Source organism: Caulobacter segnis (assembly GCF_023935105.1).
Classification (GTDB): domain Bacteria; phylum Pseudomonadota; class Alphaproteobacteria; order Caulobacterales; family Caulobacteraceae; genus Caulobacter; species Caulobacter segnis_B.
Map to the genome: position 1 here is coordinate 1,169,097 of NZ_CP096040.1, position 53,722 is coordinate 1,222,818.

The 53,722-nt window shown below is 69.3% G+C and carries 59 protein-coding genes and 2 pseudogenes (2 of these 61 only partly in view); 34 read left to right on the forward strand and 27 right to left on the reverse strand.

What is annotated here, in order from left to right; all coding sequences use genetic code 11:
* On the reverse strand, positions 1–457 hold the beginning of the coding sequence (secA, locus tag MZV50_RS05755) for a preprotein translocase subunit SecA (protein WP_252633461.1). Its footprint begins 2,312 nt before the window's first position; 457 of the gene's 2,769 nt are visible here — the first part of the coding sequence; its start codon is at positions 455–457; the stop codon falls past the left edge of the window.
* 299 nt (positions 458–756) lie between these two features.
* On the opposite strand from secA, the gene MZV50_RS05760 reads away from it, so the two are divergent.
* The 6 genes from MZV50_RS05760 to MZV50_RS05785 all read left to right on the forward strand — a co-directional run bounded on the left by MZV50_RS05760 (position 757) and on the right by MZV50_RS05785 (position 6,830).
* Complete coding sequence (locus tag MZV50_RS05760; RefSeq protein WP_252633462.1) at positions 757–1,737, forward strand: peptidylprolyl isomerase; 981 nt, start codon at positions 757–759, stop codon at positions 1,735–1,737.
* On the forward strand, positions 1,734–3,200 hold the full coding sequence (gene argJ / locus MZV50_RS05765; protein ID WP_252633463.1) for a bifunctional glutamate N-acetyltransferase/amino-acid acetyltransferase ArgJ: 1,467 nt from the start codon (positions 1,734–1,736) through the stop codon (positions 3,198–3,200). Before MZV50_RS05760 ends, argJ begins: the two co-directional genes overlap by 4 nt.
* A 75-nt stretch (positions 3,201–3,275) precedes the next feature.
* The gene (locus MZV50_RS05770; protein ID WP_252633464.1) at positions 3,276–3,806 is read left to right on the forward strand and encodes a hypothetical protein; all 531 of its coding nucleotides are present in this window, start codon (positions 3,276–3,278) and stop codon (positions 3,804–3,806) included.
* An 85-nt stretch (positions 3,807–3,891) separates the two neighbouring features.
* Complete coding sequence (locus tag MZV50_RS05775) at positions 3,892–4,425, forward strand: hypothetical protein (protein ID WP_252633465.1); 534 nt, start codon at positions 3,892–3,894, stop codon at positions 4,423–4,425.
* A gap of 75 nt (positions 4,426–4,500) precedes the next feature.
* On the forward strand, positions 4,501–5,280 hold the full coding sequence (locus MZV50_RS05780) for an ABC transporter ATP-binding protein (protein WP_252633466.1): 780 nt from the start codon (positions 4,501–4,503) through the stop codon (positions 5,278–5,280).
* Positions 5,277–6,830 carry a hypothetical protein gene (locus MZV50_RS05785; RefSeq protein WP_252633467.1) on the forward strand — a complete coding sequence of 518 codons (1,554 nt, stop codon included), beginning with the start codon at positions 5,277–5,279 and terminating at the stop codon, positions 6,828–6,830. Before MZV50_RS05780 ends, MZV50_RS05785 begins: the two co-directional genes overlap by 4 nt.
* A gap of 209 nt (positions 6,831–7,039) precedes the next feature.
* On the opposite strand, the gene MZV50_RS05790 is transcribed toward MZV50_RS05785, so the two are convergent.
* The 3 genes from MZV50_RS05790 to MZV50_RS05800 all read right to left on the reverse strand — a co-directional run bounded on the left by MZV50_RS05790 (position 7,040) and on the right by MZV50_RS05800 (position 10,925).
* Positions 7,040–8,005 carry a sensor histidine kinase gene (locus tag MZV50_RS05790; RefSeq protein WP_252635190.1) on the reverse strand — a complete coding sequence of 322 codons (966 nt, stop codon included), beginning with the start codon at positions 8,003–8,005 and terminating at the stop codon, positions 7,040–7,042.
* Entirely contained in the window at positions 7,921–9,300 is a 1,380-nt protein-coding gene (locus MZV50_RS05795; RefSeq protein WP_252633468.1) for a PAS domain-containing protein, read from the reverse strand. Before MZV50_RS05795 ends, MZV50_RS05790 begins: the two co-directional genes overlap by 85 nt.
* 155 nt (positions 9,301–9,455) lie before the next feature.
* Positions 9,456–10,925 (reverse strand): DEAD/DEAH box helicase, encoded by a 1,470-nt coding sequence (locus MZV50_RS05800; RefSeq protein ID WP_252633469.1) that lies wholly within the window; start codon positions 10,923–10,925, stop codon positions 9,456–9,458.
* A 589-nt stretch (positions 10,926–11,514) separates the two neighbouring features.
* Here MZV50_RS05800 and mutT point away from each other — a divergent pair.
* Positions 11,515–11,919 (forward strand): 8-oxo-dGTP diphosphatase MutT, encoded by a 405-nt coding sequence (gene mutT, locus MZV50_RS05805; protein WP_252633470.1) that lies wholly within the window; start codon positions 11,515–11,517, stop codon positions 11,917–11,919.
* A 47-nt stretch (positions 11,920–11,966) separates the two neighbouring features.
* The gene (locus MZV50_RS26670; RefSeq protein ID WP_252633471.1) at positions 11,967–12,071 is read left to right on the forward strand and encodes a hypothetical protein; all 105 of its coding nucleotides are present in this window, start codon (positions 11,967–11,969) and stop codon (positions 12,069–12,071) included.
* A 69-nt stretch (positions 12,072–12,140) separates the two neighbouring features.
* Here MZV50_RS26670 and MZV50_RS05815 read toward each other — a convergent pair whose 3' ends face one another.
* Positions 12,141–13,052, reverse strand: a complete 912-nt coding sequence (locus tag MZV50_RS05815) for a methyltransferase domain-containing protein (protein WP_252633472.1) — start codon at positions 13,050–13,052, stop codon at positions 12,141–12,143.
* On the opposite strand from MZV50_RS05815, the gene MZV50_RS05820 reads away from it, so the two are divergent.
* The 4 genes from MZV50_RS05820 to MZV50_RS05835 are packed head-to-tail and all read left to right on the forward strand — an operon-like array spanning position 13,052 to position 15,417.
* A complete protein-coding gene (locus MZV50_RS05820; protein WP_252633473.1) occupies positions 13,052–13,843 on the forward strand; it encodes a ComF family protein in 792 nt (263 codons plus the stop codon). The genes MZV50_RS05815 and MZV50_RS05820 overlap by 1 nt on opposite strands.
* Before the next feature lie 29 nt (positions 13,844–13,872).
* Positions 13,873–14,127: a glutaredoxin 3 gene (gene grxC / locus MZV50_RS05825; RefSeq protein ID WP_252633474.1), complete on the forward strand. Its 255-nt coding sequence runs from the start codon at positions 13,873–13,875 to the stop codon at positions 14,125–14,127.
* Positions 14,124–14,963 (forward strand): carbon-nitrogen hydrolase family protein, encoded by an 840-nt coding sequence (locus tag MZV50_RS05830; RefSeq protein WP_252633475.1) that lies wholly within the window; start codon positions 14,124–14,126, stop codon positions 14,961–14,963. The genes grxC and MZV50_RS05830 overlap by 4 nt, the downstream gene beginning before the upstream one ends.
* Before the next feature lie 19 nt (positions 14,964–14,982).
* Positions 14,983–15,417 (forward strand): DUF1178 family protein, encoded by a 435-nt coding sequence (locus tag MZV50_RS05835; protein ID WP_252633476.1) that lies wholly within the window; start codon positions 14,983–14,985, stop codon positions 15,415–15,417.
* On the opposite strand, the gene MZV50_RS05840 is transcribed toward MZV50_RS05835, so the two are convergent.
* Both MZV50_RS05840 and MZV50_RS05845 read right to left on the reverse strand, forming a co-directional pair.
* A complete protein-coding gene (locus MZV50_RS05840) occupies positions 15,414–15,665 on the reverse strand; it encodes a LysR substrate-binding domain-containing protein (protein WP_252633477.1) in 252 nt (83 codons plus the stop codon). The genes MZV50_RS05835 and MZV50_RS05840 overlap by 4 nt on opposite strands.
* 11 nt (positions 15,666–15,676) lie before the next feature.
* Positions 15,677–16,294, reverse strand: a complete 618-nt coding sequence (locus MZV50_RS05845; RefSeq protein ID WP_252633478.1) for a LysR family transcriptional regulator — start codon at positions 16,292–16,294, stop codon at positions 15,677–15,679.
* 101 nt (positions 16,295–16,395) lie between these two features.
* Here MZV50_RS05845 and MZV50_RS05850 point away from each other — a divergent pair, with 101 nt between their 5' ends.
* A complete protein-coding gene (locus tag MZV50_RS05850; RefSeq protein WP_252633479.1) occupies positions 16,396–17,262 on the forward strand; it encodes an SDR family oxidoreductase in 867 nt (288 codons plus the stop codon).
* A 70-nt stretch (positions 17,263–17,332) separates the two neighbouring features.
* Here the strand turns inward: MZV50_RS05850 and MZV50_RS05855 are convergent, their stop codons facing one another.
* The 3 genes from MZV50_RS05855 to ubiG all read right to left on the reverse strand — a co-directional run bounded on the left by MZV50_RS05855 (position 17,333) and on the right by ubiG (position 19,664).
* Entirely contained in the window at positions 17,333–17,635 is a 303-nt protein-coding gene (locus tag MZV50_RS05855) for a glycine zipper 2TM domain-containing protein (RefSeq protein WP_252633480.1), read from the reverse strand.
* 128 nt (positions 17,636–17,763) lie between these two features.
* A complete protein-coding gene (locus MZV50_RS05860) occupies positions 17,764–18,771 on the reverse strand; it encodes a glycine zipper 2TM domain-containing protein (RefSeq protein ID WP_252633481.1) in 1,008 nt (335 codons plus the stop codon).
* 137 nt (positions 18,772–18,908) lie between these two features.
* Complete coding sequence (gene ubiG, locus MZV50_RS05865; RefSeq protein WP_252633482.1) at positions 18,909–19,664, reverse strand: bifunctional 2-polyprenyl-6-hydroxyphenol methylase/3-demethylubiquinol 3-O-methyltransferase UbiG; 756 nt, start codon at positions 19,662–19,664, stop codon at positions 18,909–18,911.
* A gap of 168 nt (positions 19,665–19,832) precedes the next feature.
* On the opposite strand from ubiG, the gene MZV50_RS05870 reads away from it, so the two are divergent.
* The 8 genes from MZV50_RS05870 to ispG all read left to right on the forward strand — a co-directional run bounded on the left by MZV50_RS05870 (position 19,833) and on the right by ispG (position 29,490).
* A complete protein-coding gene (locus MZV50_RS05870; protein ID WP_252633483.1) occupies positions 19,833–21,080 on the forward strand; it encodes an aspartate kinase in 1,248 nt (415 codons plus the stop codon).
* Between the two features lie 96 nt (positions 21,081–21,176).
* On the forward strand, positions 21,177–21,641 hold the full coding sequence (locus tag MZV50_RS05875) for a hypothetical protein (RefSeq protein WP_252633484.1): 465 nt from the start codon (positions 21,177–21,179) through the stop codon (positions 21,639–21,641).
* Positions 21,642–21,797: 156 nt separating this feature from the next.
* Complete coding sequence (locus MZV50_RS05880) at positions 21,798–22,553, forward strand: AraC family transcriptional regulator (RefSeq protein WP_252633485.1); 756 nt, start codon at positions 21,798–21,800, stop codon at positions 22,551–22,553.
* A 163-nt stretch (positions 22,554–22,716) separates the two neighbouring features.
* The gene (locus tag MZV50_RS05885) at positions 22,717–23,655 is read left to right on the forward strand and encodes a DMT family transporter (protein ID WP_252633486.1); all 939 of its coding nucleotides are present in this window, start codon (positions 22,717–22,719) and stop codon (positions 23,653–23,655) included.
* Between the two features lie 199 nt (positions 23,656–23,854).
* The gene (locus MZV50_RS05890) at positions 23,855–24,253 is read left to right on the forward strand and encodes a glycine zipper 2TM domain-containing protein (RefSeq protein WP_252633487.1); all 399 of its coding nucleotides are present in this window, start codon (positions 23,855–23,857) and stop codon (positions 24,251–24,253) included.
* A 234-nt stretch (positions 24,254–24,487) separates the two neighbouring features.
* The gene (gene ptsP, locus MZV50_RS05895; RefSeq protein ID WP_252633488.1) at positions 24,488–26,752 is read left to right on the forward strand and encodes a phosphoenolpyruvate--protein phosphotransferase; all 2,265 of its coding nucleotides are present in this window, start codon (positions 24,488–24,490) and stop codon (positions 26,750–26,752) included.
* A gap of 196 nt (positions 26,753–26,948) precedes the next feature.
* A complete protein-coding gene (locus MZV50_RS05900; protein WP_252633489.1) occupies positions 26,949–28,142 on the forward strand; it encodes a helix-turn-helix domain-containing protein in 1,194 nt (397 codons plus the stop codon).
* 196 nt (positions 28,143–28,338) lie between these two features.
* Complete coding sequence (gene ispG, locus MZV50_RS05905; protein WP_252633490.1) at positions 28,339–29,490, forward strand: flavodoxin-dependent (E)-4-hydroxy-3-methylbut-2-enyl-diphosphate synthase; 1,152 nt, start codon at positions 28,339–28,341, stop codon at positions 29,488–29,490.
* A gap of 306 nt (positions 29,491–29,796) precedes the next feature.
* Here ispG and MZV50_RS05910 read toward each other — a convergent pair whose 3' ends face one another.
* The 3 genes from MZV50_RS05910 to MZV50_RS05920 form a co-directional block, all read right to left on the reverse strand.
* Entirely contained in the window at positions 29,797–30,204 is a 408-nt protein-coding gene (locus MZV50_RS05910) for a helix-turn-helix domain-containing protein (RefSeq protein WP_252633491.1), read from the reverse strand.
* A 130-nt stretch (positions 30,205–30,334) separates the two neighbouring features.
* Positions 30,335–31,192: an intradiol ring-cleavage dioxygenase gene (locus tag MZV50_RS05915; protein WP_252633492.1), complete on the reverse strand. Its 858-nt coding sequence runs from the start codon at positions 31,190–31,192 to the stop codon at positions 30,335–30,337.
* A gap of 74 nt (positions 31,193–31,266) precedes the next feature.
* Complete coding sequence (locus MZV50_RS05920; RefSeq protein ID WP_252633493.1) at positions 31,267–32,199, reverse strand: hypothetical protein; 933 nt, start codon at positions 32,197–32,199, stop codon at positions 31,267–31,269.
* A gap of 590 nt (positions 32,200–32,789) precedes the next feature.
* Between MZV50_RS05920 and MZV50_RS05925 the strand changes: the two genes are divergently transcribed.
* On the forward strand, positions 32,790–34,085 hold the full coding sequence (locus MZV50_RS05925; RefSeq protein ID WP_252633494.1) for a hypothetical protein: 1,296 nt from the start codon (positions 32,790–32,792) through the stop codon (positions 34,083–34,085).
* Positions 34,086–34,094: 9 nt separating this feature from the next.
* Here MZV50_RS05925 and MZV50_RS05930 read toward each other — a convergent pair whose 3' ends face one another.
* Positions 34,095–34,859 (reverse strand): pseudouridine synthase, encoded by a 765-nt coding sequence (locus tag MZV50_RS05930; RefSeq protein ID WP_252633495.1) that lies wholly within the window; start codon positions 34,857–34,859, stop codon positions 34,095–34,097.
* Between the two features lie 58 nt (positions 34,860–34,917).
* Positions 34,918–35,988: a peptide chain release factor 1 gene (prfA, locus tag MZV50_RS05935; protein WP_252633496.1), complete on the reverse strand. Its 1,071-nt coding sequence runs from the start codon at positions 35,986–35,988 to the stop codon at positions 34,918–34,920.
* A 183-nt stretch (positions 35,989–36,171) separates the two neighbouring features.
* On the opposite strand from prfA, the gene MZV50_RS05940 reads away from it, so the two are divergent.
* From MZV50_RS05940 to MZV50_RS26675, 3 genes and pseudogenes are all read left to right on the forward strand, one after another.
* Positions 36,172–38,379, forward strand: a complete 2,208-nt coding sequence (locus MZV50_RS05940; protein WP_252633497.1) for a putative bifunctional diguanylate cyclase/phosphodiesterase — start codon at positions 36,172–36,174, stop codon at positions 38,377–38,379.
* 285 nt (positions 38,380–38,664) lie between these two features.
* Positions 38,665–39,198 carry a DUF1993 domain-containing protein gene (locus tag MZV50_RS05945; protein WP_252633498.1) on the forward strand — a complete coding sequence of 178 codons (534 nt, stop codon included), beginning with the start codon at positions 38,665–38,667 and terminating at the stop codon, positions 39,196–39,198.
* Between the two features lie 6 nt (positions 39,199–39,204).
* Positions 39,205–39,323: pseudogene (locus tag MZV50_RS26675) on the forward strand (hypothetical protein); the annotation flags it as partial.
* A gap of 10 nt (positions 39,324–39,333) precedes the next feature.
* Here MZV50_RS26675 and MZV50_RS05950 read toward each other — a convergent pair.
* Together MZV50_RS05950 and MZV50_RS05955 are read right to left on the reverse strand one after the other, a co-directional pair.
* Positions 39,334–40,188, reverse strand: a complete 855-nt coding sequence (locus MZV50_RS05950) for a serine aminopeptidase domain-containing protein (protein ID WP_252633499.1) — start codon at positions 40,186–40,188, stop codon at positions 39,334–39,336.
* A gap of 88 nt (positions 40,189–40,276) precedes the next feature.
* Entirely contained in the window at positions 40,277–40,954 is a 678-nt protein-coding gene (locus tag MZV50_RS05955) for a LysE family translocator (RefSeq protein WP_252633500.1), read from the reverse strand.
* 90 nt (positions 40,955–41,044) lie between these two features.
* Between MZV50_RS05955 and MZV50_RS05960 the strand changes: the two genes are divergently transcribed.
* On the forward strand, positions 41,045–42,217 hold the full coding sequence (locus MZV50_RS05960) for an aminotransferase-like domain-containing protein (RefSeq protein WP_252633501.1): 1,173 nt from the start codon (positions 41,045–41,047) through the stop codon (positions 42,215–42,217).
* The gene (locus tag MZV50_RS05965; RefSeq protein ID WP_252633502.1) at positions 42,214–42,432 is read left to right on the forward strand and encodes a hypothetical protein; all 219 of its coding nucleotides are present in this window, start codon (positions 42,214–42,216) and stop codon (positions 42,430–42,432) included. Before MZV50_RS05960 ends, MZV50_RS05965 begins: the two co-directional genes overlap by 4 nt.
* 4 nt (positions 42,433–42,436) lie before the next feature.
* Here the strand turns inward: MZV50_RS05965 and MZV50_RS05970 are convergent, their stop codons facing one another.
* From MZV50_RS05970 to MZV50_RS05980, 3 genes are all read right to left on the reverse strand, one after another.
* Positions 42,437–43,204 (reverse strand): DUF3108 domain-containing protein, encoded by a 768-nt coding sequence (locus MZV50_RS05970; protein ID WP_252633503.1) that lies wholly within the window; start codon positions 43,202–43,204, stop codon positions 42,437–42,439.
* Between the two features lie 114 nt (positions 43,205–43,318).
* Positions 43,319–43,846 (reverse strand): AAA family ATPase, encoded by a 528-nt coding sequence (locus tag MZV50_RS05975; RefSeq protein WP_354668923.1) that lies wholly within the window; start codon positions 43,844–43,846, stop codon positions 43,319–43,321.
* Positions 43,847–43,898: 52 nt separating this feature from the next.
* Positions 43,899–44,435 carry a GNAT family N-acetyltransferase gene (locus MZV50_RS05980; protein ID WP_252633504.1) on the reverse strand — a complete coding sequence of 179 codons (537 nt, stop codon included), beginning with the start codon at positions 44,433–44,435 and terminating at the stop codon, positions 43,899–43,901.
* Between the two features lie 100 nt (positions 44,436–44,535).
* Between MZV50_RS05980 and MZV50_RS05985 the strand changes: the two genes are divergently transcribed.
* Positions 44,536–45,078, forward strand: a complete 543-nt coding sequence (locus tag MZV50_RS05985) for a methyltransferase domain-containing protein (RefSeq protein WP_252633505.1) — start codon at positions 44,536–44,538, stop codon at positions 45,076–45,078.
* Positions 45,079–45,081: 3 nt separating this feature from the next.
* Here the strand turns inward: MZV50_RS05985 and MZV50_RS05990 are convergent, their stop codons facing one another.
* Positions 45,082–46,293, reverse strand: coding sequence for a YihY/virulence factor BrkB family protein (locus MZV50_RS05990; protein ID WP_252633506.1), 1,212 nt, complete (start codon positions 46,291–46,293; stop codon positions 45,082–45,084).
* Positions 46,294–46,385: 92 nt separating this feature from the next.
* Here MZV50_RS05990 and MZV50_RS05995 point away from each other — a divergent pair, with 92 nt between their 5' ends.
* A complete protein-coding gene (locus MZV50_RS05995) occupies positions 46,386–47,147 on the forward strand; it encodes an MOSC domain-containing protein (protein WP_252633507.1) in 762 nt (253 codons plus the stop codon).
* A 3-nt stretch (positions 47,148–47,150) separates the two neighbouring features.
* On the opposite strand, the gene MZV50_RS06000 is transcribed toward MZV50_RS05995, so the two are convergent.
* Both MZV50_RS06000 and MZV50_RS06005 read right to left on the reverse strand, forming a co-directional pair.
* A complete protein-coding gene (locus MZV50_RS06000) occupies positions 47,151–47,444 on the reverse strand; it encodes a type II toxin-antitoxin system RelE/ParE family toxin (RefSeq protein ID WP_252633508.1) in 294 nt (97 codons plus the stop codon).
* Positions 47,441–47,695 (reverse strand): type II toxin-antitoxin system ParD family antitoxin, encoded by a 255-nt coding sequence (locus MZV50_RS06005; protein WP_252635191.1) that lies wholly within the window; start codon positions 47,693–47,695, stop codon positions 47,441–47,443. The genes MZV50_RS06000 and MZV50_RS06005 overlap by 4 nt, the downstream gene beginning before the upstream one ends.
* A gap of 83 nt (positions 47,696–47,778) precedes the next feature.
* Here MZV50_RS06005 and prmC point away from each other — a divergent pair, with 83 nt between their 5' ends.
* The 3 genes and pseudogenes from prmC to MZV50_RS06020 all read left to right on the forward strand — a co-directional run bounded on the left by prmC (position 47,779) and on the right by MZV50_RS06020 (position 50,015).
* Positions 47,779–48,648 carry a peptide chain release factor N(5)-glutamine methyltransferase gene (gene prmC / locus MZV50_RS06010; protein ID WP_252633509.1) on the forward strand — a complete coding sequence of 290 codons (870 nt, stop codon included), beginning with the start codon at positions 47,779–47,781 and terminating at the stop codon, positions 48,646–48,648.
* A 37-nt stretch (positions 48,649–48,685) separates the two neighbouring features.
* Positions 48,686–48,897, forward strand: a pseudogene (locus tag MZV50_RS26680) (hypothetical protein).
* A complete protein-coding gene (locus MZV50_RS06020) occupies positions 48,894–50,015 on the forward strand; it encodes a DUF4167 domain-containing protein (protein WP_252633510.1) in 1,122 nt (373 codons plus the stop codon). The pseudogene MZV50_RS26680 and the gene MZV50_RS06020 overlap by 4 nt, the downstream one beginning before the upstream one ends.
* 205 nt (positions 50,016–50,220) lie before the next feature.
* Here the strand turns inward: MZV50_RS06020 and arsC are convergent, their stop codons facing one another.
* From arsC to MZV50_RS06035, 3 genes are read right to left on the reverse strand one after another with little or no spacing between them, the layout of a single operon-like run.
* A complete protein-coding gene (gene arsC / locus MZV50_RS06025; RefSeq protein ID WP_252633511.1) occupies positions 50,221–50,634 on the reverse strand; it encodes an arsenate reductase (glutaredoxin) in 414 nt (137 codons plus the stop codon).
* On the reverse strand, positions 50,631–51,305 hold the full coding sequence (locus tag MZV50_RS06030) for an MIP/aquaporin family protein (protein WP_252633512.1): 675 nt from the start codon (positions 51,303–51,305) through the stop codon (positions 50,631–50,633). Before MZV50_RS06030 ends, arsC begins: the two co-directional genes overlap by 4 nt.
* A gap of 2 nt (positions 51,306–51,307) precedes the next feature.
* The gene (locus tag MZV50_RS06035) at positions 51,308–51,664 is read right to left on the reverse strand and encodes an ArsR/SmtB family transcription factor (protein WP_252633513.1); all 357 of its coding nucleotides are present in this window, start codon (positions 51,662–51,664) and stop codon (positions 51,308–51,310) included.
* Between the two features lie 54 nt (positions 51,665–51,718).
* On the opposite strand from MZV50_RS06035, the gene arsH reads away from it, so the two are divergent.
* On the forward strand, positions 51,719–52,450 hold the full coding sequence (gene arsH / locus MZV50_RS06040) for an arsenical resistance protein ArsH (protein WP_252633514.1): 732 nt from the start codon (positions 51,719–51,721) through the stop codon (positions 52,448–52,450).
* Positions 52,451–52,519: 69 nt separating this feature from the next.
* On the opposite strand, the gene MZV50_RS06045 is transcribed toward arsH, so the two are convergent.
* Positions 52,520–53,071: a hypothetical protein gene (locus tag MZV50_RS06045; protein ID WP_252633515.1), complete on the reverse strand. Its 552-nt coding sequence runs from the start codon at positions 53,069–53,071 to the stop codon at positions 52,520–52,522.
* A 242-nt stretch (positions 53,072–53,313) separates the two neighbouring features.
* Here MZV50_RS06045 and MZV50_RS06050 point away from each other — a divergent pair, with 242 nt between their 5' ends.
* A protein-coding gene (locus MZV50_RS06050) for an SGNH/GDSL hydrolase family protein (RefSeq protein WP_252633516.1) crosses the window boundary here: on the forward strand, positions 53,314–53,722 show its start. The gene runs 842 nt beyond the window's last position; 409 of the gene's 1,251 nt are visible here — the first part of the coding sequence; it begins with the start codon at positions 53,314–53,316; its stop codon lies off the right edge, out of view.

Sequence of the window (53,722 nt, forward strand, 5' to 3'; positions counted from 1 at the left end):
AGCTCAGGCCCAGGAAGTTGTAGATCTGGCCCATCCAGTCGGCGTCGCGGCGGGCCAGGTAGTCGTTGACGGTGATGACGTGGACGCCCTTGCCTTCCAGGGCGTTCAGATAGGTCGGCAGGGTGGCGACCAGGGTCTTGCCTTCACCCGTGCGCATTTCCGAGATGCCCGAGAAGTGCAGCACCATGCCGCCGACCATCTGGACGTCGAAGTGGCGCATGCCCAGCACGCGCTTGGAGGCCTCGCGCACGGCGGCGAAGGCTTCGTTCAGCAGGTCGTCCAGGGTCTGGCCCTGGGCCAGGCGGGCCTTGAACTCGTCGGTCTTGCCCTTCAGGGCCTCGTCCGAAAGGGCCGCGTATTCGGATTCCAGGGCGTTGATCTTCGCGACCCGCGCCGCGAAGGTCTTGACCTTGCGTTCGTTGGAAGAGCCGAAGAGCTTTTTGGCGAGACCAAGCATGCAGGGGGAATCCGAAAGGGACGTTTTGACGAGGAGGCCGGCGCTAAGGCTGGAAGGCCTCGACTACGGAAGATGAAGTCGCGCCGGATCAGCGGAGAAATCCGCTATTCCATTGCGGCCGGAGACTTAAGCACCGACCTTGTTGGTGTCAACGCGAAGACCCCGGCGCAACTAAGGCTTTCCGGCCGGTTAGTGGCCGTCCCGCCTCAGTTTTCGTCCACCCGAACGCTTTCGACGTCGAACCCGTTTCCTCTTGGCGAAAAACCGCGCTAGAGCGGCTTTCAACAAAGCCGGAGATCTTGGCCTTGAAGACCACTTTCCGCCTCGCGAGTCTGATCACCGCCGTCACCTGCGTCCTCGTGCTGGCCGCCTGCGGTCAGAACAAGGTCGCCGAAAAGCCGCCCGAACCGGGCGACACCGCCGTGGCGCGCGTCAACGGCCAGGTGATCTGGGCCAGCGACGTCAAGCGCGAGGCCGTGGCCCAGGGCCTGATCAGCGAGGGCGAGCCGCTGGACATCTCCAGCGAGGTGTTCCGTCAGCGCCTGGACGAGGTCATCGACCAGAAGCTGCTGGCCGCCGAGGCGACCAAGCGCAAGATCGACAAGGAAGCCGTCGCCCAGCGCCGCCTGGCCGCGGCCCGCGAGCGCATCCTGGGCGACATGCTGGTCGAGGGCGTGGTCGAGAAGGCCGTCACCGAGGACGCCATCCGCAAGCTCTACGCCGAGCAGCAGAAGCTTTCGAAGCGCTCGGAAGAGATTCGCGCCCGCCAGATCTTGGTCGGGACGCAGGCCGAGGCCGAAAGCGTCAAGAAGCTGCTGGCCTCCGGCGCCTCGTTCGACGCCCTGGCCATGGAGCGCTCGACCGACCAGGCCACCCGCTTCAACGGCGGCGACCTGGGCTATTTCACCCTGGACGTGATGCCCGAAGCCTATGGCGTGGCCCTGAAGGACGCCCAGAAAGGCGCCCTGGTCGGTCCGTTCGCGGCCGAGGGCGGCTGGGTGCTGGTCAAGGTCGAGGACAAGCGCACCGAAGAGCCGATCACGCTCGAGGCCGCCCGGCCGCAGATCGTGCGGTTCCTGACCTATGACCAGGTCCGCGACATCCTCGAGAAGCTGCGCGGCTCGGCCAAGGTCGAGATGCTGATCGGCAAGGCCCAGGACACGGGCGTCAACAACGCCCAGGAGCCGGCTTCGGCCCCGCCAGAGGCGCCGGTCGGGGCTCCGGCCTCGGCGCCGCCCCCGCCCAACCCGCCCCCGCCAAGAAGTAAGAAGCGGCCATGACCAAGACTCCCAAAGCCTCCGGCAAGAAGACGGCCGCGAAGGCGCCAGAAGCCACGCCCGCCACGATCGCCGCCAATCCCGTCGCCGCCGCAAGCGCGGCCATCGAGCGCGCGCTGGTCGATCCGCTGACCTCTGCCCTGAAGCGCGCCGGCCTGCGCCGCGCCCAGAAGTCGGCCGGCGAGGGCTCGCCCGCCGCCAAGCCGGCCGCCACCGGCGCCGGCAAGCCGGGCCTGGCGGTCTCGCCGCTGGCCGTGCCGTTCCCGCTGATCCCGCCGATCCCGGGCGTGGAGATAGCCACCGGCCGCGCCGGCTTCTACAAGCACGAGCGCGAGGACCTGCTGCTGATGCGCTTCGCCGAGGGGACCTCGGCGGCTGGCGTCTTCACCCGCCACGGCGTCGGCTCGGCCCCGGTCGACTGGTGCAAGCGCCAACTGGCCGCCAGCGGCGGCGCGGACGTCCGGGCCCTGGTGGTCAACGCCGGCTGCGCCAACAGCTTCACCGGCAAGCCCGGCGCCGACGCGGTGCGCCGCGTGGCCACGGCGGTCGGCAAGCGCCTGGACTGCCGCCAGCGCGACGTGATGATGGCCTCGACCGGCGTCATCGGCGTCATCCTGGACGACAGCAAGATCACCGCCCGCCTGCCCGAGGTCGAAAGCCGCCTGACGGCCGACGCCTGGGCCCAGGCCGGTCGGTCGATCATGACCACCGACACGTTTCCCAAGGGGTCTTACGCCACGGCGATAATCGATGGCGTGGAAGTGAAGATCGCCGGCATCGCCAAGGGCTCGGGCATGATCGCGCCCGACATGGCCACCATGCTAGCCTTCGTGGCCACCGACGCGGCCATCGCCCCGGCGGCGCTGCAGACCCTGGTCAGCCTCTACACCCGCACGACGTTCAACTGCGTGACGGTGGACGGCGATCGGTCCACGAACGACACCCTGCTGCTGTTCGCCACCGGCCAGTCGGGCGCGCCCAAGATCAGCCGCCCGGGCGACAAGCGCCTGGCCGACTTCAGGGACAAGCTGGAGCACGTGCTGCTGGACCTGGCTTTGCAGCTGGTCAAGGACGGCGAGGGGGCGACCAAGTTCGTCAAGATCACCGTCAACGGCGCCGAGAGCCCCGCCAGCGCCCGCAAGATCGCCCGCACCATCGCCGAGAGCCCGCTGGTCAAGACCGCCTTCGCCGGCGAGGACGCCAACTGGGGCCGCATCGTCATGGCCGTGGGCCGCGCCGACGAGCCGGTCGCCCGCGAGCGGATCAGCGTCAAATTCGGCGACCTCTACGCCGCCCGCGACGGCCTGATCTCGGCCGAGTACGACGAGGCCAAGATGAGCGCCTACGTCAAGAACCAGGAATTCGAGGTCAGCGTCGACGTCGGCGTCGGCAAGGGTTCGGCCACCGTCTGGACCTGCGACCTGACCAAGCAGTACGTGGCGATCAACGGGGACTATCGGAGCTAGGACTCCAGCGCCGTCACCAGCGTTCCAATTCAAGCCGTCATTCCCGCCCTTGTGGCGGGAATGACGGTGGAGAGGATGGCGGGTGCTCGTGCTAGACCTTCTCCGCGCGAAGCTGGAGCCCTCCCCATGACCGACCTCACCGCCGACCAAGAAGCCGCCCTGCTGGACAGCCTCGCCACGGTCTGCCGCGACGCCGGCTATGTGGTGGAAGCGATCGATCGCGGGCTGGAGGTTTCCGGCGGTGACGACGACGGCGCCTTCTATTTGTTGCCTGACCACGGCTGGCTGCAGGCGCGCTGCCTGGTGCTGGCCCCCGAGGACCTGGCCGAGGCCCGCGACCTGACCGCCCTGTTCGAGACCGTGGCCCTGGCCCAGTTCCGCCTGATCGGCTGCCGGTTCGGCTATGACGCCGAGACCGGGCTGTGGCTGGTCGAGGATCTCTATCCCGGCTTCGAGGCCGCCAGGGTCCCCGCCGTGCTGGAGCAGCTGACCTTCATCTGGGACGCGCTGGAAGCGCTTTTCGAGGCCGCCCTGGCAGGAACCGTGCCGGGCGAGGACGCCTTTGACGCGGCCTTTGACCTGGAAGCGGCGTCCCCGGCGCACTAAGCTTCACCTTAAGGGGGCGGGACGCGGGAACCCCAAGCCACGCTTGCCGTTCCTGATCGGTGTTCACCCGGTGGAGGGCGTTTTGATGTCTCGAAAGCTGTTGGTCATGGTCGGGGCGGGGCTCTTGCTGGCCACGTCGGTTCACGCGCCCGCCGCCCTGGCCCAGGTCAAGCCGCCGTCCACGCCCGACGAGCCCGGCGGCCGCTGGGGCGAGGCCAAGAAGAAGGCGGTCGACATCGGCTCGCAGCCGGCCCGCGACGTCGGCATGTCCAAGCGCGAGATTCCGCCGATCCTGGAGAAGGCTTTCAACGATCCCTACAGCCTGAAGGGCCTGAAGACCTGCCGGGCCTTGGCCAGCGAGGTGACGAACCTGAACGCCGTGCTGGGCGCGGACTATTCGGTCGGCAACGAATACACCGAGAACCGCGCCGGCAAGCTGGCCGAGGCGGGCGGTAAGACCATCATCAACAGCATCATCCCCTTCCGCGGCCTGGTCCGCGAGGTGACCGGCGCGGCTCCGGCCGACCGCCACATGAACGCCGTGGTCGACGCCGGCCTGGCCCGCCGCGGCTTCCTGCGCGGCGTGCACCTGAAGCAGGGCTGCAAGACCAAGTTCTGAGAGCGGCGAGGGCGAGAAGCGCCCTTGCCACGCCCCCGCGATCACGGTCACATCCCCCGCGTGACAGTGTCTTGAATGCGGGTTTCGGGGGCGGGTTTGACGGAAGCCTTGATCGTTCGCGGGTTGAACAAGACGTTCGCCAAGCCCGCGGTGTCGGACCTCGACCTGACGGTCCATGCCGGCGAGCTCTATGCGTTGCTGGGGCCCAACGGGGCGGGCAAGACCACCACCCTGCGGATGGTCGCGGGCCTGACCCAGCCCGACAGCGGCGCGGTCGAGATCTTCGGCGTCGACGCCCGCAAGGACCCGGCCGCCGCCAAGGCCCTGCTGGCCTGGGCGCCCGACGAGGCGATGATCTACGACAAGCTGACGCCGCTGGAATATCTGGAGTTCGTCGCCGGCCTCTGGAACATCGAGCCGAAGGCCGCCAAGGCCAAGGCCGAGGACCTGCTGGCCACCCTGGGCCTGGCGGACGAGGCGCGGCGACGCTGCGAGGGCTTCTCGCGCGGCATGAAGCAGAAGGTCGCCCTGGCTGGGGCGCTGATCCACGACCCCAAGCTGCTGATCCTGGACGAGCCGCTGACCGGCCTGGATGCGGCCGCCGCGCGGCTGGTCAAGGACATGCTGCAGGCCCGCGTCGACGCCGGCGGCACCGTGATCCTGACCACCCACATCCTGGAGGTCGCCGAGCGCATGGCCGACCGCATCGGCATCATCGCCGGCGGCCGCCTGCTGGCCGAGGGCACGCTGGACGAGCTGCGCGGCAAGGCCGGCGCCCAATCCAGCGGCGGCGGCACCCTGGAGGACGTCTTCCTGCAGCTGACGACCGAGGCGCCCGAGAAGGTGACGTCGTGAGCCTGCCGTTCCGACCCGCCAGCACGCCCTGGCTTCTGGCCCACGAGCTGCGCCTGGCCTGGCGCGGGTTCAAGGCCGGCCGCAAGTCCAGGGGCGGGGGCGCGCTCATCGCCTTCGCGATCCTGGCCGGCGTGATCCTGATTGGCGGGATCATCATGGGGCTGGCGCTGCGCGGGGTTCAGGTCCCGCTCGTCCCGATGGCCGTGGTCATCGCCGACCTGATCCTGGCGGTGATCCTGACCCTGATGCTGTCGACGACCCTGGCCGGCTCGGCGGACGCGCTCTACGAGCGGGGCGACCTGGACCTGCTGTTCTCCTCGCCCCTGGCGCCGCGCAAGGTGCTGTTCGTCCGGGCCCTGGGCCTGGCGGTCAACGCGGGTCTCTTCTTCATGGCGCCGGCGGTGCTGCTGCTGACGCCGTCGATCATCCTGGGGCATTGGGCCTGGGCCAGCGTGTTCGTCGTGCTGGCCGCCGCCGCCCTGGGGGCGTCCGGGATCGGCCTGCTGCTGGCCATGGCCCTGTTCGCCCTGATCGGTCCGCGTCGCACGCGCACCGTGGCCCAGGTGCTGGCCGCCCTGATCGGCGCGGCGTTCTTCCTGGCCAGCCAGTACCGCAACCTGATGGGCGAGCAGGCCAGCCAGAGTCTGTTCGCCCGCATCGCCCTGGACGTGCGCGACGGCCGCCTGGTCCTGCCGCCCTTCGCCGACTGGCCGCTGCGCGCGGCGCTGGGCCAGCCGGTTCCGCTGCTGGTGCTAGTGGCGATCGGGGCGGGGATCTTCCTCCTGGCCGCCAGCGTGCTGGGGAGGCGCTTCGCCGACGCGGCCGCGGCCACCCAAGGCGCCGAGACCCGCAAGGCGTCCAGAGGACCCGCCTCAAGTCGCGCCTTCGCAGCCGGTCCGTTCCGGGCCACGGTCCGCAAGGAGCTGCGCCTGATCGGCCGCGACGCGGCCCTGCAGTCGCAGGTGCTGCTGCGCGTGCTCTATCTGCTGCCGATGGCCTTCATCATGTCGCGGACCGCCGCCCACCTGCCGGCCTGGGCCCTGGCGGGGCCAGCGGCGGCCGTGACCTTCCTGGCCGGCCAGGTCGCCGGCAGCCTGGTCTGGATCACCGTCTCGGCCGAGGACACGCCCGACCTGCTGGCCGTCGCGCCGGCGCCGATGGGCGTGCTGAGCCGGGCCAAGCTGACCGCCGCCCTGATCCCGGTCGCCGTGCTGCTGGCGGTCCCGATCGCGGTGCTGGCCGCTTTCGCGCCGCTGGCGGCCCTGTGGACCGCGATCGGCGCGGGCCTGACGGCCTGGAGCGCCGGGCTGATCGGCATCTGGCATCAGAGGCCCGGCAAGCGCGCCGACTTCCGCCGCCGCAAGTCCGGCTCGTTCCTGGCGGCCCTGGCCGAGCTGTTCGTGGCCCTGATGATCGGCGGCGCGACGGCCCTGGCCGTGGCCGGCTGGTTCGTCTGGGCGCTGCCGCCGCTGATCGTGGCCGGAGCGGTGATGATGGCCCTGCGGCGGACCGACGAGCAGATCGCCAGCGCGCTGCGGGCGGCGAGCTAGGGCCGATCGACTTTCAGCATTCCTGTAGAGCCATCCTTATTCTCCGTCTCCCCGGCGAAAGCCGGGGCCCAGATTCATCCAGAGAGGCTGGGGCTGACGCGCCTTTTCACCTCGCCATCTCGGTGGAGGCCCGTGGGTTCGATCCGGGCCCCGGCTTTCGCCGGGGAGAGCGGGTTTTGGGTAGGTCAAAGCTGAATGTGGATCGGCTCTCAAGCTTCCAGCAGCGCCCGTATCCGGCAGACCACGCCATCGGGATGGAAGTCGATGGCCGCCGAGCCCGACAGCTCCGCCGCCAGCCCGCGTTCGATCAGACGCGAGCCGAAGCCGCGGTCGGATGGCGGCTTGACGGGCGGGCCGCCCTGCTCGGTCCAGGTCAGGTCCAGACGCGCAGGGCCGGACTCCGGGACCAGCTCCCAGGCGATGCGGACGCGACCCTCGGGGCCCGACAGGGCGCCGTACTTCATGGCGTTGGTGGCCAGCTCGTGCAGGGCCATCGACAGCGACAGGGCCGTCTTGGGCGACAGGCGGACGGCCGGGCCGGACAGCTCGAAACGGGACTGGCCGCCATGCAGGTCGGCCAGGCGCATGGTCACCTCGTGCAGGTCCGCGCCCTCCCAGTTCTCGCGGGTCAGCAGGTCGTGGGCCTCGGCCAGGGCGACGATGCGGTTGGAGAAGGCCTCCTGCGCCTGGTCCAGGGCCCGCTCGCCGGTGAAGCTCTGGGCGGCGATGGCCTGGATGGTGGCCAGGCTGTTCTTGACGCGGTGGTTCAGCTCGTTGACCAGCAGCCGTAGGTGCAGTTCGGCGCGCTTGCGGTCGGTGATGTTGACCACGGCGCCGACGAAGCGATGCGCCTTGCCGTCGTCGCCGAAGAACACCTTGCCCCGCACGCCGACCCAGCGCTCGCCATGGTCGTCGGCGATGACCCGGAACTCGATCGCGTAGTCGGCGCGGACGTCGGGATCCTGGGCCAGGCGCATGGCCTCGATGAGCCGGGTCCGGTCGGCGGGATGCACCCGGGCGATGAAACGCTCGGCGTCCAGCGACTCGTCTGGCTTGACGCCGAACATGGCGTAGCAGCGGTCGGACCAGATCACCTCGCCGGTGTCGAGATCGAGGCTCCAGGTGCCGACGTCGCCGGCGTCGATGGCCAGACGCAGGGTCTCTTCCTGGCGCAAGAGGTGATCGACGGTCTCGCGCCGCTCGGTGACGTCCGAGACCACGCCCATGAAGCGCACGCAGCGGTCGCCCTCGAAGAAGGCCCGGCCGAAGGTCTCGACCCAGCGCAAGGCGCCGTCGTCGGCGCGATGGATGCGGTACTCCATGTTGATCGCGCCCGTGCCGGCCGGGTCGGTCGCGGCGGCCACGGCGGCGCGCACCCCGGCACGTCGTCGGGATGCAGCAGGCGCTCGAATGTGTCCTGCGAGGGCGCCTCGTCCAGTGTCAGGCCGAAGATCCGGCGGGCGCGATCGTCCCAGTAACGCTGGCCCAGGTGAGGCTTGTGGTCCCAGCGGCCCATGCCGGCGGCCTGGGCGGCCAGGTCGAGGTCGAGGCGCGCGGCGGCGAGGTCGGCCTCGACCTGCTTGCGCTCGGTGATGTCGACGATGACGCCGGCGTTGCGGTCGGGTTGGCCGTTCTCGTCCAGATAGGCCCGCCCGCGCGTGTAGATCCAGCGCACCGAGCCATCCGCCTGCAGCAACCGGTACTCGTGCGAGAACTCGCCGCCCGCGCGGGCCGCCTTCAGCGCGACGGCGCGGACCTTGTCGCGATCCTCGGGATGAACGGCGGGCGTATAGCTTTGGGCGGGCAGGCCGGCCCCGGCCAGCTCGGGCGCGACATTGTGCAGCTCGGCGTAGCGGGCGTCGGCATAGACCTTGTTGGCCTTGAGATCCCACTGCCAGGCTCCGACCACGCCGGCGGCCTCGCGCGCCATCTCGTAGCGCTCCTGGGTAGTGCGCAGGGCCTTCTGGTCGGCCACCGACTGCGAGATCTCGACGGCGGTGATCATGACGCCGCCCACGCCGCTGGGCGTTGTCGGGTCGGGCATGGGGCTGTAGCGGACGGTGAAATAGCCCGTCTCGATCCCGCCGCCGCGGGACACCTTCAGGGGCAGCCGCTCGAAGGCGAAGCCGCCGCTAGCCCCCGACAGTATGTCGTCATGCGGGGCGCGGAGCGAGGCCTGCAGCGCCTGGGCGTTGTCGCTGAACCGCATGCCCAGGGCCTGGGGATGGTCCTCGCGCAGGGCCGGGCTGTAGGCGTCGTTGTAGATCAGGACCAGCTCGGGCCCCCAGCGCAGGGCCATGGGGAAGCTGGTGGCCAGGATCATGTCGGTGGCCAGCCGCAGGGCCGGCGACCAATCGTCCATCGATCCCAGCGGAGTCGTCGACCAGTCGAACGCACGGACGCGTCCAGCCATCTCGCCGTCGGCGAGTCGCGTCAGAACAGGCGTGGCGCGCGGTTTGCCGTCGCCCATCGCTTCAGTTCCCCATCCGGTCGAGGGACCGGCCCCTTAGGAAGGTGATCTTATAGCGGACGCGGACACAAGCTGCGCTGTAGCGAAAGGACGCAGAACGCGAACGAGGCGGCTTTCGCCGCCCCGTTTTCTTCAACTCTTTGTATTCCTTGGCCTTAGTCGACCGGCGACCAGCGCTTTTCGGGCGCGGCGGCCGGGCGCTTGGGACCCCGGAACTCGTTCTGGGGACCTCCGGCCTTCTTGCCCTGGCCTTGACCCGGACCTTGACCACGACCCTGGCCGCCATTGCGGCCCTGGCCTTGGCGCTGCTGGCCCTGGCCTTGCGCCTTTTGTCCGCCCTCGGAGCGACCGCCGCCGCCATTGCGATTGCCGTTGCGGTTGCGCTTGCGGCGCAGCTCGGACGGCACGTCGTTGCGCGGGTCGGCCTTGCGGGGATCGACGTACTTCTCGGCCGGGACCAGCTTGTCGGCGACGGCCGCGGCGGCCGCCAGCTGCTTGTCGTTGCGGCGGTCGAAGGCCGGGATCGTCTGGCGGGTGGCCTTCTGGATGTCCTTCAGCAGGTTGCGCTCGTCATCGGCGCAGAAGCTGATGGCGATGCCGTCCTTGCCCTTGCGGGCGGTGCGGCCGATCCGGTGGACATAGGCCTCCGGCACGTTGGGCAGCTCGTAGTTGATGACGTGGCTGACGTCGTTGACGTCGATGCCGCGCGCGGCGATGTCGGTCGCCACCAGGGCCCGCATCTCGCCGGCCTTGAAGGCGGCCAGGGCGCGCTCGCGCTGGCCCTGGGTCTTGTCGCCGTGGATCGAGGCGGCCTCGACGCCGGCGGCGTTCAGGTACTTGGCCACCCGGTCGGCGCCGCGCTTGGTGCGGGTGAAGACGATGGTGCGGCTGAAGCTGCTGTCGGCGAACAGTTCGGCCAGCAGCGGACGCTTGCGCTGGGCCTCGATGAACAGCACGCGCTGGTCGATGCGCTCGACGGTGGTGGCCTGCGGGGCCACCGACACCTGCACCGGGTCCTTCAGCAGCTCACCGGCCAGCTTGCCGATCTCGCTGGGCATGGTGGCCGAGAAGAACAGGTTCTGGCGGTTCTTGGTCAGCTGGCTGGCGATCTTGCGGATCGGCACCACGAAGCCCAGGTCCAGCATCTGGTCGGCTTCGTCGAGCACGAAGATCTCGGTGCCCGAGACGATGGCCGACTTCTCGGCCATGTGGTCCATCAGGCGGCCGGGCGTGGCGACCAGGACGTCGATGCCGCCGGCCAGGGCCTTCATCTGCGGGCCGTACTTGACGCCGCCATAGATGGTGTGGACCGACAGGCCCATGTGGACGGCGTAGGCCTTGAAGTTCTCGGCGATCTGGGTCGCCAGTTCGCGGGTCGGCGACAGCACCAGGCAGCGGAAGCCGCGGCGCGGAGCCGGCTTACGGTCTTCGGCCAGGCGCTGAAGGATGGGCAGGGCGAAGGCGGCGGTCTTGCCGGTGCCCGTCTGGGCGATGCCCAGCAGATCCTTGCCTTGCAGCACCACCGGGATGGCCTGGGCCTGGATCGGCGTCGGTTCCTTGTAGCCCTTTTCAGCAAGCGCCTTCAGCAGCGGCTTGGCCAGGCCAAGGTCGGAAAATTGAGTCACGAGTGTTTGTCTTAATCATGCGCCGAATGCAGCCCATGCGTCCTCGCACGGCTGGCCCCTCGGCTAGTCGGTCGGGGGAGCGCCCCGCGTGCACGGGCTCTCTAATGAGAAGCTCTTCAGGGCGCTCGACAGGCTGGTCCGAAAACGGACCCTCACGCGGCTGGAGCACCGATAGCGCTTTGCAGCGCGAGGGTCATATCGCTTGTTGCAGTGCAAAAGTCAAGGAACGCGGGAATTGATGCTCCCCCGCGCTGCGGGGGAGGATCTGGAGCGCCGACCTAGGACGCCGGCTTGGCCTTCGGGGCCACGTCGAAGATCTTGTGCACGATCTTCCAGCCGTCGGGCGTCTTCAGCAGTTGCATGTAGTCGGTCAGGACGGCGGTCGGGCGGCCGAAACGGAGACTTGGGCGAAGGCCGGGGCGGCGGCGAGCAGGGCCGCGCCGGCGGCCAGCATGGCGAATGTCTTATGCATGATGTTCCTCCCAGGTGTGGGCAGAGTTACGCGTGTAAATAAGGCGGAGGTTGGGCGGCGTCGCTCCGCCGGCCGGTCGGGATTGACCGCGTCCCGTCGCCACGCCACACCCGTCCCATGACCAAGCCTATCGTCCTCGTCGTCGCCGCCGCCCTGATCGATGTCGACGGGCGGGTGCTGATCTGCCAGCGCCCCCAGGGCAAGCAACTGGCCGGGCTGTGGGAGTTTCCGGGCGGCAAGGTCGAGCCCGGCGAGACGCCCGAGCAGTGCCTGATCCGCGAGCTGCACGAGGAGCTGGGAATCACCGTCGCCCAGGCGTGCCTCGCCCCGTTCGTGTTCGCGTCGCACGCTTACGAGTCCTTTCACCTCCTGATGCCACTGTATCTGCTGCGTCGCTGGGAGGGCCAGGTGACGCGCAAGGAGCATGAGGCGCTGGCATGGGTGAAACCGGACAAGCTCGGGGACTATCCGATGCCGCCCGCCGACGAGCCGCTGGTCGCCTGGCTGCGCGACCTGCTCTGAAGACCTTCTGGCGCGACGACCGCGGCGCCACGGCCGTCGAGCTGGGCTTGATCATCGCCCTGATCGTGCTGGTCGTGGTTGCGGCCATGTCGGCCCTGACCGGCGGCCTTGGCCGGACGTTCGAGAAGATCTCGACGACCGTGGGGGCGTAGGGCTGGGCTCCCCCTTTCGCGGGGATGAGCGGTGATAGGAGCGAGGTAGCTATCGACCCCGCCCAATCCTCACCCCGCCTTGTCACCCGTCGGCTGCTCCGTCGTCCCCAGCGCGTCGGCCAGGCGCATCTTGGCCGAGCCGGGCCTTAGCGGCTTCTGCTGGCTGTCGTGCGGCGCCCAGCCGGTGACCGAGACGATCTCGAATGTGGCCGGGACCCTGCCGTCGGCCTCGGCGAAGCGCTCGGCATAGAGCTCCATCGCCCGGAACAGCACCTTGCGGCTCAGCGGCTTGCGCGAGCGGTCCAGCAGCACGCTGGTCTCGCCCATGGCCCGCAGATCCTGCAGCAGCTTGAGCGGATGGGCGTAGCGCACCTTCACCCGGTCGACGTCGGCGACGGGCAGGGCGAAGCCGGCCCGTTGCAGCAGGCCCGCCGCGTCGATGGCGTCGGCGAACGGCGAGACCCGCATCGACGCCCCGTCCGACAGCTCGGCTTCGGCGGCCAGCAGGCTCTGGCGCAGCTCGGTCAGGGTGGCCCCGCCGAAGATCGCCCCGACGAACAGGCCGTCAGGCCGCAGCGCTCGGCGGATCTGGATCAGGGCCCCGACCAGGTCGTTGGTCCAGTGCAGCGACAGGGTCGAGGTGACGAGATCCAGGGTCGCGTCGCCGAACGGCAGGCGTTCCTCGTCGGCGACGACGCGCAAGCCGTCACGGCCGCCCAGCATCCGCCCCGACAGGTCGGCCTCGATCAGCGTGTCGATGTTGGCGCGGGCGTCGCTGTCGGCCAAGGTCTTGAAAAAATGTCCGTTTCTGGCTCCGAGGTCGACGGCGACCGGAAAGCGTCGCAGGATCGTCTCCAGCCGCATGACCACGTCCTGGGCCGCGCGGGCCTTGAGGAAGTCGGCGGACGCGAAGTCGCGCGCGGCGCGGTCGAGACGGGCGCGATGCAGGGCGCGGTCGAAGAGCAGGGGCGAGGCGGTCATTGCGCGCGGAACATGGCGATTCCGGACCGGGATGGAAAGCGGATCCGCTCCTTATGGGGCCGGTTTGGCGCGCGTGGGGGCGGGGCCTGCTGGATCTGCTGCTGCCGCCGTCCAGCCTGGACGGGGCGGCGGCGCTGAGCGGCGGGCTGACGGCGGCGGCCTTTTCCAAGGTGGCCTTCCTGGACGACCCGGTCTGCGACGGCTGTGGCCTGGCCATGGCCTATGCCGACGCGGCGCGCTGTCCGGCCTGCCTGGCCAGGCCCCGGGCGTTCGCGCGGGCCCGCGCCGCCTGCGTCTATGACGAGCATTCGCGCGATCTGGTCCTGAAGCTCAAGCACGCCGACCGGCCCGAGCTGGCCGGCCTGTTCGCCCGCTGGCTGTCGCGGGCTGCCGCGCCGCTGCTGGACGCGGCGGACGCCGTGGTGCCCGTGCCGGTCCACCGCGCCCGGCTGCTGCGCCGCCGCTATAACCAGGCGGCCGAGATCGCCCGGCCGCTGGCCCGGGCGGCGGGACTGGCCTATCTTCCCGACGCCTTGGTCAGGAAGCGCGACACCGCCAGCCAGGGCGGCAAGTCGGCCTCGGGCCGGCGGCGCAACGTGGCGGCCGCCTTCGTCGTCCCCGAGCCCCGGCGCGGCCAGGTCGCCGGACGGCGGATCGTTCTGGTTGATGACGTGTTGACCACCGGAGCCACGGCCGAGGGCTGTACGCGGGCGCTGCTGGCGGCCGGCGCGGCGGAAGTGACGCTGTCGGTCGTCGCCCGCGTTACACAAACCGAAGCGCGTCCTATATGAGGACGCACGAGATCAGGTATTCAGGTTCCATGGCCCACGTCACCATCTACACCCGACCCTTCTGCGGCTATTGCGCCCGCGCCCTGGCCCTGCTGGACGAGAAGGGCGCCGACTTCACCGAGATCGAGGCCGGCATGGATCCCAATCTGCGCCAGGAGATGATGAACCGCTCGGGTCGCACGACCTTCCCGCAGATCTTCGTCGGCGACCAGCATATCGGCGGCTGCGACGACATGATGGCCCTGGAACGCGAGGGCAAGCTGGACGGCCTGCTCACCGCATGAACCTGCGGGTCGGCCTGATCCAGACGCGCACCCCCGCCACCCACGCGGCGGCGCTGGCGCACGTCGCGCCGCTGGTCCGTGAGGCGATCGCGGGCGGAGCGCAATTCGTGCTGACGCCGGAATGCGTCAACGTCGTCCAGAAGGATCGCAGCAAGCTGCTGCCGGCCCTGACGACGCTGGAGGACGACCCCGTCGTCAACGGCCTGCGCGAGATCGCGGCGGAGACGGGAACCTGGATCGACGTCGGCTCGGCCCTGGTCAAGCGCGCGGACGGCGAGAAGGCCGCCAACCGCCAGGTGGTGATCGACCCGACCGGCGCCATCGTGGCGACCTACGACAAGCTGCACATGTTCGACGTCGACCTGCCCCCAAAAGACGGAAAGCCGGGTGAGACGGCGCGGGAGTCGGCGGCCTATGAGCCCGGCGATCGGGCGGTCGTGGTCGACACGCCGCTGGCCCGCTTCGGCCTGACCATCTGCTACGACATGCGCTTTCCGGCCCTGCACCGGGCCCTGGCCCTGGGCGGGGCCACGGTGCTGACCGTCCCGGCCGCCTTCACCCGCCCGACCGGCGAGGCGCACTGGGACGTGCTGCTGCGGGCCCGCGCCATCGAGACCGGTTCGTTCGTGATCGCCGCCGCCCAGGGTGGTTTCCACGAGGACGGCCGGGGCACCTGGGGCCGCTCGATCGCCATCGGCCCCTGGGGCGAGGTGATCGGCAAGCTTGACCACGACGAGCCGGGCGTGCTGTTGGCCGATCTCGACCTGCCGGCCGCCGGCAAGGCGCGCGCGGCGATCCCCGTCCTCAAGAACGCCCGGCCTTTCGTCGGGCCCTGAAACCCACCATTTTAGTGTCATGATCAAGTACGCGCTTCAGTGCGACGCGGCTCACGCGTTCGAGGGCTGGTTCGGCTCGTCGGCGGACTACGACGACCAGGCCGCGCGCGGGCTGGTCGAATGCCCCGTCTGCGGCTCGCGTGGCGTTTCCAAGCAGATCATGGCCCCGGCCGTGGCGGGCACGAAGTCCCAGCGTTCGGCGCCTGACGTCGATCCCAAGATGCGCGAGATGATGATGACGGCGATGGGCGAGGTGCGTCGCCACGTCGAGGACAATTTCGACTATGTCGGCGACGCCTTCGCCAAGGAGGCCCGCGCCATCCACGAGGGCAAGTCCGAGGAACGCGGCATCTACGGCGAGGCCTCGCCCACCGAGGTCAAGGCCCTGGTCGAGGACGGGGTCAAGGTCGCCCCGCTACCGCCGGCCGCGCCGAAGAAGACGGACGTGAACTAGCCGTCGACATAGGCCGCCAGTTCATCCGGGGCGCCTGTCGGAAAGGCGGCCTTGAGATGGTCGAGGAAGGCCGAGACGCGCGCGCTCAGCAGGCGGCGCGAGGGATAGAGCGCCCACAGGACGATCTCCGGCGCGCCCGCGTCGCCCCATTCGACCAGCCGACCCAGAGTCAGGTCGCGACCGACCAGCGAGATCGGAAGGCGGGCGACACCAGCGCCGGCGCGGACCGCGTCGCGCACCATGATCATCGATGACAGGCTCAGGACCGGTTCGACCGCGAAGGGCTCGCCGGCCGCGGTCCACAGCTCGCCGCCCCCGGCGAGCCCGCGAACCACGGCGGGCGCGGGCGAACCGTCAAGGGGCTGGCCACGGCCGGGCTGGCCACGACCACCAGCCGGTCGCGCAGGAAGGGCCGGCCGATCAGGGCCTCGTCGGGATCCGGATTGACCCGGATCACCAGGTCGTAGGCTTCCTCGATCATGTCGACCGGCCGATCCTCGGTCGTCACCTCCAGCCGGACGTCGGGAAACCGCGCGGCGAACCCCGCCGCCAGCTTGCCCATAGCAGTCTGCGAGAACAGCAGCGGCGCGCTGATGCGCAGCCGGCCGCGCGGCGTGTGTCCGCCCGAGGCGATCGCGGCGGCCGTCTCGTCCAATTCGGCCAGCAGCGCCGCCGTGCGCGCATGCAGCGCGCGGCCCTCCTCGGTCAGTTTCAATGTCCGGCCGCCCCGTTCGAACAGGCGCAGGTCCAGGGCCTCCTCCAGCTCCGCGACGCGGCGCGACAGCGTCGCCTTCGGGCGACCCGCGGCCCGGGCGGCGCGTCCGAAACCCTGGTGGCGGGCGACCAGGTTGAAGTCGGCGAGGGCCAGCAGATCCATGTGTTCCGCCTGTGAGACAGTCCGTCCAGATCTACCGTCTATCGGCTCACGTGTGGATCATTAATTTCCGAGGCGTCCACTCAAACCCACGGAGATTTCCCATGACCATCCTCGTCACCGGCGCCACCGGCCGTGTCGGCCACCTTGTCGTCGAACAGCTCGTCCGGCGCGGCGCCGACGTGCGCGCTTTCGTCCGCGATCCCGCCAAGGCCAGCTTCCCGGCTGGCGTCGAGGTGGTCAAAGGCGACCTGCTGGACGTCGACGCCCTGCGCGCCGCCTTCACCGGCGTCGACGCGCTGTTCCTGCTCAACGCCGTGGCTGGGGACGAATTCACCCAGGCGCTGGTCGCCCTGAACATCGCGCGCGAGTGCGGCGTCCAGCGGGTCGTCTACCTGTCGGTGCTGCACGCGGACGGCTTCGTGAACGTGCCCCACTTCGCGGTGAAGTCCGGCGCCGAGCGCATGATCGAGCAGATGGGCTTTTCCGCCACCATCCTGAGGCCGGCCTACTTCATCGACAACGACGTGATGATCAAGGACGTGGTCCTGAACCATGGCGTCTACCCCATGCCGATCGGCGGAAAGGGCGTGGCCATGGTCGATGCGCGCGACATCGCCGAGGTCGCGGCGATCGAGCTGATCCGCCGGGCGGGGGCGCCGCTCGGAACGCCGGTCGAGACGATCAATCTGGTCGGGCCCCAGACCCTGACCGGCGCGGACGCGGCCGCCCTCTGCTCGGATGTCCTGGGCCGTCCTGTCATCTATGGCGGCGACGATCCCGCCGCCTTCGAGCAGACCATGGCCGGCTTCATGCCCCGCTGGATGGCCTACGAGATGCGGCTGATGGCCGAGCGCTATGTCAGCGACGGCATGGTCCCCGAGGCGGGCGACGTCGAACGTCTCGTCCAGATCCTGGGGCGGCCGCTGCACACCTATCGGGATTTCGTGGCCAGGATCGCCGCGGCGTGATGCTGACACGCGAAGGGCGGCGGACCCTTGGGATCCGCCGCCCTTTTGGCTTTCGAAGACGCGCTAGCCGTTACCGGTAGCGGTACTCGTAGTGGCACTTCTTCTTGCCCTTGCCGATCTCGTGACCGGCGACGGCGCCGACGGCGCCGCCCAGCAGCGTGCCTTCGGTCTTGTTGCCGTGACCGGCGACGGTGTTGCCCAGCAGGGCGCCGCCGAGGCCGCCGATGATGGCGCCGTTCTTGGCCTTGGACTTGTTGCAGACCAGGACGCGATAGCGACCGCGCGACTGCGCGTCGGCGGCGGTGACGACCACGCTGCTGGCGGTGAAGCCGACGACGGTGGCCAGGACGATAGCTTTCAGGCGGGCGCGCATGGCGGGCTCTCCGATATCAGTTTCTTGTTTAGATCCCTCACGACCTAAACGCCCAAGCTGACGGCCGGTTTCCATAAAGTCGGAAACTCGACCATCAGCTGCACAGGGCGATCCGCTCGCGAGCGGGATCAGCCTTCGACGCGATAGCGGCCGTCGGCGTCAGGGCAGACGCGCACGTAACGGGTCTCGGTCCGGCCGTTGTACTCGGTCGGGGCCGGGGCCAGGCGGCAGCGCTCGCTCGCCTCGGCGTAGCGACCGTCGGCGTAGCGATAGGGCTGGGTCTGGTCGTAGCTGTAGTAGGCGCCGCGCGTGTCGCACTTGGCCGAGGCGTTGCCGACGGCGGCGCCGACGCCGGCCCCGACCAGGGCGCCCAGCACGGTGCCTTCCGGACGGGCGTTGCGGGCGGCGACGTTCGAGCCCAGGGCCGCCCCGGCCAGGGCCCCGATCACGCCGCCGACGGTGGCGTTGCGCTTGGCGTCCTGGCGGCAGTCGTTCGGGTAGTTGACGTTGGCGCTGGTGTCGATGCTGTAGGCGCCGGCATAGGGCGCGGCGTAGCGGCTGGCCTCGCCCGGATAGCGGCGGTCGTACGCGCCGTAGCCGTGGCGGCGGTCATAGGCGTCGCGGGCGGCCTGGTAGCGGTCGCGGTCACGCTGCCACTGGTCGCGGCCGGCGTCGTAGCCGCTGGCGTAGCTAACGCCGCTGGCGCGGAAGCGGTCGGCCTCGCTGGGATGGCGGCGGTCATAGGCGCCGTCGCCGTTGCGGCGGTCGTAGTCGTAGCGGGCGCGCTCGTAGTTGGCGCGGGCCCGCTCGAAGTCGGCCTGTTCGCTATAATAGGCGGCGCTGTCGCGATACTGGGCCGTGCGGTAGCGCTCGCTGTAGCTCGGATAGCGGCGGTCATAGGCGCCCCGGCCGTAGCGGCGGTCATAGTCGTCGCGATTGCGAATGTAGTTGGCGCGGTCGCGCTCGTAGGCCGCTTGGCGGTCCTGATACTCGGCCACCCGCTCGTAATAGTTGGCGCGCTGGTCGTCGTAGTTGCGCAGGCTCTGCTGATAGGCCGAGTCCTGAGCGAAGGCGGGGGCGACCGCGCCGCACGCCACGGTGGCGGCCAGGACGGCGGCCAAGGTCTTGGAAGTCATGGTTTCTCTCCGTTCCCACTCGAACGGATCGACGGCCGACCCCCGACACCGGGTCGCCAATCCAGGTTCTTGTCCCTGCGCAAACAAAAGCTCGCGCTGGCGCTAAGTTCCCGAATCTTGACCTTTACAACCCTTGGTCAGTCCTTGGTGACGGTCATCATGTAGTTGATGTCGGCGTCGCTGGACCGGCTCCAGCGGCCGGTCAGCGGGTTGTAGGCCACGCCGAACGGGCCCTGTATCTGGACGGGCTCGGCGCTCAGGAAGGCCCGCAGCTCCTCGGGCTTGAGGAACTGGTTCCAGTCGTGGGTGCCCGGCGGCACCCAGCGCAGCACGTATTCGGCCCCGATCTTGGCCAGGGCCAGGGCCTTCAGGGTGCGGTTCAGGGTGGCGACGATCATCAGGCCGCCGGGCTTGAGCAGCTTGGAGCAGGTGCGCAGGAATTCGCCCGGATCGGCGACGTGCTCGATGACCTCCATGGTCAGCACCACGTCGAACGGCCCCGCGCCCTCGGCCAGCAGCTGCTCGGCGGTGGCGGGGCGGTAGCCGATCGACAGGCCCTGCTCGTCCGCGTGGGTCGCGGCGGTCTTGATGTTCTTCTCGGAGGCGTCGATGGCGGTGACCTCGAAGCCCAGCCGCGCCATCGGCTCGCTCAGCAGGCCGCCGCCGCAGCCGATGTCCAGCAGGGTCAGCCCCTCGAACGGCGCGCGAGCGTTGGCGTCGCGGTCGAACCGCGCCAGCGCCTGTTCGCGAATGAAGGCCAGCCGGCAGGGATTGAACACGTGCAGCGGCGCGAACTTGCCCTTGGGATCCCACCATTCGGCGGCGATGGCCGAAAACCGCGCCACGTCGGCGGGGTCGATGCTCCAGGAGGGGGCGGCGTCGCTTTGGGTCATGTGGTGTGTCTACCACGCCGAGTTTTTCGCGCCATGATCGGAGAAAAAAGACACCGCCGCGACATTGCCGTTGCGCCATCGCCCCGCTAGAAGGCCCGAGCTTGCGCGAGGGGGAGCGATCCGGCCGCGCGGGCGCAAGAAATAACCAAGTGTCGAGGTACCAAGGACGTGTCACGTCTGGTGATGAAGTTCGGCGGCACGTCGGTGGCCGACCTGGAGCGCATCCGCCGTGTGGCGCGCCTGGTCGCCGCCGAGGTGGCGACCGGCAAGCAGGTGGCGGTGGTCGTGTCGGCCATGTCGGGCAAGACCAACGAGCTGGTCGCCTGGACGGATGGCGCGGGACGCGCGGCTCAGGGTCTTCCGGAATCGGATGACGAGTACGACGCCGTCGTCGCCTCGGGCGAGCAGGTCACGGCCGGGCTCCTGGCCATGACCCTGCGCAACATGGGCCACAAGGCCCGCTCGTTCCTGGGTTGGCAGGTGCCGATCATCACGGACGAGGCCCACGGCCGCGCCCGCATCGAGGAAATCCCCTCGGCGAACCTGGACGAATGCTTCGCGAACGGCGAGATCGCCGTCATCGCCGGCTTCCAGGGCGTGACGACCAAGCAGCGGATCACCACCCTGGGCCGGGGCGGCTCGGACACCTCCGCCGTGGCCATCGCCGCCGCCGTCAAGGGCGCGTGCGACATCTACACGGACGTGGACGGGGTCTACACCACTGACCCGCGGATCGAGAGCAAGGCCAAGCGCCTGGCCAAGATCAGCTACGAAGAGATGCTTGAAATGGCCTCGCTGGGGGCCAAGGTGCTGCAGACCCGCTCGGTCGAGATGGCCATGGCCCATCGCGTCCCGGTGCGGGTGCTGTCGAGTTTCGTCGAGCCGGGTGAAGCGCCCGGACAAGGTACGATCGTCTGCGACGAGGAAGAAATCATGGAAAAGCGCATCGTCTCGGGCGTCGCCTACAGCCGCGACGAAGCCAAGATCACCCTGCTGGGCCTGCCCGACCATCCGGGCGTGTCCTCGCAGATCTTCGGTCGCCTGGCCGACGCCAATGTGAACGTCGACATGATCGTGCAGTCGCGCGCCCGCAGCGCGGACACCGCCAACATGGAGTTCACGGTCGGCAAGCGTGACGCCGCCCGCGCCGTCGAGATCGTCCGCGCCGCCCAGAAGGAGATCGGCTTCGAGGACGTCGCCGTCGACGAGGACGTCTCCAAGGTCTCGGTGATCGGGGTGGGCATGCGCAGCCACGCCGGCGTCGCCCAGTCGATGTTCGCGGCCCTGGCCGAGAAGAACATCAACATCCAGGTCATCTCGACCTCGGAGATCAAGATCTCGGTCCTGATCGACGCGGCCTATACCGAACTGGCCGTCCGCGCCCTGCACGCGGTGTACGGCCTGGACCAGCTCTGATCCAACCTCGTCGTCCCGGCGAAAGCCGGGATGACGGCGTAGATGAAAACGTCGCGTTCGGACGTTATGGAAGCGTCGTCCGTTTCCGAGAGACCCATGCCCGACGTCTTCAAGTTCGATCCCGAGGCCAACAGCGTCACCTTCCAGGGCGACGAGGGGCTCAAGGTGCTGTTCGACCTGCTGCTGCGGGCCAAGTTCGGCGACGGCTACGAAAAGCCGCTGCTGGTCAGCCCGTGGCTGGCGGCCCTGCTCAAGCGCCTGGACCGCGTGGTCCACGACGCCGAACTGCGCTTCCCGGAAAAGATCGGCCAGCCGATCTTCGACACCGACGACCTCTTGGCCATGGGCGACGCGGTCATCGAGGAAGGCCACACCGTCGGCTGGTGGTCGATGAGCGAGCCCGAGCGCCGTGAATATCTGCGCGGCACCATCGCGGCCCCGCACCCGCTGACCGATCTCGAGATCGAGTTCATCGAAAGCGACATCAACGCCGCCCTCGAACAGGCCCGCCGCCTGGTCCAGGACGCCAGCGAACCCCTGGCCCTGCCGGGGCACGGCTGATCAAGTCCTACATCCGTCTCCCTGGCGAAAGCCGGGGCCCAGATGGAAGCGCGCTGGGGTGGGGTCTATGGGCGCTTCGCCTTTCCAATCAGCCTGGCGCTCGAGATCTGGATCCCGGCTTTCGCCGGGAAGGTCGGATTAGGATAGGGTCACTCCATGGGTGACCCTCTCTCCGCGCCCGCCGAACTGTCGTTCCGCCGCTATGGCCAGGACGCGCCGCCGCACGCCCACGCCTTCGACCAGATCGTGCTGCCGCGCCGGGGCGTGCTGGAGATGGAGATCGACGGCAAGGGCGGCCGGGTCGACCCCGGCCGCGCGGCGGTGGTCCCGCCCGGCGCCCGCCACGCCTTCGCCGCCTCGGGCGAGAACCTGTTCGTCGTCGCCGACATCGGCGGGGCGCTGATGCGGCCGTTCGAAGCCCTGCGCGAGCGGCCGTTCGCTCCGGTCACCGGCGCGGTGCGCGGCCTGCTGGACTACCTGGCCCTAAGCAGCAAGGGGAGCGAGGCGCCCGGTGCGATCGAGACGGGCGTGGCCAGCCTGTGGGCCCCACTGCTGCTGCGCGGCCTCTCGGCGGCTCCGATCCATGTCGATCTGCGCCTGGCCCGCGCCGCGGCGCTGATCGAGGCCCGCTTCGATCAGCCGTTGACCGTCCGCGACCTCGCCGCCGAGGCCGGCATGAGCCAGAGCCGCTTCTTCGCGCGGTTCTCGGAGGTCTACGGGACCACACCGCACGGCGCGCTGTCGGACGCTCGGTTGCGGGCGGCGCAGCGGCTGCTGTCGGACACCGCCCTCTCGATCGCCGAGATCGCCGTTCGCACCGGCCACGGCGACCAGAGCGGCCTGACCAAGCGGATGAAGGCGAGCCTGGGCGTGACGCCAGGGGCGTGGCGGAAGAACCAATCCTCCCCCTAGCGGGGGAGGTGGCGCGAAGCGCCGGTGGGGGAAGCGTTGGAGCGCTTGCCTCTTCCCCCTCCGTCGTCTCTACGAGCCGACACCTCCCCCCTGGGGGAGGATCTTCCAAACCTCCGGGAGCTTTCGCCAAGCCGCCCTGCCCAGGCGGTGCTAAGCGAGGCCCATGAACACCTCCCGCAATCTCCTTCTCGGCCTGCTGTGCGGTCTGGTCGCCGGCGCGTTCTGGGGCGGGGTGTTCCTGGCGCCGAAGCTGCTCCACGCGTTCACGCCGCTGCAGATGACGGCGGGGCGCTACATCGCCTACGGCCTGGCCTCGGCGGTGCTGCTGGTCCCGACCTGGCGGACGGTGATGAAGAAGATGGACGGCCGCGACTGGCGCGACCTCTTCCTGCTGAGCCTGCTGGGCAACCTGATCTACTATGTCGGCCTGTCGGTCGCGGTGCAGACGTCGGGTGTCGCGCTGGCGTCGCTGATCATCGGCTTGCTGCCGGTGACCGTGACCCTGATGGGCGCAAAGCGGGGGAAGGGGGTTCCGCTCCGCCAACTGGCCCTGCCGCTGTCCCTGATCGTGGCCGGCGGGGTCTGCATCAACGTCTCGGTGTTCACGCAGAGCCAAGGCGTCGGAATCGGCAAGCAGGTGGTCGGCCTGCTGGGCGCGCTGCTGGCCCTGACCGTCTGGACCGTCTACGCGGTCTGGAACGCCCGCCGCCTGGCCGCCACGCCCAAGTTCACCAGCCATGAGTGGTCGCTGCTGACGGGCCTGGCCACGGGGCTGTTGTCCCTGCTGCTGGTCGTCCCGGCCTTCCTGCTGGGCGGCGAGGTCCACGCGCCCGCGGCCTGGGGCTGGTTCTGGACGGTCAGCTTCGCCGTGGCGATCGGCGCCTCGGTGATCGGCAACGGCCTGTGGAACGCCGCCAGCCGCTACCTGCCGCTCAGCCTGTCGGGCCAGCTGATCGTGTTCGAGACCCTGTTCGCCCTGCTGTACGGCTTCCTGCACGAAGGCCGCTGGCCGCGCGGCCTGGAAGCGGCGGCCATCGCCTTGATGCTGGCGGGGGTGATGTGGTCGGTGCGGCTGCACCGGCCGAGGGTGGATCTGGCCTAACCCTGGTCGGTTTCCCCGGCTTTCGCCGGGGAAGCGGGGAGGAGAATGGCCCCCAAAACTTTTTCTCAACATGACGCGAACCTGAACGGCGCGGTTCAAATCAGGTTCAGGCGGGCCCCTCTACAAAGGTCTCCAACAGCGCCGCCCATCTCATTCCGAGAAAGAAGGGGGCGACGCTTTCAGAGATTGGAGCCCTGCCATGAAGACCATCGGCAAGTTCACCAAGACCGCGATCGCCGCGACCGTCGCTGGCGCGCTGATCGTCCCCGCCTCGACCGCCTTCGCCGGCGAGAAGACCGAGCGCGCCATCATCGGCGCCCTGATCGGCGGCGTGGCCGGCGCGGCCATCGGTGATGGCAAGACCGACGCGGTCGCCATCGGCGCGGTCGCCGGCGCGGCCCTGGGCGCCACGACGGCCAAGGACAAGTACGACCGTCGCTATAGCCGCTCGTACCGGACCGCCCCGCGCTACGACCAGAGCCGCTACTACGACAACGGCTACCGCGATAACCGCTACGCCTACGACCGTGGCTACCAGAACAACCGCTACGCCTACGATCGCTACGGCAACCGCTACGACTACGGCTATCGCCGCTAAGCGACCCGTTTCCTCGCTGGAGTCCTGATCCCTCCCCCAGCGTGTTCCCTGCGCCGTCCCCCACCGGGGGCGGCGCTTTTTCGTGCCGGCGCACCTAATCGCTGTTCGGTTGATCCTGGTCGCTTTCTTGCGGGCGAAAACTGCTATAGCCCCCATGTAGAGGATGGGACGGTCCTTAACCCCTGGCGCGTCAAGCTGGGCTACAAGCCGTCCCTCGGGTTAGGGAGCGCGCTTTTGGCGGCATCCGGCATCGCCGTTCGGGGACCACGCAGTCTGCTGCGGCAGATTCGCGAGGCCATGGCCGGCGGCGGTCCCGCCCAGGCCAAGCTCGACATGGTGGTGCGCACCATCGCCATCTCGATGGTGGCGGAAGTCTGCTCAATCTATCTGCGCCGCGCCTCGGGCGATCTGGAACTGTTCGCCACCGAGGGCCTGTCGCGCGAGGCCGTCCACGTCACCCGCATGAAGCCGGGCGAGGGCCTAGTCGGCGAGACCATGCGCCTGGGCCGGCCGTTGAACCTGTCCGACGCCGCCAGCCACCCGCAGTTCTCGTACCGCCCGGAAACCGGCGAAGATCCCTACCACGCCTTCCTGGCCGTGCCGCTGCTGCGGGGCGGGCGGGCGATCGGCGTGCTGGTCGTCCAGAACCGCACCGAGCGGAACTATGACGAGGAGGAGGTCGAGGACCTCCAGATCATCGCCATGGTGCTGGCCGAGATGGTCAGCTCCAGCGAGCTCTTGGGCGCCGACGAGCTCAAGGACGTCGAGCTGGCCCCGCATAAGCCCGAGCGGCTGAAGGGCTCGCGCTTCGCCGAGGGCCTGGCCTACGGCGTCGCCGTGTTGCACGAGCAGCCGGTCGCCCCCGAGACCCTGCTGTCCGACGACGCCCTGGCCGAGGAAGCCCGGCTCACCTACGCCATCGAGGCGCTGCAGACCCAGATCGACGAGATGCTGGAGGGCCAGCACGGCCTGGTCGGCGCCAGCTACGAAGTGCTGGAGACCTATCGCCTGTTCGCCCACGACCGGGGCTGGAACCGGGGTCTGCAGGAGGCCGTGCGCTCGGGTCTGACCGCCGAGGCCGCCGTCGAGCGCGTCCGCTCCGAGCACCGCGCCCGCCTGGGCCAGGCGCGCGATCCCTATCTGCGCGAGCGGCTGCACGATCTGGAAGACCTGAACGACCGGCTGCTGCGCCACCTGTCGGGCGACGTCCACGCCGTGCGCCAGCTGCCCGACGACGCCATCCTGATCGCCCGCAACCTCGGCCCCGCGGACCTCTTGGAATACGACCGCACCAAGTTGAAGGGCATCCTGCTTGAGGAGGGTAGCGCCGCCAGCCACGCCGGCATCGTGGCCCGGGCGCTGGACATCCCGTGCGTCGGCCGCCTGACCGGCCTGCGCGACCGGGTCAGTGAGGGCGACCCCGTGGTCGTCGACGCCGAGACGCAGGAAGCCTGGCTGCGGCCGCGTCCCGACGTCGTCAAGGCGCTGCGGGTCCGGATGGAGGTCCGCGCCCAGCGCAAGGCCGAGTTCGCCCGCCTGCGCGACACCCCGCCGATCACCAAGGATGGGGCCAAGATCACCCTCCTGATGAACGCCGGCCTGGCCGTCGACCTCGACATCCTGGCCGAGACGGGGGCCGAGGGCATCGGCCTGTTCCGCACCGAGTTCCAGTTCATGGTCGCCGAGGAGCTGCCGCGCCTGGAGGCCCAGACGTCGCTGTACGAAAAGGTGCTGGAGGCCGCCGACGGCATGCCGGTGACCTTCCGCACCCTGGACCTGGGCGGCGACAAGCTGCTGCCGTACATGGAGCTGGAGCGCGAGGACAATCCGGCCCTGGGCTGGCGCGCCGTGCGCATGGGCCTGGACCGTCCCGCCCTGCTGCGCATGCAGATCCGCGCCCTGGTCAAGGCCGCCGCCGGCCGGCCGCTGAAGGTGATGTTCCCGCTGGTGGCCAATGTCGACGAGTTCCGCGCCGCGCGGTCGTTCGTCGACCAGGAAGTCGCCTGGGCCCTGAAGCGCGGCCGCCCCGCGCCGTCGCGCCTGGACGTCGGGGCCATGATCGAGGCCCCGTCGCTGCTGTGGCATTTGGACGCGCTGTTGCCGATGACCGACTTCGTTTCGGTCGGCACCAACGACCTGATGCAGTACATGTTCGCCGCCGACCGGGGCAATCCCAAGGTCTCGGACCGCTACGACCCGCTGTCGCCGGCCGCCCTGCGCGCCCTCAAGACCATCCAGCAGGCCTGCGCCGACACGGGCACGCCGGTGTCCGTGTGCGGAGAAATGGCCGGCCGTCCGCTGGAGGCCTTCGCCCTGGTCGCCCTTGGATTTGAAGGGCTTAGCATGCCGCCGGCCGGCATCGGCCCGGTCAAGCAGATGGTGCTGTCGCTGGATCGCGAGGCCGCCCGCCGCAATGTCGAGGCCTTGCTGAAGGGCTCGGCCGGTTCGCTGCGCGGCGAGATCGAAACCCTGGCCCGCAAGCTCTACGTCGCGGTATAAAAACGATTGCGGCCGAAGCTGGACCGTTAGCCAAAGCGCTACCGTTTAGTCCATTGAATCCCGCTACTTAGTTTGTTACTCCAAAGACTTGTTAACCTCTGTGCTGTACAGAGTCGGGGAGCGTACGCGGCGTTCGCGCATCGTCGGTTTTCGGGATGCGCGCCGAGGCGTGTTTTTGTGGGGCTGCTTACTCGCCATGCCGCTGGATATGGGCAATGTGAGGCGGTTGCGTCTGGTCGCCGACGCCGATGACGTCGCGACCGAAGCGCATGACGCGCCGGTCCTGGATACGCCGATCCCTGATGCGTCGGTTTCCGATGCGCCAATCCCTGACGCCCCAGTGGACGCCCCAGTGGTTGTTCGTCAGCCCTCGCTGGACGACGGCGCCGACATCGGTCAGGCCCTGAGGTCCGCGCGGACCGCCCGTGGCATGAGCGCCCAGACCGTCGCCGAGGCCACCCGCATCCGCCAGAGCTATATCGAGGCGCTGGAGGAGATGCGCCTCGACGAGCTGCCCTCGCGTCCCTTCACCATCGGCTATATCCGCGCCTATGCCAGCCTGCTGGGTCTGGACCCCGAGGCGGCCGTGAGTCGCTTCAAGGCCGATGCTCCCGACGAGGGCGGCGAGCTGCGCGCGCCGGTCGGCGTCCGCCGCGAGCGCGATCCGCGCCTGGCCATGATCTTCGCTGGCGGCGTGCTGGTGGTGGGCGCCATCCTGCTGTGGAACCTGGCCCAGCGCGCCATCGCCAAGGACGAGCCGCCAGCCCAGGTGGCCTCCGCCGCCACCTCGGCCCAGGTCCAGGCTCACGCCAGCAACAGCCAGGTCGCCCTGGGCGCGCCGCTGCCGGCCCCGGTCGAGTCGACCACGCCCGAACCCTACAAGACCCCCGGTCTCGACGACGCCGCCGCCAACGGCGGTTCGGTCGACGCGGCCAAGGCCGCCGCTAAGGCTCGCGCCGAGGCCGAGGCCCGGGCGGGGATCATCGATCCGGCGCTGCGGGTCAATCTGGGCGCGCCGTTCAAACCCAAGGGCGCGGTGATGGGCGCCTCGCCCGCCGAGAGCTCGGGCGTCATCCTGCAGGCCCGCAAGGCCGCCACCCTGGTGGTGCGCGGCGGCGACGGCCAAGTCTATTTCGCCCGCGCCCTGGCGGCCGGCGAGGCCTATCGCGCCCCGCGCACGGCCGGCCTGATCGCCGACGTCTCGGATCCGGCGGTGTTCGATGTCTATGGCAACGGCGCGCTGACCGGCCGCCTGCCGTCGAACTCGACCGCGCTGGGCAAGCTGATCCCGCCGCCGGCGGCGCCCGTCGCCGTCGCGCCGAAGCCGGTTGCGCCGTCGGCGGCTCCGGCGGTGAGCGCTCCGCAGCCCACGGCGCCCAAACCCCAGTAGCCCGTCTCCCCGGCGAAAGCCGGGGCCCAGATCGAACCCAGGGTCTCGAAAGGTTCGCGCCGGGCCTTGGCGCGTCATCCCCAGCCGCTCCGGATGGAACTGGGCCCCGGCTTTCGCCGGGGAAGTGGGCTTGGGAATGGCGAAATTAGCCAGGGAAACCCTTCAGTTCCCTCTCGATAAGCTCTAAATTACCCCCATGGCCGCAGACCACACGCACGTCCGTCCCTGGCGCATGATCACGCGCCGGCAATCGCGCAAGATCCGCGTCGGCAATGTCGAGGTGGGCGGCGACGCGCCGATCACCGTCCAGTCGATGACCAACACCCTGACCAGCGACGCCGCCGCGACGCTGGAGCAGATCCGCCAGCTGGAGGAGGCCGGCGCCGACATCGTTCGCGTCAGCTGCCCGGACGTCGAGAGCACGGCCGCCTTCAAGACCATCGCCCGCGAGGCCAAGGTCCCGCTCGTGGCCGACATCCACTTCCACTACAAGCGCGGCATCGAGGCGGCCCAGGCGGGCGCGGCCTGCCTGCGGATCAATCCGGGCAATATCGGCAGCCCCGACCGCGTACGCGACGTGATCCAGGCCGCCCGCGACCACGGCTGCTCGATGCGCATCGGCGTCAACGCCGGCTCGCTGGAGCGCGAACTGCTGGAAAAGTACGGCGAGCCGTGCCCCGAGGCGATGGTCGAGAGCGCCCTGAACCACGCCCGCATCCTGCAGGACCACGACTTCCACGAGTTCAAGATCTCGGTGAAGGCGTCCGACCCGTTCATGACCGTGGCCGCCTACTACCAGCTGGCCGAGGCGATCGACTGCCCGCTGCACCTGGGCGTCACCGAGGCCGGGGCCACGCGCACCGGCACGGTGAAGAGCTCGATCGGCATCGGCTCGATGCTGTGGGCCGGCATCGGCGACACCATCCGGGTCAGCCTGGCCGCCGATCCCGTGGAAGAGATCAAGGTCGGCTTCGACATCCTGAAGTCGCTGGGCCTGCGCCACCGGGGCGTCAACATCATCGCCTGCCCGTCGTGCGCGCGGCAGGGCTTCAACGTCATCAAGACGGTCGAGGCCCTCGAGGCGCGGCTGGCCCATATCGCCCAGCCCATGTCGCTGTCGATTATCGGCTGCGTGGTCAATGGCCCCGGCGAGGCCCTGATGACCGACATCGGCTTCACCGGCGGCGGCGCGGGCGCGGGCATGGTCTACATGGCCGGCAAGCCCGACCACAAGCAATCCAACGACGGCATGATCGACCACATCGTCGAGCTGGTCGAGAAGAAGGCCGCCGAACTCCAGGCGGCGAAGGACACCGCCGAGGCTGCGGCGAAGGTCGCGGCGGAGTAGGGGCTAGCCCTCCGCTTCAAACCGCTCATCCCTGCGAAAGCGGGGACCCAAGCAGCGCTCAATCCTTGTCTTCCTAGGCCTTGTGCCTAGGACCCAGCGTTCCGCGACGATCGAGCTGATCGGTGCGCGCCCACGCTGGCGCTTCCTCTTGGAAGGGCGGAGCCTGGCGCCGCCATGGGTCCTGGGCACAAGGCCTAGGAAGGCGAATGTTCTTGAAGCGAGGCTTGGGGCGGATGCTCCGGTTGGGTCCCCGCTTTCGCGGGGATGAGCGGATAGTGGGCTGCTCTGGCGCTGGGTGAGCGCCCCCTAAGCCTCGTCCGCCATCACCCGCACCAGGTCGACCAGTTGCCGGCGCACCCGGCCGGGGGCGATGCGGGGGAACAGCTCGGCCAGTTGCAGGCCCTCGGCGGTCTGCAGGAAGGTGTGCACCGCGCGGTCGGCCTGGGCGCCGGGACCGTCGGGCTCGGCCGGATCGGGCAGGCCGTCGAAGAAGTAGCTCACGTCGGTCCCCAGCAGGGACGCGATCCGGTAGAGCTTGGACGCGCTGATCCGGTTCTCGCCGCGCTCGTACTTCTGGACCTGCTGGAAGGTCAGCTCCAGGGCGTCGGCCAGCTGTTCCTGGCTCACGCCGATCAGCTTGCGCCGCATCCGCACCCGGGCGCCCACATGGTGGTCGACCGAGCTCGCGCGCCGCCCGTCGGTGTCCTTGGCCATGACCCTCTCCGCACTCATCGTCAGGTGGCTGCATCCAACCCGAAAGTTGCGGTCCAACGAGGGCCCATATGTATCGGCGCCGTATCGAACTCGACGACTTGATGCAGGCCAGAAACGGCGCCGACGCGCTTCAGGTGGAGGCCTTGGGCAAGAGGGCCGCGACACGGGCCTCGCCGGTCAAGGACGGGCGACGGCCGGGACCGCCTCCGGGACCCTCGCCGGGGAAGTCGGGCGGCAGGCCGTCGACGGAGAGGCCGGGCGGAGGGCCGCCGGGGGAACCGCCCTCGGCGCGCGGGCGAGCCTGGCGGTCGACCACGACGTCGAAGTCGACGCGGAACCGATCGTCACCCTGCGCCACCGCGGCGAAGGTCGCCTCGCCGCCTTGCCGGGCTATGCCGTCGTTGCGGTTCAGTGTGTCGCGCGCGCGCTCGCGCCTGTAGTCGGCGGCCTGCAGGTAGAGGAACTCGTTGAGGGCGTCGGGCAGGAACACCTGCGAGGTCAGCAGCGTCCGCCCGTCCAGCCAGACCTTGTAGTGGATGTGGGTCGTGCGGCCCTCGTACCAGCCGGGGTAGACGGTCCTGAACGTCGCCACGCCGCCGTCGTCGACCGGCTGGACGCCGCGCAGGAAGCGGGCGGCCTTCAGCGCCGCGGGCGGCTCGCGGCCGGGCGCGTCGCCGAAGCCGGAATAGCGCCCCTGGGCGTCGCAGTGCCAGACGTCGACCCGCGCCAGAGGCAGCGGCGCGCCGGTCTCGTCGAACACGTGAAAGCGCAGCTCGACCGCCAGGCCCGGCAGGCCCTCGCGGATGTCGCCCCGCGCCGGCGCGCCGGCCAGGTAGTAGGGCCCCTCCGTCACGGCGGGGGTCAGGGTCGGGCCGGGGTTCAGCTGGCGCGCGCGCGTCTCGGCCGCGGAAGCTTCGGCCGCCGCGCCGGCCGCCGCGCCCGTCGCCAGACCCAGGGCCAGCAGGCCGCGCCGATGGAGATCCGTCATGGAGGTCCTTGATGCTGTCGAGGGGACACCGTCGCGGACCGGCATGGCGGGAGGAGGGCGCGGATCGTTTCGGCCTAGTTGCGAGCCGCAACACAGGCCGCAGGCAGGACCTGGGGTCCCGCCACCTCGCGATCCCAGGCCGCCAGGACGCCCAGCTGGCGCAGTTGGGCGAAGAGGCGCTGCACGTTCCCGCGATTGGCCTCGACCAGGGCGGCCAGGCGCGGGGCCAGCGCGGCGGGCGCCGTCGCGACCAGGCCGCCGGGCATGCGCCGGCAAAAGCCCTGCGCCTGCAGGATGAGCAGATGCCGCCGGATGGTCTCGCCGGAACTCTCGATCCGCGGGGACAGGGCGACGCCCCGAATGGGGCGGCCGACGCCCGTCGGGTTTCGGGTCCAGGCCTTCAGGTGTTCGGCGTCCATGCCGTGCGTGCTGGCCAGCGCCAGCTCCAGCAGCACGCGGCTGCTGATCATGTTGCCGGTCAGGGCGATCAGGTCGTTGCAGGCGCGCAGCGTATATTCCGACAGCGCCCGGTTGGCGGCCCGCACCGGCGGCTCGGGCGTCGGCGGCGCGGCCTCGCCGTCGTCCAGCACGTTCAAGGCCTTGAGCGTCTCGTAGAACCGTCGTCCCCGATCATAGCGGTCGCGCTGCTCGGCCATGTAGACGGCCGAGGTCACCACACCGCGCGGCACGATGACGCCGTCCGGATCGATCGACACCAGGCCGGCCCCCGCCATGTTCACAAGCCGGCGGCGCACGGTCTCGAACGGCATGCGCAGGGATTGGGCCACGGCGTTGATGCTGACCCGCCGCCGCAGGGCGTCGGGCGCGGAGACGTCCACGCCCCCGAACAGGGCGCACAGCGCCTGGTCGCGATTGACCGGCCTCATGTTGGCGTCGAGCGTCGCGGTGAAGATCAGGGCGTCCAGGAGGTCGGCGTGCTGGCCGCGCGTGATCGCGACCGTATCGCGCACATAGGCCAGCGATGCGCGGGTGATCTCCAAGATCATCGTCTCCATCCCGGTTCCGTTTGGGTCGCCTGGTGCTTTACGCGACGCGAGCAGAGGCGCTGTCGCTAGATCTAGCGACACAATCTTAGCGAGAAAAACGCAGGATGGGTAGCGAGGCGAGTGCGCGAGAATTGAAACTATAGGTAGCTTGTCGCCATCCGCCTTTTTCGTCCGAGACGGGCGGCGTTTCATCGACTGACAGGAGGGGTTGATGCCGATCCAAGGATTTCGCCGCTTTCGCGCCGCGCGCGCCGGACTGATCGCGCTCTCGGCCGTGATGGCGTTGGGGGGCGGAAACGCTTCCGCCGGACTGCCGGAGAAGGCCCCCAAACCGCCGGCGGCCAGTCAGGTTCCGGCGGCGGGGCCGGTTCCGAACAACTGCACCGCCGCATGGGATGCGCGACGTAACCAATGCAGGCCTGTCGCCGGCCATTGTCCGGTCGGGCAGAGGGCCGTCATGCACCCGGTGCCCGTCGGCAATCCAACCCGCTGCACCTGTCAGTGCCAGTAGGCGCGACGCTCGAACGCTCAGACCTCAATCCGCCGCGCGCCGTCCCGAAAAGACGGCGCCTGTCCAAGCGAGCACGCCCATGTCATCTCAACCCGACCCCGCCCTGAACCCCGAGGATGTTGTCCGCGAGGCGATCCAAGCAGGCGACTTCCAAAATCGCGGCGTGCTGTTCCCGCCGTTCCAGCTCAAGCCCACGCCGCTGGAGCGCAGTTTCGACATGGTCTGGAATGCCAGGCCCTTCGTCGAGCGCGGCGAACAGTATCCGAACGTCGCTTTCTTCCGGTTCCGGGGCGAGGACGGCGACTTTCGGCCACTGGGCGACGTGATCGTCGCCGGCGACGGCCGCCACGACCTGGTCCTGGCCGCCGGACAGCTGCTGCTGGCCCCCGATCCCAGCAAGCCGGACTGCCTGCGCCATCCGGTGGGCCACGAGTGGATCCTGAACAACGACGGGGCCCAAGGGGCGCCCTTCAGCTACTGGCGTCTGATCCCGCCGCCGGGCTACACCGCCCTGGGCATCTGCTTCGGCTTCGATCAGCCGGTCTACGAGCACTATTGGTGCGTGAAGAACGAGTACCTGGAGCCCGCCGATCGCACCGACGCTTGGCACCGGGACTGGATATGGCGCAACAACGGCAACCTGGCGCGGCCGATCATGCCCAGCAAGCCGCCGCCCGCCAGGGAGCGCGTGATGTGGATGGTCCCTCAGACCGTCCTGAGCGAACAGGGGCAGGAGCCCGCCAGGTTGCTGAAGCTGGGTGTCGCGTCCTTGCCGGTGCAGGAGATCCACAGCAGCCCGGTCTACGACCCGGACGTCACCTCCGACGACGAGACCGCGCCCGGCCTGAAGAAGGTCGCCATCGTGCCCTTCACCGGCATCGCCGCGGACGCCGCCTATCCCGACCAGTCGATGGTGAGCCCGTTCTACTTCGTGGCCTGTGAGCCCCTGTGGCGTTGCGACTCGACCTGGAGCGCGCCGGAGGGCGGATCCCAGTCGATCACCCAGGTCGCCGGGGTCAGCAAGACCGACTCGACCAGTTTCACCGAGCAGACGTCGCTGACCGTGGACTGCAATGTCGGCTTGGCGCTGGACGCCCTGAGCTTGGGCGTGAGCGCGTCCTTCACCCAGTCGTTCTCGCTGACCACGGACCACTCGTCGACGTCGTCGACCGAGGTCTCCAAGACGGTGACGATCGAGCTGCCGCATTCCGACCTGGTGGCCATCTGGTCGCGCCAGGTGCGGATCGCCTTGTTCCGCCTGGACGGCTCGATCGTGTCGGAGGTGCAGTATTCGACCTATGACCAACGGATGCTGTACGACAAGGTGTCGGGGCCGGAACCGCTGAAGGTGCTGGAGCCGGCCCTGGCCGAGTGAGGCTATGGCCTAGCCGTTGATCAGCGCCGCGCGTTCGGCGCTGGTCAGCGGTCGCCAGCGGCCCTCGGGCATGTCGCCCAGGTCCAGCGGGCCGATGCGGACGCGGAACAGGTCGACGACCTTGAGGTCGACCAGCTCGCACATGCGGCGGATCTGGCGGTTGCGGCCCTCGCGCAGCACGAAGCGCAGGCGCTGGTCGGAGATGACCTCGACCTCGGCGGGGCGCAGCTCGCGGCCGTCCAGCTCCAGGCCGAAGCGCAGCAGCTCGATCTTTTCCTCGGTCAGTTCGCCCATGACGGCGACGCGGTATTCCTTCTCGAGGTCCGATTGCGGGCCGATCACGGCCTTGGCCACCACGCCGTCGGCGGACAGCAGCAGGAGGCCGCGCGAGTCCTTGTCCAGCCGGCCGATCGGCGGCAGCAGGTCGCCCGACTGGGGGATGGCGACCTTGTCGACGCCCCACTGGTTCTGGCGGGTCAGCAGGCGCGCGGCCGGCACTTGGCCGGGATCCGGCTGGGCCGAGACCACGCCCTTGGGCTTGTGGACCATGTAGGTCACGGCCGCGTCCAGCTGGGCCGTGGCGCGGTCGGCCAGGACCAGGGTCTGGCCCGGCAGGATCTTGCGGCCGACGTCCTCGACCACTTCGCCGTCGATCGAGACCAGGCCGTTGGCGATCAGCGCTTCGGCCTCGCGTCGCGAGCAGACGCCGCTCTGAGCCAGCCACTTGTTGACCCGCTGGGGTTCGCCCTCGTCATAGGTCCGGGTGAAGGCCATCAGAGCATGATCCCGAAAAGTGGGAACCGGTTTTCGGGCAAGATCATGCTCCAGGCCATCAGCCGAAGCTTTCCTCGAGGCTGGCCAGGCGTTCGGCCTGGTCCTCGGCGATCAGCGGGTTGATCACGTCGTCCAGGGCGTCGCCCTCGATGATCCGCGACAGGTTGTAGAGGGTCAGGTTGATCCGGTGGTCGGTCACCCGGCCCTGCGGGAAGTTGTAGGTGCGGATGCGTTCCGAGCGATCGCCGCTGCCGACCTGGCTCTTGCGGGCCTCGGAGCGGGCGCTGTCCAGGGCCTCGCGCTGCATGTCGTAGAGGCGCGCCTTCAGGTTCTTCATGGCCCGGGCGCGGTTCTGGTGCTGCGACTTTTCCGAGCTGGTCACCACCACGCCGGTCGGCAAGTGGGTGATGCGTACGGCGGAGTCGGTCTTGTTGACGTGCTGACCGCCCGCGCCCGATGAGCGATAGGTGTCGATCCGCAGGTCGCTTTCCTTGATGTCGATCTCGACGTCCTCGGCTTCCGGCAGCACCGCGACGGTGGCGGCCGAGGTGTGGATGCGGCCCTGCGCTTCGGTGGCCGGCACGCGCTGCACGCGGTGCACGCCGCTTTCGAACTTCAGCCGGCCGAACACGCCGTCGCCGGTGATCGAGGCGACGATTTCCTTGTAGCCGCCCATCTCGCCTTCCGAGATGCTGTCGATCTCGACGCGCCAGCCCTGGGTCTGGGCGTAGCGCTGGTACATGCGGAACAGGTCGCCGGCGAACAGGGCCGCCTCGTCGCCACCGGTGCCGGCCCGCACTTCCAGGATGGCCGAGGCGTTCTCGTCCTTGTCCTTGGGCGCCAGCATCAGGGCCAGCTCGCGCTCCAGGACCGGCAGCTTCTCGTCCAGGGCCTCGATCTCGTCCTTGACCATGTCGGCCATCTCGGGATCGGCGGCCATGACGTCCAGCTCGGCGCGCTCGGCGCTCAGCTTGGCCAGGCGCTCGACGGCCTCGGCGACCGGGCGCAGCTCGGCGTGTTCCTTGGAGAGCTTGACGATCTCGGCGCCGTCGGTGGCCGCGCCCATGCGCGCCTCCACTTCGCGGAAGCGGTCGAGAACCTGGTCGAGGCGGGCCTGGGGCAGTCGCAAGGGGGCTGTTCGCACGGCTGAAATGAACGGTCGGTCTCTGTAGAGCCTTTCCCCCGCGAAGGGAATGGATCGGGGGCGAAACCCGGTTTGGGGTGTGTGCGAACGCCCGTTAGCCGCAGCTTAGCCATTGTCCGCGCAGGGTGCCGCCTCCTTCGAGCGAACCTGCGGGCCCTTTCGCTAAAGATGAAGCGCATCGAGACCCGTCTGTCGGCGCCCCTGGCGGGGATGGCCATGCTGACCGTCGGCCTGCTGGTCGTGGTGCTGGCCATGTCCGCCGCCCGCGTCGACCGCGACGCCCTGGAGCACGAGCAGGCCCTGGTCGCGCGCGGCATGCAGGCCAAGGTCGCCGACATCGAGCGGACGATCTGGTCAGAGGTCGGCTGGGACGAGGCCGTCGAGCATCTGGACAACCGTTACGACCCGCAGTGGGCGCACGAGAACATCGGCACCTACCTGGTGGGGCAGGCCGGGTTCGACCAGATCATCGTGCTGGATCACGCCAGCCGGCCGGTGTTCAACGAGCGCCTGGGCCAGCCGACGTCCAGCGCCTGGTACGACCACAACGCCGCGACCCTGGCGCCGATCCTGGACCGGCTGCGCCAGCGCGAGGCCGCCACGCCGCGCCCGACCGGGCCGCGCCCGGACGGCGACATGGTCTCGCGACCCATCCAGGTCAGCGCGATCGAGCGCCTGGACGGCGACGCCTACCTGGTCACCGCCAGCCTGGTGCAGTCCGACTTCGGCAAGGCCCTGGTCCGCCACGCGCGCGCCCCGGTGGTGCTGACGGCGCTGAAGCTGGACGCGGCGTTCCTGGACGGCTTCGCCAGCCGCTTCCTGCTGCCCGGCGTCCACCTGCATGCGAGCGACGCCACCGCCGAGCGCGACGACGCCCACCTGCCCCTGACGAACCTGAAGGGCCAGGTCGTGGCCACCCTGGACTGGCAGCCGCCGCATCCGGGCCAGCGCCTGCTGCGCAAGGCCGTGCTGCCGATCCTGCTGGTGGTCGGCGGCCTGGGCGTGGCGGTGATCGTCTTCGCCCGCCGCAGCCGCAAGATCGCCGAGGGCCTGGTCGCCAGCGAGGCGCGGGCCAAGCACATGGCGCTGCACGACGCCCTGACCGGCCTGCCCAATCGGGTGCTGTTCGAGGAGCGCCTGCGCCAGGCGATCGACGGCCTGCCACGTCGCCGCCAGGCCATGGCGGTGCTGGCCATCGACCTCGACCGCTTCAAGGCGGTCAACGACACCCACGGCCACGCGGCCGGGGACGAGCTGATCCAGGCGATGGCCAAGCGGCTGCAGGCCCTGTGCCGGGCCGGCGAGACCGTGGCGCGGCTGGGCGGCGACGAGTTCGCCGTCGTCGCCGTCGACCTCGAGCCGAACGGCGCGGCCGCCCTCGCCGAGCGGCTGGTCCAGGCCATGAGCGCGCCCGTAGAGCTGTCGTGCGGGGCGGTGTTCGTCGGTGGCTCGGTCGGCGTGGCCCTGATCGACCGCGCCGAAGGCCATGTCGGCGCCGTCGAGGCCGCCCGCCGCGCCGACGTGGCCATGTACCGCGCCAAGGACGAGGGCCGCGGCCGCTACTGCTTCTTCGAGGCCGAGATGGACGCGGCGCTGAAGGCCCGGCGCGGGTTGGAGGCCGACCTGCGCGCCGCCCTCGGCGACGGCGGCGTCTGGCTGGCCTACCAGCCGCAGGTCAACGCGACCGGCCGGGTGGTCGGGGTCGAGGCTCTGGCCCGCTGGACCCACCCGGTGAAGGGCCCGATCTCGCCCTCGGCCTTCGTGCCCCTGGCCGAGGACTGCGGCCTGATCGACGAGCTGGGCCGCCTGGTCATGCGCCGCGCCTTCACCGACAGCCGCCGCTGGAAGGGGCTGAAGGTCGCCGTCAATGTCTCGGCCCTGCAGATGCGGCAGGCCGATTTTCCCGACCAGGTCGCGGCGCTGCTGGCCGAGACGGGCGCTCGGGCCAAGGGCATCGAGCTGGAGATCACCGAAGGCGCCCTGCTGGGCGACGACGAGACCACGCACCGGGCGATCGCCCGCCTGCGGGCCATGGGCTTCTCGCTGGCCCTGGACGACTTCGGCACCGGTTACAGCTCGCTGAGCTATCTGCGGCGCTATCCGATCGACAAGATCAAGATCGACCGCAGCTTCATCACCCCGCTGGGCGAGGACGAGGAGGCCGGGGCGGTGGTCGCGGCCATCGTGCGCCTGGCCAAGGCGTTGAGCCTGTCGGTGATCGCCGAGGGCGTCGAGACCAACCGGCAACGCCAGCAGCTGCGCGAGATCGGCTGCGCCCAGGCCCAGGGCTTCCTGTTCAGCCCGCCGACCCCGGCCGACCGCATCGACGCCCTGGTCGCCGAGGGCGGCCGCATCAGGGTGGGGGCGGAGGCCTGACCGGCTTTCGGCTTTTTTGAGCTCCCCAGATCCGCTCTCCCCGGCGAAAGCCGGGGCCCAGATCGAACCCGGGCGTCCAGGGGACGGCAGGGCGAAAGGGCGCGTCAGCCCCAGCCTTTCTGGATGAATCTGGGCCCCGGCTTTCGCCGGGGAAACGGTAGTGGCGATGAGCGACTTCCACTACTGACAGGAATTGTCATCGGTCTTTATTGAAAACGCTCATAAGCGTGTCTAACTCGCTGGGCAGCTCGGCCGGAGGGGCCGGGATTAGCGAGGGTTATCTCCATGTCCGTCTCCATCCAGCAGGTCGCCGTGACCTCGATCGCGCGCGGCCTCAAGACGCTGTCGGCCCTGCTCGACAAGGCCAAGGCCCATGCCGAGGCCTCGGGCGCCAGCCCGGACGCCTATGTCGCCGCCCGCCTGTTCGAGGACATGCTGCCGCTGAGCGGCCAGATCCAGCGCGCCTCCGACACCGCCAAGGGCGCGATCGCCCGCCTGGCCGCCGTCGACGCGCCCAGCTACGCCGACGACGAGACCACCTTCGCCCAGCTGCAGGCGCGCATCGCCAAGACCCTGGCCTATGTCGAGAGCGTCCCGGCTTCGGCCTTCGAGGGCGCCGAGACCCGCGAGGTCACGGTCCCGGCCGGGCCGTCGATCACCCTGGGCTTCACGGGCCTGGACTATCTGCTGGAGTTCGTGATCCCGAACTTCCAGTTCCACGTCGTCACCGCCTACGACATCCTGCGCAACCAGGGCGTCCCGTTGGGCAAGCGCGACTTCCTGGGCATCGGCCCGGAACGCGTGAAGACGGCGGCTTAGTCTCTCAATCCTCCCCCTAGCGGGGGAGGTGGCGCGAAGCGCCGGAGGGGGAAGTGCTGCTGAGCTTGCTTCTTCCCCCTCCGTCGTCGCTGCGCGCCGACACCTCCCCCGCTAGGGGGAGGATTTTTGGCGACCCTACCGCCACCTGAACTCCGCCGCGTCCGTCGACCCCTGGCCGGCCAGCGCCGCCCTGGCCGCCGCATCGCCCAGCACCTGCGCCTTCAGGAAGATCACGCTCAGCGCCGAGGCTTCGGCGAAGCCCGGGGCGTCGGCGTGGTGGGCCAGGCCGTGGTCGACGCCCTTGCCGATCCAGGCGTACTTGTCGCCGGCCGGGCTGGTCTCGAACGGATAGAGATGCTCATGCCAGTCGTCGAACACGCCGGGCATGACGTCCTTGTCGCCGGTGACCATCAGCATCGGGACCTTGACGCCCTGATAGGCGGTCGGGGTGATCAGGCCCCGGATGACGCCGGCGCTGGAGAAGCACAGCACGGCCTTCACGTTGGGGTCCTGGGCCGGGACCATGCCCGTCAGCGCCCCGCCGCGGATCAACGACATCAGCGAGCCGTACGAGTGGCCGGCCGCCGCGACCGGCAGGCCCGGCGCGGCCTGGGCGGCGTAGGCGGTCGCGGCGGCCAGGTCGGCCAGCCGGGCCGGAAACGCGGTCTGCAGGGTGTAGTCGGCGCGCTTGGGATGCTTCTGGGAATCGACGTGCAGCGGCGCGACGACCAGGAAGCCGGCCTTGGCCCATAGGTCCAGCAGGGCGGCGTAACCCGCCGGCCAGGCGCCGGCCCCATGCGAGAACACCACCACGCCCTTGGGCGCGTCCGGTCGGACGATGGTCAGCTCGACGTCGCGGTCGGCGACCTTGATCGTCGTGGTGGTCGTCGTCTCGGCGCGGGCCAGGGTCGGTGCGACGAGCGCGGGCGTCGCGGCCAGCGCCAAGGCCCCGGCCAGCAGGCCACGGCGGTGCGGGAAGAAATCGGTCACGGTTGAGCCCCCTGGACTGGATCGAACGGCACGCTTCCGCGCTTCGCGACCGCTGTCCAGAGGCTCGCCGCGGCGGAGTGGCCCGACCCTAGCCGTGCGAGCGCATCACCGGCAGGGGCGGGGCCTCGATCGCCACCTCGCGCGGCGCCGGCTTGGCCGCCGCGCCGGCCTTGTGGTCGACGACCAGCGGGTACAGCGAGACCACCAGCAGCACGGCCATGGTGACATTGAAGGTCCGCAGCACGGCCGGGCGATCCAGGAACGGCCGCAGGCCCTGGCCGAACCCGGCCCAGGCGGCGCTGCACGGCGCGCCGATCAGCATGAAGGTCCCGGCCAGCAGCGGCACGATGGTCCAGCCCGAGCCCTCGGGCGCGTAGGTGGTCACCGCGCCCAGGGCCATGGCCCAGGCCTTGGGATTGACCCACTGGAACGCCGCCGCCTGCAGGAAGGTCATCGGCTTGCCCAGGGCCTTGTCGTTGACGGATCCGGACGTCCCGATCTTCCAGGCTAGCCACAGCATGTAGGCCGCCCCGACCCAGCGCAGGATCTCGTGTAGCACCGGATAGGCGCGGAAGACGCCGCCCAGGCCCAGCCCCATGGCCAGCACCATGAAGCCCAGGCCGCAGCTGATCCCCAGGATGTGCAGCACCGTGCGGCGGAAGCCGAAGTTCGCCCCGGAGGCCAGCAACATCATGTTGTTCGGGCCCGGCGTGCCGGCCGTGGCGAAACAGAACAGGACATAAGCCAGTAGCAATTCCGGGGTCATCACGGCCTCCGTGTCTCTAGGTGTCACCGTGATGATTTCCATTGTATCATGAGTCAAATTGCATATTGTCATAGTGACAATAAAGGAGACATGCGCGTGCCACCGACCTGGACGCCCGTCATCCCCGACGGTGACGCCCCGCTGTACGAGCGACTGGTGTCGGTGCTGCGGGCCGATATCGGCTCAGGGGTGCTGACCGCCGGTGTGCGCCTGCCGCCGCAGCGCGACCTGGCCTATCGCCTGGGCGTGGGGCTGGGCACGGTGACGCGAGCCTATGTCGAGGCCGAGAAGGCCGGGTTGGTCAGCGCCCATGTCGGCCGGGGCAGCTTCGTCAACGCCCCCACCGCCCACCGGGCCTTCGAGCGCGACGGGCCGATCAACCTGGCCCAGAACATCGCTCTGTCGTCGCCCGCCGGGACGCGCATCGCCGAGGCCCTGGCGCGGGTGCGCCGCCGGCCCGACCTCCTCGAGCACCTGGCCTATGCGCCGCCGATGGGCCACGAGGCGCAGCGGCGGGCCGGGGCGGCGTGGCTGGCGCGGACCAGCAGCTATGAGAGCGTCGACTGGCGGCGGCTGATCTGCTGCGGCGGGGCCCAGCAAGGCCTGGCCCTGACCCTGGGCGCCCTGCTGCGGCCGGGCGAGGTGCTGCTGACCGAGGCCCTGGCCTATCACGGCCTGAAGTCCCTGGCCCTGCACAGCGGCTGGCGCGTCCGGGGCCTGCCGATGGACGCCGAGGGCCTGCGCCCCGACGCCCTGGAAGAGGCGATCCTGGCCACCGGCGCGCGGGTGCTGGCGGTGCTGCCGACCCTGCAGAACCCCACCGGCCGGATCATGAGCCGCTCGCGCCGCGACGCCATCGTGGCCATCGCCCGCAAGCACGACCTGATCCTGGTCGAGGACGACATCTACGGCGCCTACGCCCAGGACGCGCCGCCGCCGTTCGCCATGCTGGCCCCCCAGCGGACCTTCTACGTCTCGGGCGTGTCCAAGACCCTGGCGCCGGGCCTGCGCGCCGGCTTCATCGTCGCGCCCGCCGCGGAACAGTTCGAGCGGCTGCTGGACGCGGTGCGGGTGATGACCTACGCGCCGCCGGCCTTCGGCGGGCTGATCGCCACCCAGTGGATCGAGGACGGCACCGCCGACACCATCCTGGCCGAGGTGCGCGACGAGGCGGCCGCCCGTCTGGTGATGGCCCGCCAGCTCCTGGGCGCGGCGATCGAGACCCCCGCTCGGACCTGGCGCCGCACGTCTGGCTGCCGATGAGCGAGCTGGAGGCCGAGCGCCTGGCCGGCCGCGCCCTGCGCGGCGGGGCCGAGGTCACCCCGCCGTCGGCCCCGGTCGTCGAGCCGGGCCACGAGTGCGGCGTCCGCGTCTGCCTGGGCGCGGTTCCCGATCGCGAGACCCTGCGGCGCGGCCTCGAGATCGTCGCCGGCGCCTTGTCCAGCGAGGTCGGCGAACGATCCCTGGCGATGATCTAGACGGCTACCACAGCAGCGTCTTGACCCAGGTCGACCCGTCCGGGGCGGGCGAGACGACCTTGACCACCACCTGGCTGTCCTTGGCCAGCCAGAAGGTCGCCGGCTTCCATTCGGGGTGATTGTAGTCGGTGGTCATCACCCAGCAGTCGACCTTGCCGCCGGCCGAGCTGGTCAGGACTTCCGAGCCCGTCACCTTGAACACATAGGGCGCGGGCGGGCCGCCGCCCGGATGGTGGAAGACGATCCGCGCCTCATAGCCCTTGGCCAGCGGCAGGGCCTGCAGGAATTCGGTGTCGGTTTCGAAGTTGAAGGTCGGCTCGGGCGCGGCGACGTCATAGGCGGCCTGGGTGTTGCCGGGCAGGTCCTGCAGGCCCACGACCCGGTCGGGGCGGAAGTCGAACCCCTCGACCTTGGTCTGGCCGTCGCGGGTGGTGGTGCGGACGTGGCTATAGGGGCGGAAGGTGCCTAGCTCGAACCAGCTGTCCAGGGTCTTGACCGCGCCCGGCGTCGCGCCGTCCCAGTGCTGGACGATGTGCAGCCGCCTGACGCCGGCCTTGTCGGGCTCGATGCGGATCTCGCGTGTCCAGACGTCCAGCGGCTGGATCGTGTCGCCGACCTGCTTGTAGCGCAGGTAGCGGTGGACGGCGGGCTTGACCTTGTCGAACCGCGCCAGCGGCTGGCCCACCGGCACGGGGGTCACGGCGGCTTGGGCGACTTGGGCGACGGAGAGGGCGATCGCGACGCCGAAGGCCGCGCGAAGGGTGAGCGACATGAAAAGGTCCTGAACGAGCGTGGCGAGCATGTGAGGGGAGGGGCCGTGCGTCCGCCAATTAAGCTTCGGTAATCCCTGCTGACCCCGCCGCGCCGCGAGGCGGACGCTCTGGCTTCAATCAAGCCCCGCCAATACCGCCTCCACCCGCTCGGCGACCGATCCTGGCGCCACGGGAACCAGCTCGAACCCCAGCTCGGCATAGGCCTCTTCATGCGTCCGCTCGAAGGCCCGCGCCTCTTCCAGCCCGATCCGACGCGCCGCCGTCGGCGTGATGAAGCCGAGGCTGCGCACCAGGAACACGCAACGCCGATAGACGTCCTCGGCCGCGATCCGGTCGAGTTCCGCGCGCAGCAGGGCCGAGACCGGATGACCCAGGAACCGCGCCAGGGCCAGGGCGCAGACCGGCGAGCGGTCGAAGAACACGAGGTCGCCGCTGGCCCGCGCCTGGCGTTGTCGCTGCAGGGCGACGATGGCGTCGACGAAGCCCGGATCGGTCCAGGGCTCGGCCACGCCCTCGGCCTGGGCGAGGGCGATGACGTCGGTCGCGGCCTCCTCGACCACGACATGGCCGGCGCGCTCCAGGGCGCGCAGCAGCACGGTTTTCCCAGCGCCCGGGGCGCCGGTCAGGATGTAGCGTCGCATGTGTGTGGGGGGATCCTCGCCGAAGGCGGCGTGTCCCAGGACGATAGCGCCTCTACAGCGCCTTTTCCATCACCACGAAATGCAGGTCGTCCCTCTGCGGCACGCCGAAGCGTTCGTCGCCGTAGGGGAAGGGCTCGGTCTGGCCGGTCAGGCGGTAGCCGCGCCGCTCGTACCAGGCGATCAGGGTGTCGCGCACCGAGATGACGGTCATCTCCATGGACTTGCCGCCGCGCGCGCGGGCATAGGCCTCGGCGGCCTCCAGCATGGTCCGGCCGATGCCGCCGGCCTGACGCAGGGGCGAGACGGTGACCATGCCGACGTACCAGGCGTCGGCCTCGCCCTCGCCGTTCGGGGGCTGGACCCACACGCAGGCGTGCGGCGTGTCGCCCTCGGCGTCGCGCAGGGTCAGCAGGGCGGAACCGGGATTGGCCGCCAGGTCGGCCCGCAGGGACGCCGCGTCCGTGCGCTGGCCGCCCAGCAGATAGCTCTCGCTGGTCCAGCCCTTGGTCGCGAGCTCGCCGCGATAGGCCGAGTTGACGAGGACGGCCAGGGCGGCCAGTTCGTGGTCTTGCGCGGGGGCGATCAGCATGGTCCCGTTTAAGCCACGCCGAACGCCGCAAGCCAAGCGGCCGGAGAATCGCTTAGCGTCCGGTCGTGGCCGGCGCGGCTGGATGCGAGTGGGGAAACGGATGCCTGAGCTGCTGATCGGCTGCGGCAACAGTCGCGACAAGCGGGTGGGCGATCTGTCCGACTGGGCGTGGAAGGACCTCACCACCCTGGATATCGACCCGCACGCCGGGGCGGACATCATCCACGACCTCAACGTCATGCCCTATCCGTTCGCGGACGACCATTTCGACGAGGTCCACGCCTACGAGGTGCTGGAACACACGGGACAGCAGGGCGACTGGCGGTTCTTCTTCGCGCAGTTCAGCGAGTTCTGGCGCATCCTCAAGCCCGGCGGCCTGCTGTGCGCGACCTGCCCGTCGATGTCGTCGCGCTGGGTGTGGGGCGATCCGGGCCATACGCGGGTGATCCAGCCGGAAAGCCTGATCTTCCTGCAGCAGCCGCAGTACGCCCAGGTCGGGATCACCTCGCTGACCGACTATCGCGCGGTCTATCAGGCCGACTTCGACATGCCGTTCACCCAGGACGACGGCGAGACCTTCAAGTTCGCGCTGCGGGCGGTGAAGCCGTCGCGGATCCAGCCCAAGACGGGACCGGTGGCCTAGGCTCTAGCGCCCCCGGACCTTCTTCCAGGCTCCGCCGGCCATCCGCTTCACGCCGCCGGCCTCGCGCTTGATCATCTCCCAGGGATGGAACGCCAGCCCGACCGTGTCGGCCATGGCCGCGCCGCGCGCGCCCATCGGGCGCTCGGGCCCGGTGGTGGAGTCGACGGCGGTCTGGTGCTCGATCTCGGCGTTCAGCTCTGCCCCGACCAGGATGGCCATGATCGAGAACCACACCCAGACCATGAAGGCGATCACCGCCCCCAGCGGGCCGTAGGTGGCGTCGTAGTGGGCGATGCGGTTGACGTAGATCGAGAAGCCCAGCGAGCCGGCCAGCCATCCGGCCGAGGCCGCGCCCGCCCCGATCCACACCCAGCGCCACCGGGCCTGGGCCCGGCTGGGCCCGAAGCGGTACAGCACGGCGAAGGCCATGGCGGTCATGGCCATCACGATCAGCCAGCGGATCGGCGAGACGATCCCGTCCAGCGCCGAGAGGCGGGCGGCCTCCAGCAACAGCGGCGTGACGATCAGCACGCCCGAGGCGACCGCCGCGTACAGCAGGGCGCAGACGGTGAAGAGGTAGCTGAGCAGGGTGCGCCGGATCAGGTGCCGTTTCTCGTCCTCGTCATAGGCGATGTTCAGCCCGTCGAAGAGCGCCCGCATGCTGGCGTTGGCGCTCCAGATCGACAGAAGCAAGCTGAAGGCGAAGGCCACGCCCAGCTTGGCCTGGCCCTGGCTGGCCAGCCGCAGCATCTGCTCGCCGACGATCTGGACGACGCTGGCGGGAAACACCCCGCGCATGCCGCGCAGCTGCTCCTCGACGGTGCGCACGTCGGCGAACAGACCGTACATCGACACGAAAGCGCCGATGGCCGGAAACAGGGCCAGCAGGGTGTAGAAGGTCACGCCCCCGGCCACGGCCGGCAGGCGGTCGACGCTGATCTCGCGCCAGGTGCGCCACAGGATGTCGCGCCAGCCCAGCAGCGGGATGTGGCCGGGGTGGCGGGCGGCGCGGCCCCGGCGCGGCTCGGCCTGGTCGAAGTCGGCCGGCGGCATGGCGCGGTCTTCCGACAGGCCCGGAGGGGCGTCGATGTGGTCCTCGACCTGTTTCCTGGGCAAGGCGAACGGCGTCACCGCCAACAGCACGATCCACGGCGCCAGGTGGTAGGGACGCGATTTCAGCCAGGACAGGATCGGACGCGGCGAAGCGTCGGTCATGGAACGCCCTCCAGGCCATGGAAACCCCGCCGGTTCGGCTCCGTTCCGCGCAAGCCTTGCCTTGGGCCGAGTCGTCCACAATCTTGCGCGCCATGGACGCCCGCATCGCCTCGATCTATCGCCACCCCGTCAAGGGTTTCACGCCCGAACGGCTGACCTCGGCTATTCTCGAGGCCGGGGCGTGTTTCCCGTGCGACCGACTGTACGCGGTCGAGGACGGGCCCAGCGGTTTCGACCCCGCCGCCCCGGGCCATATCTCGAAGATGAAGTTCACGGTGCTGGCCAAGATCCCCGCCGTCGCCAAGGCCCGCACGGCCTATGACGAGGCGACCGGCGTGTTCAGCGCCAAGGCCGAGGGGCGGCCCGACTTCGCCGGCGACCTGCGGACGGACGCGGGGCGCGCGGGGCTGGAGACCTGGCTGGCCGCCTTGCTGGACGGCGAGATCACCGGGCCGCTCAGGGTGATCGAGGGGCCGGGCGCGCACCGGTTCATGGACAGCAAGTCCGGCTACGTCTCGATCGTCAACCTGGCCAGCGTGCGCGATCTTGGCCAGCGCCTAGGCATGACCCTTGATCCGCTGCGCTTCCGCGCCAATCTCTATGTCGAAGGCTGGCCGGCCTGGGTCGAGAACGACTGGACCGGCCGGACCCTGACCGTCGGCGGCGCGACCGCCGACGTCCTCAAGCCCATTGTCCGCTGCGCCGCCACCCACGTCGACCCGACCACGGCCGAGCGCGACGTCGAACTGGTCAAGGCCCTGTTCGACACCTACGGCCACATGTTCTGCGGGATCTATCTGAACATCACCGGGGGCGGTGAAGTGCGGGAGGGGGATGGAGTGGCGGTGGGGTGACCCTCAGGACAGATGGGATTCGATGTCCATGTTCTGATGCAATATGCGGACGATTTCGATGAATGTTTCCCGCCGCTTATAGAAGATGAAATGCGAGCCGGCTGAACGTTGCCGGTAGCCGTTCGGCAAATCGTCATTGATCGGGCTTAGGTCGGGGTTCGCGGCCACCAGTCCAATCGTGGCTCGAATGTCTTGTAAGTAGCTAAGCGCTCGCCGCGCGCCCCATTGGGCTCTTGAATAAACCCAGATCTCGTCGAAGTCGCGTTGTGCTCTGGGCGTGAGCCTGTAGCCGCTCACTCTTCGATGCCCTCTTCCCTGGCTTTCTCAGCGATATAAGCGTCAAGATCGAACTCTTCGGCGAGCCCGCTTTGTTCGCCCTCGATGAGCGCCGCGCGTAGCCGAGCCAATCGCATCTCGCGATCTTCCAGCAGACGAAGGCCCGCGCGGACGACCTCACTGGCTGAACCGTAGCGTCCTTCTTCGATCTGGTCCGAGATGAAGGACTGAAAGTGCTCGCTAAGCACGATAGAAGTGTTCTTGCTCATCACGCGCTCCAGTTGTTGGCAGGATACCAAAAACTGGTACCCCATTCAATCTCGCCACCCCAACCTCAAAGCGCTAAACCCCGCCCATGACCCTGACCCTCGTCAAAGCCTGGACCGCCGCCAAGGATCGTCTGAAGGACGCCGGCATCGATCAGCCGTCGATCGACGCGCGCCTGATGCTGGAGGTGGCCGCCAATGTCACCCGCACCGAGATCGTGACCGATCCCTACCGCGAGCTCACCGAGGCGCAGGTCGCCACGCTGGACGAGTACCTGGCCCGCCGGGCCCGGCGCGAGCCGGTCAGCCACATCATCGGCCGCAAGGGCTTCTGGAAGATCCTGCTGCAGGTCAACAAGGACGTCCTGACCCCGCGTCCCGAGACCGAGGTGATCGTCGACGAGGTGCTCAAGGCCTTCCCCGAGCAGATGCCGTTCTCGATGCTGGACCTGGGCGTCGGCTCGGGCACCATCCTGCTGGCGGTGCTGGCCGAGCGTCCGGCCGCCAAGGGCCTGGGCGTCGACGCCTCCAGCGAGGCCCTCGCCGTGGCGCGGGACAACGCCGCCAACCTGGACCTGAACAATCGCGCCGCCCTGATGCACGGCGACTGGACGGCGGGGCTGGGCGACGCGAACTTCGACCTGGTCGTTTCCAACCCGCCCTACATCCCGACGGCGGTGATCGACACCCTGGAGCCCGAGGTTCGCGACCACGAACCGCGCCTGGCCCTGGACGGCGGGGCCGACGGCCTGGACGCCTATCGCCTGCTGGCCCCCGAGATCCTGCGGGTGCTGAAGCCCGGCGGCATGTTCGCCGTCGAGATCGGCTACGACCAGTCCAAGGACGTCGAAGCCTTGTTCTCCGCCGCCGGCGCGCAAGAGGTCCGCACGGTCAAGGACCTGTCGACGCACGACCGCGTTGTGGTCGGGGTGAAAAATCCCTTGGAAACCGGGGCGTGAACCGTTAGACGAGTCATGTCTCCTTCCAGATCGCCGGGTGACGGGAAAAGCGAACGCTTCAAGCGTTGGCGAGGCTCCCCCGGCAGGCGCGCCCGGTCCGCCGGTCGCCGCGCCGCAAAGAGCAGGGCGGGGGCTCTACGGAAACCAGTGTCTCTGAGACTCACCCAGGGTTCGACCCGCCCAGAGACCAGCAAGGCCGGACGCGCCAGCATAAGACTGACCTCCGGACAGGTTCAGAAGAGAACATGAGAGATTTCAAAGGCATGAAGCGCCAACGCGGCCGCAACAATCGCGGTGGCAACGGCGGCAAGCCTCAGCAGCACAACGCTAACCGCGCCTTCGACTCGAACGGCCCCGAGGGCGTCAAGGTGCGCGGCGCGGCCCAGAGCGTCTACGAGAAGTACCAGCAGCTGGCCCGCGACGCCTCGTCGTCCGGCGACCGCGTGCTGGCCGAGAACTACCTGCAGCACGCCGAGCACTATTTCCGCGTCCTGCGGGCGATCCAGCCGAATCGTCCGGTGGCGGACATCGTCGGCAAGGACGTCTACGCCGCCTACGAGATCGACTTCGAGGCCGAGCCGCCGGAAGAGCCCGAGGTCGTCGAGACCCCGGCCCAGACCGAAAGCCAGGGCGAAGGCGGCGAGGGCGACGGCGAGCAGCGCCGCGACCGTTTCGAGAGCCGCGACCGCGATCGCAACCGGGATCGTGACCGCAACCGCGACGACCGCAACCGCGATGGCCGCGATGGCGAAGGTCGTCGGGACCGCTGGCGCGACCGCGACGACCGCGACCGCAATCGCGATGATCGTCCCCGCGACGACCGCCCGCGTGAAGACCGGCCTCGCGACGACCGTCCCCGTGATGATCGCCCGCGCGAGGACCGCTTCCGCGATCGTGACGACCGCCCGCGCGATGATCGTCCCCGTGAAGACCGTCCCCGTGACGACCGTGCGGCCGCCGCCGAGGGCGAGCAGCCGCAAGGCGACGGCGAGTTCCGCGAAGGCCGCCGCCGTGACCGGAACCGCAATCGCGATCGCGACTGGCAGCCGCGCGGCGAGCGCGACCCGCTGGCCGTGATCGAGCCGGAAGCCTCGCCCTTGCCGTCGTCCAGCGACGCGCCGGCCGGCGAAGGCTCGCCCGTGCTGCGTGGCCAGGACGGCGCCGTCAGCGAGGCCCCGGCCTTCCTCGGCCGCAAGTCCACGCGCGCCACCGCTGCCGCTGCCGCTGCCGCCGAACCGGCCCCGGCCGCCGAGGCCCCCGCGGCCGAAGGCGGTGAAGAGGTCAAGAAGCCCCGCCGCCGCCGCGCCCCGCGCAGCTTCGAGGCGGGCGAAGGCGCGCCGGCCGGTTCGGAGTCCGAGGACGCCTGATCCGCGTCGTGTGATCGACCTTACGAAAGGGAGCCGTGAAAGCGGCTCCCTTTTTCGTTGGGCGGTGAGTTGGCCTTCGAGTCGAGGCATGGGCGCCGGGCTCCCGTCGCCACGATCGGCTACTACACTCAGCTCGCGAGAAGCGGTACGCGACGTCCGCAACGGGTCGTGAGCCGCCATTGGCCTCCCACTCAGAACTAGACGATCAGAGCTGCACGACCTCACCGTCTTCCTTCGTGAAACAGTCGGGCTTGCGGTCCAGCAGATCGAGCACGACTTCGGACGGTCGACACAGCTTCACGCCGTTCGGCGTCACAACGATGGGTCGGTTCACCAGGATCGGATTCTCGACCATGGCGTCGAGGATGCGGCCCTCGCTGACGTCGTCGGCCAGGAGGCCCAGTTCCTCGGCCGGCGTCCCCTTCTGGCGCATGAGCTGGTGAAAGGTCAGGCCCGCCGCACCGGCCAGTTCCCGAAGCTGATCGTGGGTCCAACCTTCCCTTAGATACTCGACCACCTTCGGCTGGTAGCCGGCGGCCTCGACCATGGCGACGGTGTTTCGCGAGGTGCCACAGGCCGGGTTGTGGAAGATGGTGATCGGGAAGTCGGCGTCGCTCATGAGGTCGTTTCCGTTTTGAGAAGCCAGCCGAAGACGCCGGCCGCGAGCAGCGCGCCGACGATCTGGGCGAGGATGAAGGCCGGCGTGCTGGACGGCGCGATGCCGGCGAAGGTGTCCGACAGGCTCCGCGCGATCGTCACCGCTGGATTGGCGAACGAGGTCGAGGCTGTGAACCAGTAGGCGGCGGTGATGTAGAGACCGACCGCCATCGGCGTAGCTTCGGGCCTGAACCGGACCGTTCCGAGGATCGTCGCGACCAGGCCGAATGTCGCCACGACTTCCGAGAAAGCTAGCGCCCCACCGTTCCGCAGCTTGGTCGAGACCTGCAGGATCGGCTCACCGAACATGGCGTGGGCGATCCAGACGCCCAGCACCGCGCCGACGACCTGGGCGATCGGATAGGCCAGCGCCAGCCGCCACGGCAGGTCCCGCCGCAGGGCCGCGACCAAGGTCACCGCCGGATTGAGATGGGCGCCGGAGATCGGACCGAACACACCGACCAGAACGACCAAGGCCGCGCCGGTCGCCAGCGTGTTGCCCAGCAGGGCGATGGCGACATTCCCGCCCGCTAGGCGCTCGCCCATGATCCCCGAGCCGATCACCACGGCCAACAGCAAGGCCGCGCCGAGGCCTTCCGCCACCAGCCGCCGAGACATGCTGAAGACTTCCATGATCAGCAGGTCGAGCCAGGCGCGCAGGCCTTCACGCGGGCTAGAATCGAGCCCAGCGGCGCGCAGATTTCGGGCGCGCCGTTGCAGCAGTCCTCCATCAGGAAGCCCAGCATCCCGCTCATCGCGCCGTAGTCCGCCGAATAGATGATCGACCGCCCGTCGCGCCGCGAGGCGATCAGGCCGGCATGGGACAGAATGTTGAGATTGGCCGACAGGCTGTTGGGGAGGACGTCCAGCGTGCGTGCGATCTCGCCCGCCGCGATCCCGTCCGGACCGGCCTTTACCAGCAGACGGAAGATCGCCAGGCGTCCCTCGTGACCGAGGGCGGAGAGCATATTGACAGCGGCCTTTGATTCCATATTTCCAATATGCTCGAATTATTCGATAGTTCAATGGCCGCGTTGGAGTTCCCCGTGACCGAGTTTCCCGCCCTCGACGCCAAGTACCTCGCCCAGGTCGATCACGACCGGCTGGAGGTGGCGGCCCCGGTAACGCATCCGCCGCGCATCCTGTTGCTCTACGGTTCTCTGCGTGCGCGCTCATTCAGCCGCCTGCTGGTCGAGGAGGCCGCGCATATCCTCGAGGCCCTGGGGTGCGAGACCCGCGTCTTCGATCCGCGTGACCTGCCGCTGCCCGACGCCACCGGCCCGGACCACCCGAAGGTCCAGGAGCTGCGGGCGTTGTCGCAGTGGTCGGAAGGCCAGGTGTGGTGCAGCCCGGAAAGGCATGGCGCGATCTCCGGGATCATGAAGGCCCAGATCGACTGGATTCCGCTGGAGATCGGCAGTATCCGGCCCACCCAGGGCAAGACCCTGGCCATCATGCAGGTCAGCGGCGGCTCCCAGTCGTTCAACGCCGTCAACACCCTGCGCCTGCTAGGACGCTGGATGCGGATGATCACAATCCCCAATCAGTCGTCGGTGGCCATGGCCTACAAGGAGTTCGACGACGACGACCGCATGAAACCGTCCAGCTACTACGACCGTGTCGTCGACGTCATGGAGGAGCTCGTCAAGTTCACCCTGCTGACCCGCGACCGGGCCGACTATCTCGTCGATCGCTACAGCGAGCGGAAATCAGATGGGCGGATTCCCGAGCAGGTGGTGCTCGGCGCCGAGGCGATGCGACACGAGACGGCCAGCTAGCCGACTTTCCGAAAATCCGAGAAGGGTCGAAAGCAAAAATCGGCGACGATCTGCAGGCGGACCTAGCCTTCAGAACGGGTGGGGCGGCCGCGCCAGAATTTCGATCCGTTCCAAATTGCCATTGATCCCAAGGACCACATCGACCTGCCAGACAAGCGCTCGCTCGCCCCTGATCTCAAAACGGTAAGGCTGCCAGAGGCGATTGCCAGTCGACCTGTATTCTATCGAGAATGGATCTTCGAACGACAGTGCAAGGAAGACATCGCGGGGCGCGATTTTGGTCTGCTCGTAGGAAGCGGGCGCGCCCGACAGGAGTTCGAAATATAAGCTTTCGCCGCCCCTCAGTTTTGCTTGTGCTGCTTTCACGACGGCGATGATCTTGGCGGCGTCGGCCTGTGTCAGATCACCTCGAAGCTGAATGGCTGTCGGCGTTTGGGCGTTGGCGTGAAGCGGTATGCTCGCGGCGGTAAACGCAATCCCCACAGCCACTGCTCGAAGAAGATGTCTCATCGTGATCCCGGCTGGGCATCTTTCCCCGCACAGATCAATCACAAGCTCTTGGCCGATGTCCAGTAGATCACGGGCGGAAAACAGCGCCAGGTTCAGGTCTTGAATCAGCACGCCTAGGCGGATCCCACGAATGTCAGCGAGGAGTCGAAAGGAACCACTCCACCCACCGTGGCGTCGCGACCTTGCCGCGTCCGCATCCAAGGCCGGCGCGAGGGACTGCTGCCCTGGTCGGCACCGATAAATGCCAACCGGCTGCGGTTTCGATTTCACATGATGACGGCATCGTCCGATTTGTGGGATTTCTCGATCGGCGCGGTGCGTTAAGGTCCCCGCCAACGGATCGGGGAGGCACCATGAAGCGGACGATGCTGGCGCTGGCGGGCGCGCTGTTGCTGGCGACGGGCGCGGGCGCCGGGGCCATGGGGGGCGAGCGGCTGTCGCCCTGGGTCAGCGCCTGGTCGACCGGTCTGGTCTCGGCCGACGCCGACAAGCCGCCGCCGTTTCCGGAAGGCCCGTTCACGATCCGCGAGGTGGTGCGCCTGACCGCCGGCGGGCCGCGCGTGCGGCTGCGCCTGTCCAACGCCTTCGGGACAACGCCGCTGCGCATCGACGCCGCGCACGTGGCCTTGTCTGTCGCGCCCGAAAGCGCCGCCATCGTCGCCGGCAGCGACCGCAAGGCCACGTTCGACGGCCGCGAGCGCGTGATCATCCCGCCCGGCGCGGTCTGGCTGTCCGACCCGATCGCCCTGCCGGTGAAGGCCC

What these genes read in the sequence shown, in the direction of transcription:
- argJ (WP_252633463.1), top strand. Translation starts at nt 1,734, where the DNA reads ATGACCAAGACTCCCAAAGCCTCCGGCAAGAAGACGGCCGCGAAGGCG.
- MZV50_RS05770 (WP_252633464.1), top strand. Translation starts at nt 3,276, where the DNA reads ATGGCGGGTGCTCGTGCTAGACCTTCTCCGCGCGAAGCTGGAGCCCTC.
- MZV50_RS05775 (WP_252633465.1), top strand. Translation starts at nt 3,892, where the DNA reads ATGTCTCGAAAGCTGTTGGTCATGGTCGGGGCGGGGCTCTTGCTGGCC.
- MZV50_RS05780 (WP_252633466.1), top strand. Translation starts at nt 4,501, where the DNA reads ATGCGGGTTTCGGGGGCGGGTTTGACGGAAGCCTTGATCGTTCGCGGG.
- MZV50_RS05795 (WP_252633468.1), bottom strand. Translation starts at nt 9,300, where the DNA reads ATGGGCGACGGCAAACCGCGCGCCACGCCTGTTCTGACGCGACTCGCC.
- mutT (WP_252633470.1), top strand. Translation starts at nt 11,515, where the DNA reads ATGACCAAGCCTATCGTCCTCGTCGTCGCCGCCGCCCTGATCGATGTC.
- MZV50_RS05815 (WP_252633472.1), bottom strand. Translation starts at nt 13,052, where the DNA reads ATGACCGCCTCGCCCCTGCTCTTCGACCGCGCCCTGCATCGCGCCCGT.
- grxC (WP_252633474.1), top strand. Translation starts at nt 13,873, where the DNA reads ATGGCCCACGTCACCATCTACACCCGACCCTTCTGCGGCTATTGCGCC.
- MZV50_RS05830 (WP_252633475.1), top strand. Translation starts at nt 14,124, where the DNA reads ATGAACCTGCGGGTCGGCCTGATCCAGACGCGCACCCCCGCCACCCAC.
- MZV50_RS05835 (WP_252633476.1), top strand. Translation starts at nt 14,983, where the DNA reads ATGATCAAGTACGCGCTTCAGTGCGACGCGGCTCACGCGTTCGAGGGC.
- MZV50_RS05840 (WP_252633477.1), bottom strand. Translation starts at nt 15,665, where the DNA reads ATGATCATGGTGCGCGACGCGGTCCGCGCCGGCGCTGGTGTCGCCCGC.
- MZV50_RS05845 (WP_252633478.1), bottom strand. Translation starts at nt 16,294, where the DNA reads ATGGATCTGCTGGCCCTCGCCGACTTCAACCTGGTCGCCCGCCACCAG.
- MZV50_RS05850 (WP_252633479.1), top strand. Translation starts at nt 16,396, where the DNA reads ATGACCATCCTCGTCACCGGCGCCACCGGCCGTGTCGGCCACCTTGTC.
- MZV50_RS05855 (WP_252633480.1), bottom strand. Translation starts at nt 17,635, where the DNA reads ATGCGCGCCCGCCTGAAAGCTATCGTCCTGGCCACCGTCGTCGGCTTC.
- MZV50_RS05860 (WP_252633481.1), bottom strand. Translation starts at nt 18,771, where the DNA reads ATGACTTCCAAGACCTTGGCCGCCGTCCTGGCCGCCACCGTGGCGTGC.
- ubiG (WP_252633482.1), bottom strand. Translation starts at nt 19,664, where the DNA reads ATGACCCAAAGCGACGCCGCCCCCTCCTGGAGCATCGACCCCGCCGAC.
- MZV50_RS05875 (WP_252633484.1), top strand. Translation starts at nt 21,177, where the DNA reads ATGCCCGACGTCTTCAAGTTCGATCCCGAGGCCAACAGCGTCACCTTC.
- MZV50_RS05880 (WP_252633485.1), top strand. Translation starts at nt 21,798, where the DNA reads ATGGGTGACCCTCTCTCCGCGCCCGCCGAACTGTCGTTCCGCCGCTAT.
- MZV50_RS05885 (WP_252633486.1), top strand. Translation starts at nt 22,717, where the DNA reads ATGAACACCTCCCGCAATCTCCTTCTCGGCCTGCTGTGCGGTCTGGTC.
- MZV50_RS05890 (WP_252633487.1), top strand. Translation starts at nt 23,855, where the DNA reads ATGAAGACCATCGGCAAGTTCACCAAGACCGCGATCGCCGCGACCGTC.
- MZV50_RS05900 (WP_252633489.1), top strand. Translation starts at nt 26,949, where the DNA reads ATGCCGCTGGATATGGGCAATGTGAGGCGGTTGCGTCTGGTCGCCGAC.
- ispG (WP_252633490.1), top strand. Translation starts at nt 28,339, where the DNA reads ATGGCCGCAGACCACACGCACGTCCGTCCCTGGCGCATGATCACGCGC.
- MZV50_RS05910 (WP_252633491.1), bottom strand. Translation starts at nt 30,204, where the DNA reads ATGGCCAAGGACACCGACGGGCGGCGCGCGAGCTCGGTCGACCACCAT.
- MZV50_RS05915 (WP_252633492.1), bottom strand. Translation starts at nt 31,192, where the DNA reads ATGACGGATCTCCATCGGCGCGGCCTGCTGGCCCTGGGTCTGGCGACG.
- MZV50_RS05920 (WP_252633493.1), bottom strand. Translation starts at nt 32,199, where the DNA reads ATGATCTTGGAGATCACCCGCGCATCGCTGGCCTATGTGCGCGATACG.
- MZV50_RS05925 (WP_252633494.1), top strand. Translation starts at nt 32,790, where the DNA reads ATGTCATCTCAACCCGACCCCGCCCTGAACCCCGAGGATGTTGTCCGC.
- MZV50_RS05930 (WP_252633495.1), bottom strand. Translation starts at nt 34,859, where the DNA reads ATGGCCTTCACCCGGACCTATGACGAGGGCGAACCCCAGCGGGTCAAC.
- MZV50_RS05940 (WP_252633497.1), top strand. Translation starts at nt 36,172, where the DNA reads ATGAAGCGCATCGAGACCCGTCTGTCGGCGCCCCTGGCGGGGATGGCC.
- MZV50_RS05945 (WP_252633498.1), top strand. Translation starts at nt 38,665, where the DNA reads ATGTCCGTCTCCATCCAGCAGGTCGCCGTGACCTCGATCGCGCGCGGC.
- MZV50_RS05955 (WP_252633500.1), bottom strand. Translation starts at nt 40,954, where the DNA reads ATGACCCCGGAATTGCTACTGGCTTATGTCCTGTTCTGTTTCGCCACG.
- MZV50_RS05960 (WP_252633501.1), top strand. Translation starts at nt 41,045, where the DNA reads ATGCGCGTGCCACCGACCTGGACGCCCGTCATCCCCGACGGTGACGCC.
- MZV50_RS05965 (WP_252633502.1), top strand. Translation starts at nt 42,214, where the DNA reads ATGAGCGAGCTGGAGGCCGAGCGCCTGGCCGGCCGCGCCCTGCGCGGC.
- MZV50_RS05970 (WP_252633503.1), bottom strand. Translation starts at nt 43,204, where the DNA reads ATGTCGCTCACCCTTCGCGCGGCCTTCGGCGTCGCGATCGCCCTCTCC.
- MZV50_RS05975 (WP_354668923.1), bottom strand. Translation starts at nt 43,846, where the DNA reads ATGCGACGCTACATCCTGACCGGCGCCCCGGGCGCTGGGAAAACCGTG.
- MZV50_RS05980 (WP_252633504.1), bottom strand. Translation starts at nt 44,435, where the DNA reads ATGCTGATCGCCCCCGCGCAAGACCACGAACTGGCCGCCCTGGCCGTC.
- MZV50_RS05985 (WP_252633505.1), top strand. Translation starts at nt 44,536, where the DNA reads ATGCCTGAGCTGCTGATCGGCTGCGGCAACAGTCGCGACAAGCGGGTG.
- MZV50_RS05990 (WP_252633506.1), bottom strand. Translation starts at nt 46,293, where the DNA reads ATGACCGACGCTTCGCCGCGTCCGATCCTGTCCTGGCTGAAATCGCGT.
- MZV50_RS05995 (WP_252633507.1), top strand. Translation starts at nt 46,386, where the DNA reads ATGGACGCCCGCATCGCCTCGATCTATCGCCACCCCGTCAAGGGTTTC.
- prmC (WP_252633509.1), top strand. Translation starts at nt 47,779, where the DNA reads ATGACCCTGACCCTCGTCAAAGCCTGGACCGCCGCCAAGGATCGTCTG.
- MZV50_RS06020 (WP_252633510.1), top strand. Translation starts at nt 48,894, where the DNA reads ATGAGAGATTTCAAAGGCATGAAGCGCCAACGCGGCCGCAACAATCGC.
- arsC (WP_252633511.1), bottom strand. Translation starts at nt 50,634, where the DNA reads ATGAGCGACGCCGACTTCCCGATCACCATCTTCCACAACCCGGCCTGT.
- MZV50_RS06030 (WP_252633512.1), bottom strand. Translation starts at nt 51,305, where the DNA reads ATGGAAGTCTTCAGCATGTCTCGGCGGCTGGTGGCGGAAGGCCTCGGC.
- MZV50_RS06035 (WP_252633513.1), bottom strand. Translation starts at nt 51,664, where the DNA reads ATGGAATCAAAGGCCGCTGTCAATATGCTCTCCGCCCTCGGTCACGAG.